Annotated in this window: 50 protein-coding genes and 1 pseudogene (1 of these 51 cut by a window edge); 28 read left to right on the plus strand and 23 right to left on the minus strand. The window is 72.0% G+C overall.

All coding sequences use genetic code 11. From position 1 onward, the window contains the following. Positions 1–165 precede the first annotated feature (165 nt). Together ACGFU6_RS10420 and ACGFU6_RS10425 are read right to left on the minus strand one after the other, a co-directional pair. Positions 166–828, minus strand: a complete 663-nt coding sequence (locus tag ACGFU6_RS10420) for a response regulator transcription factor (protein WP_024488613.1) — start codon at positions 826–828, stop codon at positions 166–168. A 307-nt stretch (positions 829–1,135) separates the two neighbouring features. Continuing rightward, entirely contained in the window at positions 1,136–1,804 is a 669-nt protein-coding gene (locus ACGFU6_RS10425; RefSeq protein ID WP_393609599.1) for a DUF3000 domain-containing protein, read from the minus strand. A gap of 92 nt (positions 1,805–1,896) precedes the next feature. Here ACGFU6_RS10425 and hemE point away from each other — a divergent pair, with 92 nt between their 5' ends. Beyond that, entirely contained in the window at positions 1,897–2,970 is a 1,074-nt protein-coding gene (hemE, locus tag ACGFU6_RS10430) for a uroporphyrinogen decarboxylase (RefSeq protein WP_393609601.1), read from the plus strand. A 23-nt stretch (positions 2,971–2,993) separates the two neighbouring features. Here hemE and ACGFU6_RS10435 read toward each other — a convergent pair whose 3' ends face one another. Both ACGFU6_RS10435 and ACGFU6_RS10440 read right to left on the minus strand, forming a co-directional pair. After that, positions 2,994–4,376 carry an FAD-dependent oxidoreductase gene (locus tag ACGFU6_RS10435; protein WP_393609603.1) on the minus strand — a complete coding sequence of 461 codons (1,383 nt, stop codon included), beginning with the start codon at positions 4,374–4,376 and terminating at the stop codon, positions 2,994–2,996. Positions 4,377–4,459: 83 nt separating this feature from the next. Further along, complete coding sequence (locus ACGFU6_RS10440; RefSeq protein WP_393609605.1) at positions 4,460–5,419, minus strand: DUF4349 domain-containing protein; 960 nt, start codon at positions 5,417–5,419, stop codon at positions 4,460–4,462. Positions 5,420–5,546: 127 nt separating this feature from the next. On the opposite strand from ACGFU6_RS10440, the gene hemG reads away from it, so the two are divergent. Next, complete coding sequence (gene hemG, locus ACGFU6_RS10445; RefSeq protein ID WP_393609607.1) at positions 5,547–7,058, plus strand: protoporphyrinogen oxidase; 1,512 nt, start codon at positions 5,547–5,549, stop codon at positions 7,056–7,058. A 4-nt stretch (positions 7,059–7,062) separates the two neighbouring features. Next, positions 7,063–7,797 (plus strand): hydrogen peroxide-dependent heme synthase, encoded by a 735-nt coding sequence (hemQ, locus tag ACGFU6_RS10450; RefSeq protein ID WP_393609608.1) that lies wholly within the window; start codon positions 7,063–7,065, stop codon positions 7,795–7,797. 161 nt (positions 7,798–7,958) lie between these two features. Here hemQ and ACGFU6_RS10455 read toward each other — a convergent pair whose 3' ends face one another. From ACGFU6_RS10455 to ACGFU6_RS10465, 3 genes are all read right to left on the minus strand, one after another. Further along, positions 7,959–8,999 carry a TIGR04222 domain-containing membrane protein gene (locus tag ACGFU6_RS10455; RefSeq protein ID WP_393609609.1) on the minus strand — a complete coding sequence of 347 codons (1,041 nt, stop codon included), beginning with the start codon at positions 8,997–8,999 and terminating at the stop codon, positions 7,959–7,961. A 1-nt stretch (position 9,000) separates the two neighbouring features. Next, on the minus strand, positions 9,001–10,323 hold the full coding sequence (locus ACGFU6_RS10460) for a DUF692 domain-containing protein (protein ID WP_393609610.1): 1,323 nt from the start codon (positions 10,321–10,323) through the stop codon (positions 9,001–9,003). Between the two features lie 113 nt (positions 10,324–10,436). Continuing rightward, positions 10,437–11,204 (minus strand): peptidyl-tRNA hydrolase, encoded by a 768-nt coding sequence (locus ACGFU6_RS10465; RefSeq protein ID WP_393609611.1) that lies wholly within the window; start codon positions 11,202–11,204, stop codon positions 10,437–10,439. 71 nt (positions 11,205–11,275) lie between these two features. On the opposite strand from ACGFU6_RS10465, the gene ACGFU6_RS10470 reads away from it, so the two are divergent. Genes ACGFU6_RS10470 through ACGFU6_RS10485 form a run of 4 tightly spaced genes read left to right on the plus strand, consistent with a single transcriptional unit; the run spans position 11,276 to position 13,737 of the window. Beyond that, on the plus strand, positions 11,276–11,953 hold the full coding sequence (locus tag ACGFU6_RS10470; protein ID WP_393609612.1) for an AIM24 family protein: 678 nt from the start codon (positions 11,276–11,278) through the stop codon (positions 11,951–11,953). Between the two features lie 11 nt (positions 11,954–11,964). Further along, the gene (locus tag ACGFU6_RS10475; protein WP_393609748.1) at positions 11,965–12,876 is read left to right on the plus strand and encodes an ATP-binding cassette domain-containing protein; all 912 of its coding nucleotides are present in this window, start codon (positions 11,965–11,967) and stop codon (positions 12,874–12,876) included. Then, the gene (locus ACGFU6_RS10480) at positions 12,873–13,544 is read left to right on the plus strand and encodes an ABC transporter (RefSeq protein WP_393609614.1); all 672 of its coding nucleotides are present in this window, start codon (positions 12,873–12,875) and stop codon (positions 13,542–13,544) included. The genes ACGFU6_RS10475 and ACGFU6_RS10480 overlap by 4 nt, the downstream gene beginning before the upstream one ends. A 13-nt stretch (positions 13,545–13,557) precedes the next feature. Beyond that, positions 13,558–13,737 carry a hypothetical protein gene (locus ACGFU6_RS10485; protein WP_393609616.1) on the plus strand — a complete coding sequence of 60 codons (180 nt, stop codon included), beginning with the start codon at positions 13,558–13,560 and terminating at the stop codon, positions 13,735–13,737. Positions 13,738–13,769: 32 nt separating this feature from the next. Here ACGFU6_RS10485 and ACGFU6_RS10490 read toward each other — a convergent pair whose 3' ends face one another. The 4 genes from ACGFU6_RS10490 to zapE form a co-directional block, all read right to left on the minus strand. Next, positions 13,770–14,642 carry a polysaccharide deacetylase family protein gene (locus ACGFU6_RS10490; RefSeq protein ID WP_393609617.1) on the minus strand — a complete coding sequence of 291 codons (873 nt, stop codon included), beginning with the start codon at positions 14,640–14,642 and terminating at the stop codon, positions 13,770–13,772. 141 nt (positions 14,643–14,783) lie between these two features. Further along, positions 14,784–16,163, minus strand: a complete 1,380-nt coding sequence (locus ACGFU6_RS10495; RefSeq protein WP_393609619.1) for an alkaline phosphatase PhoX — start codon at positions 16,161–16,163, stop codon at positions 14,784–14,786. 137 nt (positions 16,164–16,300) lie between these two features. Beyond that, entirely contained in the window at positions 16,301–16,726 is a 426-nt protein-coding gene (locus ACGFU6_RS10500; protein WP_073734893.1) for an OsmC family protein, read from the minus strand. Between the two features lie 84 nt (positions 16,727–16,810). Further along, positions 16,811–17,902, minus strand: coding sequence for a cell division protein ZapE (gene zapE, locus ACGFU6_RS10505; RefSeq protein ID WP_393609621.1), 1,092 nt, complete (start codon positions 17,900–17,902; stop codon positions 16,811–16,813). Between the two features lie 198 nt (positions 17,903–18,100). On the opposite strand from zapE, the gene ACGFU6_RS10510 reads away from it, so the two are divergent. The 4 genes from ACGFU6_RS10510 to msrB all read left to right on the plus strand — a co-directional run bounded on the left by ACGFU6_RS10510 (position 18,101) and on the right by msrB (position 21,319). Next, the gene (locus ACGFU6_RS10510; protein ID WP_393609623.1) at positions 18,101–18,865 is read left to right on the plus strand and encodes a pyrimidine reductase family protein; all 765 of its coding nucleotides are present in this window, start codon (positions 18,101–18,103) and stop codon (positions 18,863–18,865) included. 147 nt (positions 18,866–19,012) lie between these two features. Continuing rightward, the gene (locus ACGFU6_RS10515) at positions 19,013–19,465 is read left to right on the plus strand and encodes a hypothetical protein (RefSeq protein WP_024488879.1); all 453 of its coding nucleotides are present in this window, start codon (positions 19,013–19,015) and stop codon (positions 19,463–19,465) included. A 41-nt stretch (positions 19,466–19,506) separates the two neighbouring features. Next, a complete protein-coding gene (murC, locus tag ACGFU6_RS10520; protein WP_393609625.1) occupies positions 19,507–20,901 on the plus strand; it encodes a UDP-N-acetylmuramate--L-alanine ligase in 1,395 nt (464 codons plus the stop codon). 10 nt (positions 20,902–20,911) lie between these two features. Next, the gene (gene msrB / locus ACGFU6_RS10525) at positions 20,912–21,319 is read left to right on the plus strand and encodes a peptide-methionine (R)-S-oxide reductase MsrB (RefSeq protein ID WP_393609626.1); all 408 of its coding nucleotides are present in this window, start codon (positions 20,912–20,914) and stop codon (positions 21,317–21,319) included. 13 nt (positions 21,320–21,332) lie between these two features. Here the strand turns inward: msrB and ACGFU6_RS10530 are convergent, their stop codons facing one another. From ACGFU6_RS10530 to ACGFU6_RS10540, 3 genes are all read right to left on the minus strand, one after another. Continuing rightward, entirely contained in the window at positions 21,333–22,919 is a 1,587-nt protein-coding gene (locus ACGFU6_RS10530) for a serine/threonine-protein kinase (RefSeq protein WP_393609628.1), read from the minus strand. A 120-nt stretch (positions 22,920–23,039) separates the two neighbouring features. Further along, entirely contained in the window at positions 23,040–23,498 is a 459-nt protein-coding gene (locus tag ACGFU6_RS10535) for a hypothetical protein (protein ID WP_073734899.1), read from the minus strand. A gap of 117 nt (positions 23,499–23,615) precedes the next feature. Further along, positions 23,616–26,069 carry a GTPase-associated protein 1-related protein gene (locus ACGFU6_RS10540; protein ID WP_393609630.1) on the minus strand — a complete coding sequence of 818 codons (2,454 nt, stop codon included), beginning with the start codon at positions 26,067–26,069 and terminating at the stop codon, positions 23,616–23,618. A 225-nt stretch (positions 26,070–26,294) separates the two neighbouring features. On the opposite strand from ACGFU6_RS10540, the gene ACGFU6_RS10545 reads away from it, so the two are divergent. Further along, entirely contained in the window at positions 26,295–26,849 is a 555-nt protein-coding gene (locus ACGFU6_RS10545; protein WP_393609632.1) for a hypothetical protein, read from the plus strand. On the opposite strand, the gene ACGFU6_RS10550 is transcribed toward ACGFU6_RS10545, so the two are convergent. Next, entirely contained in the window at positions 26,840–27,088 is a 249-nt protein-coding gene (locus ACGFU6_RS10550; protein ID WP_393609634.1) for a DUF397 domain-containing protein, read from the minus strand. The genes ACGFU6_RS10545 and ACGFU6_RS10550 overlap by 10 nt on opposite strands. Then, the gene (locus tag ACGFU6_RS10555; RefSeq protein ID WP_393609636.1) at positions 27,085–27,897 is read right to left on the minus strand and encodes a Scr1 family TA system antitoxin-like transcriptional regulator; all 813 of its coding nucleotides are present in this window, start codon (positions 27,895–27,897) and stop codon (positions 27,085–27,087) included. Before ACGFU6_RS10555 ends, ACGFU6_RS10550 begins: the two co-directional genes overlap by 4 nt. A 154-nt stretch (positions 27,898–28,051) precedes the next feature. On the opposite strand from ACGFU6_RS10555, the gene ACGFU6_RS10560 reads away from it, so the two are divergent. Further along, positions 28,052–28,513 (plus strand): ATP-binding protein, encoded by a 462-nt coding sequence (locus tag ACGFU6_RS10560; RefSeq protein ID WP_393609637.1) that lies wholly within the window; start codon positions 28,052–28,054, stop codon positions 28,511–28,513. A gap of 23 nt (positions 28,514–28,536) precedes the next feature. Here the strand turns inward: ACGFU6_RS10560 and ACGFU6_RS10565 are convergent, their stop codons facing one another. After that, a complete protein-coding gene (locus ACGFU6_RS10565; RefSeq protein WP_393609638.1) occupies positions 28,537–29,157 on the minus strand; it encodes an L-threonylcarbamoyladenylate synthase in 621 nt (206 codons plus the stop codon). A gap of 194 nt (positions 29,158–29,351) precedes the next feature. Here ACGFU6_RS10565 and ACGFU6_RS10570 point away from each other — a divergent pair, with 194 nt between their 5' ends. After that, a complete protein-coding gene (locus ACGFU6_RS10570) occupies positions 29,352–29,804 on the plus strand; it encodes a MarR family winged helix-turn-helix transcriptional regulator (protein WP_123527305.1) in 453 nt (150 codons plus the stop codon). Between the two features lie 35 nt (positions 29,805–29,839). Beyond that, the gene (locus ACGFU6_RS10575; protein WP_393609640.1) at positions 29,840–30,652 is read left to right on the plus strand and encodes a hypothetical protein; all 813 of its coding nucleotides are present in this window, start codon (positions 29,840–29,842) and stop codon (positions 30,650–30,652) included. A 44-nt stretch (positions 30,653–30,696) separates the two neighbouring features. Here the strand turns inward: ACGFU6_RS10575 and ACGFU6_RS10580 are convergent, their stop codons facing one another. From ACGFU6_RS10580 to ACGFU6_RS10590, 3 genes are read right to left on the minus strand one after another with little or no spacing between them, the layout of a single operon-like run. Continuing rightward, positions 30,697–31,167 (minus strand): hypothetical protein, encoded by a 471-nt coding sequence (locus tag ACGFU6_RS10580; protein WP_393609642.1) that lies wholly within the window; start codon positions 31,165–31,167, stop codon positions 30,697–30,699. Positions 31,168–31,211: 44 nt separating this feature from the next. Continuing rightward, entirely contained in the window at positions 31,212–31,667 is a 456-nt protein-coding gene (locus ACGFU6_RS10585; protein WP_393609643.1) for a cupredoxin domain-containing protein, read from the minus strand. A 37-nt stretch (positions 31,668–31,704) separates the two neighbouring features. Continuing rightward, entirely contained in the window at positions 31,705–32,325 is a 621-nt protein-coding gene (locus ACGFU6_RS10590) for a hypothetical protein (RefSeq protein ID WP_393609645.1), read from the minus strand. A 381-nt stretch (positions 32,326–32,706) separates the two neighbouring features. Here ACGFU6_RS10590 and ACGFU6_RS10595 point away from each other — a divergent pair, with 381 nt between their 5' ends. The 12 genes and pseudogenes from ACGFU6_RS10595 (at position 32,707) to ACGFU6_RS10650 (ending at position 48,725) form a co-directional block, all read left to right on the plus strand. Next, positions 32,707–33,465 carry a hypothetical protein gene (locus ACGFU6_RS10595; RefSeq protein WP_393609750.1) on the plus strand — a complete coding sequence of 253 codons (759 nt, stop codon included), beginning with the start codon at positions 32,707–32,709 and terminating at the stop codon, positions 33,463–33,465. A gap of 16 nt (positions 33,466–33,481) precedes the next feature. Continuing rightward, positions 33,482–35,632, plus strand: a complete 2,151-nt coding sequence (locus ACGFU6_RS10600; protein WP_393609647.1) for a bifunctional serine/threonine-protein kinase/ABC transporter substrate-binding protein — start codon at positions 33,482–33,484, stop codon at positions 35,630–35,632. 5 nt (positions 35,633–35,637) lie between these two features. After that, a complete protein-coding gene (locus tag ACGFU6_RS10605; protein WP_393609649.1) occupies positions 35,638–37,752 on the plus strand; it encodes a bifunctional serine/threonine-protein kinase/ABC transporter substrate-binding protein in 2,115 nt (704 codons plus the stop codon). Positions 37,753–37,792: 40 nt separating this feature from the next. After that, the gene (locus ACGFU6_RS10610) at positions 37,793–38,650 is read left to right on the plus strand and encodes an alpha/beta fold hydrolase (RefSeq protein ID WP_393609651.1); all 858 of its coding nucleotides are present in this window, start codon (positions 37,793–37,795) and stop codon (positions 38,648–38,650) included. A 282-nt stretch (positions 38,651–38,932) separates the two neighbouring features. After that, positions 38,933–39,961, plus strand: a complete 1,029-nt coding sequence (gene tdh / locus ACGFU6_RS10615; RefSeq protein WP_393609653.1) for an L-threonine 3-dehydrogenase — start codon at positions 38,933–38,935, stop codon at positions 39,959–39,961. Between the two features lie 58 nt (positions 39,962–40,019). Then, positions 40,020–41,213, plus strand: a complete 1,194-nt coding sequence (locus ACGFU6_RS10620; protein WP_393609655.1) for a glycine C-acetyltransferase — start codon at positions 40,020–40,022, stop codon at positions 41,211–41,213. A gap of 58 nt (positions 41,214–41,271) precedes the next feature. Continuing rightward, positions 41,272–42,195 (plus strand): LysR family transcriptional regulator, encoded by a 924-nt coding sequence (locus tag ACGFU6_RS10625; RefSeq protein WP_393609657.1) that lies wholly within the window; start codon positions 41,272–41,274, stop codon positions 42,193–42,195. 165 nt (positions 42,196–42,360) lie between these two features. Next, on the plus strand, positions 42,361–42,729 hold the full coding sequence (locus ACGFU6_RS10630) for a hypothetical protein (RefSeq protein WP_393609659.1): 369 nt from the start codon (positions 42,361–42,363) through the stop codon (positions 42,727–42,729). A gap of 35 nt (positions 42,730–42,764) precedes the next feature. After that, positions 42,765–46,696 (plus strand): annotated as a pseudogene (locus ACGFU6_RS10635) (DUF6531 domain-containing protein); the annotation flags it as partial. Between the two features lie 305 nt (positions 46,697–47,001). Beyond that, complete coding sequence (locus ACGFU6_RS10640; protein ID WP_393609661.1) at positions 47,002–47,577, plus strand: hypothetical protein; 576 nt, start codon at positions 47,002–47,004, stop codon at positions 47,575–47,577. A gap of 116 nt (positions 47,578–47,693) precedes the next feature. Beyond that, positions 47,694–48,140, plus strand: coding sequence for a hypothetical protein (locus tag ACGFU6_RS10645; protein WP_393609662.1), 447 nt, complete (start codon positions 47,694–47,696; stop codon positions 48,138–48,140). A gap of 132 nt (positions 48,141–48,272) precedes the next feature. Continuing rightward, positions 48,273–48,725 (plus strand): hypothetical protein, encoded by a 453-nt coding sequence (locus ACGFU6_RS10650; protein ID WP_393609664.1) that lies wholly within the window; start codon positions 48,273–48,275, stop codon positions 48,723–48,725. Between the two features lie 82 nt (positions 48,726–48,807). On the opposite strand, the gene ACGFU6_RS10655 is transcribed toward ACGFU6_RS10650, so the two are convergent. The 3 genes from ACGFU6_RS10655 to ACGFU6_RS10665 form a co-directional block, all read right to left on the minus strand. Further along, complete coding sequence (locus tag ACGFU6_RS10655) at positions 48,808–50,955, minus strand: discoidin domain-containing protein (RefSeq protein ID WP_393609665.1); 2,148 nt, start codon at positions 50,953–50,955, stop codon at positions 48,808–48,810. Positions 50,956–51,209: 254 nt separating this feature from the next. Next, positions 51,210–53,900: an FtsX-like permease family protein gene (locus ACGFU6_RS10660; protein WP_393609667.1), complete on the minus strand. Its 2,691-nt coding sequence runs from the start codon at positions 53,898–53,900 to the stop codon at positions 51,210–51,212. Beyond that, a complete protein-coding gene (locus tag ACGFU6_RS10665; protein WP_393609669.1) occupies positions 53,897–54,607 on the minus strand; it encodes an ABC transporter ATP-binding protein in 711 nt (236 codons plus the stop codon). Before ACGFU6_RS10665 ends, ACGFU6_RS10660 begins: the two co-directional genes overlap by 4 nt. Positions 54,608–54,778: 171 nt before the next feature. On the opposite strand from ACGFU6_RS10665, the gene ACGFU6_RS10670 reads away from it, so the two are divergent. Then, on the plus strand, positions 54,779–55,794 hold the 5' portion of the coding sequence (locus tag ACGFU6_RS10670) for a sensor histidine kinase (RefSeq protein ID WP_393609671.1). Its footprint extends 214 nt past the window's final position; only the first 1,016 of its 1,230 coding nucleotides appear in the window; it begins with the start codon at positions 54,779–54,781; its stop codon lies off the right edge, out of view.

Here is a 55,794-nt window from a genome sequence, read left to right on the forward strand (position 1 = left end):
CGGGTGGGCCGACTGACGGGTCGCGCGGGCAGCCGGGCGGGCTCGAACAGCTACAAGTTTTGTGTGTGGGCGCCGGCCCCCCCCCCCCCCCCCGCCCCCCCCCCCCGCGCCGATGCACGTAAACCAGCCGGATCTGCATTTCTGCACACCGGTGGGGGTGTGGATTCAGTGGATGATGCCCGTTCGCAGGGCCACGGCGACCATTCCTGCGCGGTCTCCGGTGCCGAGCTTGCGGGCGATGCGGGCGAGGTGGCTCTTGACGGTCAGGGCGGACAGGCCCATGGAGACGCCGATGGCCTTGTTGGACTGTCCCTCGGCGACGAGACGGAGGACCTCCACCTCGCGGCCGGACAGTTCGCGGTAACCGCCCGGGTGGCTCGGGGTGCCGGGGGGACGGCGGTGCATACGGGCGGCATTGGCGCCGATGGGGGCGACGCCGGGACGGGTGGGGTGGCCGATGTTGGTACGGGTGCCGGTGACGACATAGCCCTTGACGCCGCCCGCGAGGGCGTTGCGCACGGCGCCGATGTCATCGGCGGCGGAGAGGGCGAGGCCGTTCGGCCAGCCGGCGGCTCGGGTTTCGGACAGCAGGGTCAGCCCGGAACCGTCGGGCAGGTGGACGTCGGCAACGCAGATGTCGCGCGGGTTGCCGACGCGGGGGCGTGCCTCCGCGATGGACGACGCCTCGATGACGTCACGTACTCCGAGTGCCCACAGATGGCGGGTGACGGTGGAACGGACGCGCGGGTCGGCCACGACGACCATGGCCGTCGGCTTGTTCGGGCGGTAGGCGACCAGGCTTGCGGGCTGCTCTAGGAGAACGGACACCAGGCCTCCTGGGGAGTGGCGGGACGGGCCGGCTCGGGGATGAAGCCGGGGCGAACCGTGCTTGAAGGGTCATTGACCTCTTCGGCACGGGAAGCCCGCTCCTTTAGAGGAAGATCACGATTTGGTGAGTAACAATTCGGGCAAATAGGACATGCGCTCGATTGTACGAAAAGAACGCCGGTGTCTGTGCGAGATTTATGACGCAGTGTCACGAAATGTCGAATCCGGGTCCGCCGCTACGAAATCCGCGATCCCGGCCGCCACGAAGACTGCGGGCCCGCAGGTACGAAACCTGCGGGCCCGGCCGCTACGAAACCTGCGGTCCGCGCCGCTGCGGCAGCGTCACGACCGCCGCGTCGGCGCCGCCCGACGGCGGCAGACCGGCGATCTGGCACAGCAGGTCGCCCCACGCCATCAGATGCGCCGCCGTGTCCGGCACCCCGCCACGCCCCTCGCGGGGTGTCCAGGACGCCCGGATCTCGATCTGTGTCGCCGGCCGCCGCGCGCCCAGAGCGCCGAAGTAGTGCGAGCTCGCGCGCGTGACCGTGCCGCCCGCCTCGCCGTAGCTGAGGCCGCGCGCCTCCAGTGCCCCGGTCAGCCACGACCAGCACACCTCCGGCAGCAGCGGGTCGGAGGCCATCTCCGGCTCCAGCTCGGCACGGACCAGCGTCACCAGCCGGAACGCCCCCTGCCAGGCCTCGTGCCCGGCCGGATCGTGGAGCAGGACGAGCCGGCCGTCCGCGAGATCGTCCTCGCCGTCGACGACCGCCGCCTCCAGCGCGTACGCGTGCGGAGCCAGGCGCTTCGGCGGCCGCGTCGGCTCCACCTCCAGTTCGGGGCGGAGCCGCGCCGAGCGCAGTGAGTCCACCGCCGAACGGAACGCGGGCGGGACGGAACCACCCTCCGAACTGTCGTCGCTGTCCTTGCTGTCGGTGCCATCGGATTGACCGGAGAAGTGTCCCTGAGCCGGAGCCATGCGGGGAAGAGTAGGCGGAACCGGAGCCTCGCGCAGGGAGGGACACCCGTGCGGGGCCGGGCTCCTTCGGCATGCGTGCGAAGATTCTGTGTGTGAGTGCCAACGAACGCCCTTCGGGCCAGCAGACGAAGACCTCCGCCGCCTACGAGTCGGCGTTCCTCAAGGCGTGCCGGCGCGAGCCCGTACCGCACACACCGGTCTGGTTCATGCGACAGGCAGGGCGGTCGCTGCCCGAGTACCTGAAGGTGCGCGAAGGCATCTCGATGCTCGACTCCTGCATGATGCCGGAGATCGCCGCCGAGATCACGATGCAGCCCGTGCGCCGCCACAAGGTCGACGCCGCGGTCTACTTCAGCGACATCGTCGTCCCCCTCAAGGCGATCGGCATCGACCTCGACATCAAGCCCGGCGTCGGACCGGTGATCGCCGAGCCGATCCGTACCCGGGCCGACCTGGCCCGGCTGCGTGATCTCACCCCCGAGGACGTCTGGTACGTCACCGAGGCCATCGGCCTGCTCACCGCGGAGCTGGGCTCCACCCCGCTGATCGGCTTCGCGGGCGCCCCCTTCACCCTCGCCAGCTACCTGATCGAGGGCGGCCCGTCCCGCAACCACGAGCACACCAAGGCCCTGATGTACGGGGACCCGCAGCTCTGGGCCGACCTGCTCGACCGCCTCGCCGAGATCGCCGGCGCCTTCCTCAAGGTCCAGATCGAGGCCGGCGCCTCCGCCGTGCAGCTCTTCGACTCCTGGGTGGGCGCGCTGGCCCCCGCCGACTACCGCCGCTCGGTGCTGCCCGCCTCCGCGAAGGTCCTCGACGCCGTTGCGTCGTACGGCGTCCCGCGCATCCACTTCGGCGTCGGCACCGGTGAACTGCTCGGCCTCATGGGCGAGGCCGGCGCGGACGTCGTCGGTGTCGACTGGCGGGTCCCGCTGGACGAGGCCGCGCGCCGCGTCGGCCCCGGCAAGGCACTTCAGGGCAACCTCGACCCCTCCGTGCTGTTCGCGCCGACCGCGGCGGTGGAGGCCAAGACTCAGGAGGTGCTGGAAGCGGCCGCCGGTCTTGAGGGCCACATCTTCAACCTGGGCCACGGCGTGACGCCGAACATGGACCCGGACGCGCTGACGCGGCTCGTCGAATACGTCCACACCAGCACCGTCCGCTGAACCACCGGGGCCGGGTGCCGCCCTCAGGCGGTGCCCGCCTCGCGTACGGCCGTCACCGCCTTGCGGGCGGCCACCAGGACCGGGTCCCAGACCGGTGAGAACGGCGGGGCGTACCCCAGGTCCAGGGCCGTCATCCGCTCGACCGTCATCCCGGCGGTGAGCGCCACGGCGGCGACGTCCACCCGCTTCGCCGCCCCGTCCCGGCCCACGATCTGCACGCCGAGCAGCCGCCCCGTGCGGTACTCCGCGAGCATCTTCACCGTCATCGGCCGCGCCCCCGGGTAGTAGCCCGCCCGGCCCGTCGACTCGATCGTCGCCGTGACGAACCGCAGGCCCACCGCGAGGGCGTCCTTCTCGCGCAGCCCGGTGCGCGCGATCTCCAGGTCGCAGACCTTGCTCACCGCCGTGCCGACCACCCCGGGGAACGTGCCGTAGCCGCCCGCGACGTTGGACCCGATGATCTGGCCGTGCTTGTTGGCGTGCGTGCCCAGCGCGATGTGCCGGGTGCGGCCCGCGACCAGGTCGAGCACCTCGACGCAGTCGCCGCCCGCCCAGATGTTGTCGTGGCCCACGACCCGCATCGACAGATCCGTGAGCAGCCCGCCGTGCGGACCCAGCGGCAGCCCGACCGCACGGGCCAGCGTCGTCTCCGGCTCCACCCCGATGCCGAGCACCACCACGTCCGCCGGGTACGAGGCGTCCGCCGTCTCCACGGCGCTCACCCGGCCGTCCGGCCCGGTGCGGATCGCGGTGACCCCGGCCCGGTTCACCGTGGTGATGCCGAGGGCGTCCATCGCCTCGTGCACCAGACGCCCCATGTCGGGGTCGAGCGTCGCCATCGGCTGCTCGCCCCGGTTGAGCACGGTCACCTCGAAACCGCGCTTCAGCATCGCCTCCGCCATCTCGACGCCGATGTAGCCGGCGCCGACGACCACGGCGTGCCGGCCCGTCGCCCGGTCCAGCGAGTCGAGGAGCGCCTGCCCGTCGTCCAGGGTCTGCACACCGTGCACCCCGGGCGCGTCCATCCCGGGCAGCGCCGGACGCACCGGCCTGGCCCCGGTCGCGATCACCAGCTTGTCGAACCCGGTCCAGGAGGTCTCGCCGGAGTCCCGGTCGACGGAGCGCACCCGCTGCCCCGCGACGTCGATCTCCGTCACCTCGGTGCGCATCCGCAGATCGATGTCCCGGGCCCGGTGCTCCTCGGGGCCGCGCGCGATCAGATCGTCCCGCCGCTCGACGTCACCGCTGACCCAGTACGGGATGCCGCAGGCGGAGTAGGAGGTGAAGTGGCCCCGCTCGAAAGCGGTGATGCGCAGCTCGTCCGGGCCCTTGAGCCGGCGCGCCTGAGATGCGGCGGACATGCCCGCCGCATCGCCGCCGATGACCACCAGTCGTTCCGCCGTCATGACAGTCCCTTCGATACCCCGTCCGAAGGCCCACGCTACGGCGCCACGGCCCCCGGAGGCGCCCTGGCGCCCACGGGAGGCGGTCACTCGCCCTCCGGCCCCGCCTTCCCGCGCCGGCGGCTCAGCCGCTGCCACAGCAGCACCACGACGGCCGCCACGGCCAGGAACGGGGCCGAGGCACCGAGCGCCATCGCGAGCCACTTGATCACCGTCACGAACACGTGCCAGCCACCGCTCAGGGCGTCCAGGAACCCCGGACCGTCCTCGTCGTCCTTGGCGGCCGCCTTCGCGTGCGGCTTCGGCTCCGAGAGGTTGAGCGTGATCGTGGCCAGCGAGGTGCGGTCCTTCAGCGAGGCCTGCTCGGCCAGCATCGATTCGAGCGCGGCCTGACGACTGCTCAGCTCGCCCTCCAGCGAGACCACATCGGACAGCTCGTCGGCCCGGTCCATCAGCTTGCGCACCCGCGCCACACTCGTGCGCCGGCTCGCGATCCGGCTGTCCACGTCGACGACCTGGTCGGTGACGTCCTTGGCGCTCGACGTGCGCGACAGTAGCTTGCCCGTACCCGAGAGGTCCCGCAGCACACTGTCGTACTCGTCCTGCGGAACCCGCAGCACCACGTGCGAGGAGGCCCGGTTGGCGTCGACCTGTTCGGTCTTCTCGTCGGCTATCAGGCCCCCGGCGGCCTCCGCCGTCTCCCGCGCGGCCGCCGCCGCCTCCGGCGCGCTCTTCACCTCCACGGACAGCGAGGCGGTACGGATGACATGAGCGGCGGCCGACGGATTCGGCTTCTTCGCCGCCGCCGAACCGCCCGTGCCCTGCTGCGCGGCCCCGGTGCCGGTACCCGCACCGTCCTGCTGCGCCGGGGCGGCGGCCCGGCGGTCCGCGTTCTTCCCGGAGTCGCCACCGGTCCCGCCGCAGCCGCTCAACGCCAGCACGGCGGTGAGCAGTCCGGCGGCGAGGGCGATCTGCCCGCGGCGGCTCGCCGGACGGCTCGTGCGGTCCGGATGTCTGTTCTCACGAGTGGCTGGTGCTTCACGCATAACTGTCCCCCCAGGACGGGTGATTGGTGATGCCGGTTCGACGTACCGGGGGCCCGTCGGGGTTGCGCGATACCGGTTTCGAAGCAGTCACGGTCAGGACTCGGAACAGGTTTGAGAGAGTGGGGGTATGCAGCGTTCAGCAAACCGCTCGGACAGGGCCACGGGACACGTCGTCGTCATCGGCGGCGGCATCGCCGGACTCGCGGCCGCCAGGCGGCTTATCGGCACCGGGCTGCGGGTCACCCTCCTGGAGGCCACCGACCGGCTCGGCGGCAAACTCATGACCGGCGAGGTGGCGGGCGTCCAGGTCGACCTCGGCGCCGAATCGATGCTGGCCCGCCGCCCGGAGGCGGTCGGCCTGGCACGCGCCGTCGGCCTCGCCGACCGCCTCCAGCCGCCCGCCACGGCCACCGCCTCCCTGTGGACGCGTGACGCACTGCGCCCGATGCCCAAGGGACATGTGATGGGCGTGCCGGGCGACCCGGCGGCGCTCGGCGAGGTGCTCTCGCCCGAGGGGCTCGCCCGGATCGCGCAGGAGCGCGACCTCACCCCGACCGAGGTCGGGGACGATGTCGCGGTCGGCGCGTACGTGGCCGACCGGCTGGGCCGCGAGGTCGTCGACCGCCTGGTCGAGCCGCTGCTCGGCGGGGTGTACGCGGGTGACGCCTACCGGATCTCGATGCGCGCCGCCGTACCGCAGCTCTTCGAGATCGCCCGGCGGGGCGGCTCGCTGCTCGACGGAGTGACCCGCCTCCAGGAGCAGGCCGCCGCCCGGCAGCAGATCGGGCCGGTCTTCCAGGGCATCGCCGGCGGCATCGGCACCCTCCCGGACGCGGTCGCCGCCGCCGTGCGCGCGGGGGGCGGCGAGATCCTCACCGAGACCCCGGTGCTGGGGCTGACCCGTACCGCGAGCGGCTGGGACGTCCGCACCGACACCCGGGTGATCGCCGCCGACGGCATCGTCCTGGCCGCCCCCGCCTGGTCCGCCTCCACCCTGCTCGCCGCCGAGTCCCCGGCCGCCTCCGCCGAGCTCGCGGGCGTCGAGTACGCGTCGATGGCCCTGGTCACCATGGCCTTCCGCCGCTCGGACGTGGCCGCCGCCGGCACGCTCGAAGGGCGCTCCGGCTTCCTGGTGCCCCCGGTCGAGGGCCGCACCATCAAGGCCGCCACCTTCTCCAGCCGGAAGTGGCAGTGGGTCGACGACGCGTCCCCCGACCTGTTCCTCCTGCGGACCTCGGTCGGCCGGTACGGCGAGGAGGACCATCTGCACCGCGAGGACGCGGAGCTCGTCGACGTGTCACGAAGCGATCTCGCGGCGGCGACCGGACTGGCCGCCCGGCCGGTGGCCACCGAGGTCACCCGGTGGATCGGCGGACTGCCCCAGTACCCCGTCGGCCACCTCGGCCGGGTCGCCCGTATCCGGGACGAGGTCGCCAAGCTGCCCGCCCTGCGGGTCTGCGGCGCGGTCTACGACGGAGTCGGCATCCCCGCCTGCGTCGCGAGCGCCCACCGGGCCGCGGACGAGATCGTGGACGAGATCACGGGGCAGGCCGAGAGGGAGAGCGCGGGGGAGACGGCGGGGGAGATCATCGCCACGCCCACCCTGGTTCAGGGCACGGGGAGCGAGGCGGGACAATAGCCGTATGAGTGCTCCTGAGACTGTGACATCAAGCAAGGCTCCCAACGCCGGCAAGAAGGCGAAGGACCTCAACGACGTCGTCCGCTACACCCTGTGGTCCGTCTTCAAGCTCCGCGACGTGCTGCCCGCCGACACGGACCGCGCCGTGTACTCCGACGAGGTCCAGGAGCTGTTCGACCAGCTCGACGCCAAGGACGTCACCGTGCGCGGCAGCTACGACGTCTCCGGTCTCCGCGCCGACGCCGACGTCATGATCTGGTGGCACGCCGAGACGGCGGAGGCCCTGCAGGAGGCGTACAACCTCTTCCGGCGCACCCGGCTGGGCAGGAGCCTCGTGCCGGTCTGGTCGAACATGGCGCTGCACCGCCCCGCCGAGTTCAACAAGTCGCACGTCCCGGCGTTCCTCGCCGACGAGACGCCGCGCGACTACATCAGCGTGTACCCCTTCGTGCGCTCCTACGACTGGTACCTGCTGCCCGACGAGGACCGCCGCCGCATGCTCGCCGACCACGGCAAGATGGCCCGGGGCTTCCCGGACGTGCGCGCCAACACCGTCGCCTCCTTCTCCCTCGGCGACTACGAGTGGGTGCTGGCCTTCGAGGCCGACGAGCTGTACCGCATCGTCGACCTCATGCGTCACCTGCGGGCCTCCGAGGCGCGGATGCACGTCCGCGAGGAGGTCCCCTTCTACACCGGCCGGCGCAAGTCGGTCGCAGACCTGGTGGCCGGGCTCGCGTAGCGAGCGGGTTCCGACCACCCCAACCCGGAAGATCAGATGGCGGGCACCGCGGCACTGTGTGCCGCCCGCTGTTCCAGCGACACCGGGTTCGGCTCCTGGTGCGGCGCGCAGCCTGCGCGCCGCACCGGCGTCGTTTTACGGGGTGTGCGCCTCGCGGACGCTCATGAGCTGCTGCCGCAGCTGGAGCCGCCACCGCAGCTGGAGCCACCGCCGCAGCTCGATCCCGAGCTGCAACTGGATCCCGAGCTGCAACTGGACCCCGACCCGCCGCCGCAGCTCGACCCGCCGCCGCAGCTGGACCCCGAACCGCAGCCGCCGCCACCCCCGCCGCTGTGGCCCGACGAGCCTCCGCACCCGCCGCCCGGAGCCGTACCGGCGCACCACACCGTCGCGGCGAACAGGGCGTCGGAGGACCCCGGGTTCGAGTACGACGAGGTGGACGCGGCGGCCGGCCCGAACCTGGACGCGGCCAGCAGATGTGCCCTCAGCTCGGGATCGGGGACGGCTCGCGGTCCCTTGGTCGCCACCAGATGGGCCGGATCGGCCCGGTACGCGTTGGCGGCGAGGTACGCGGCGTTGGCCCTGCGGCCCGCCTTGGTGATCCGGAAGCGCGAAGTGGCAACGCAGACGAAGCCGATGACGGCTCCGACGACGAGCGGCAGGAACACCTTCGCGAAGAACGGGAAGTCCGGTGCGACGGACTCCGACGAGACGAACTCGTTGATGGTCACCGCGAGGGAGGCCGGGATGGCGAGCACGCAGAGCACCCCCTGCGCCATACCCCAGCGCGCCCGGTGCCGGCTCGCTCCGGGAGTGCTCAGCAGACCGCGTGCCGCCAGGCCGTCGCCGATCTCCTGCACCGCGGCATGGCGCATCGTCGCGATCCGCAGGGTGTGCAGCGCGCCGCTCGGGGCCGAGGCGTGCTCCTGGAGGACGGCCCGCTCCACCGGGTCGTGAGCGACCGGCCGTTGGACGGTGACGATGCCGGGCCCGCCGACCGCGAGCCGGCCGTCCGCGTGCATGGCGGCGAGCGCGGTGTCCACCACCCGGCCGGGGCCGCCGTGCAGGAAGGCCACCTCGAAGAGGTCGTGGACGGGGCCGCCCGGCCCGCGCCCGGCGCGTTGCGCCGCCCGGATCAGCAGCGTCGAGGAGACCGCGACGGCGATCACCATGAGCAGGGCCACGATGCTGTTTCCGGCCATGTCATCGCCCCGCGAGTACGGTTCGGGCGGCCCGCGCCAGCCGGGTGGTGCGCCGGGGAGGCCGTGGAGCGGCCCGGTCCTGCCACCAGTGGGTCAGCCGCCGGCGGGCCGCCTTGTCCTCGGGGCGCCCCGCGACGAGCAGTTGCTCCGCGAAGTCGAGCGCGTCGCGCCGGTATCCGGCGGACATCGGGCGGCCCTTGGCGTAGGCGAGGAACGCCCCCCGGTAGGACGGCCCCAGGATCTCCGGGAGTTCGGGTGCCACCTTGGCGACGACATCGGCGCGCTTGGCGGCCAGCGCCCGGCTCTGCACACCGAGCCGGTGCTGGTCGAAGCCCTCCGGTACGGGGGTGCCGGCGACGAGTGCGGAGAGCAGCGAGGTCTGTGCCACCGCGACCCGGTCACGGGCGGCGTCAGGGCCGCCGGACCCGTCCGCCGGGGCGGGAGCGGGGACGTCGCGCGGCACGGCGGTCCGGGACGCGCCGCCCGCCGGACGCGCGCCGGTGCGGCCCGCGTCCAGCGTGGCCCGGATCGCGTCCAGTTCGCCCGCCAGCTCGGCGGCGGCCGGGAAGTCGTCGTCGCGCTCCAGCAGGACCCCGGGCGGGCTGACCCGGGAGCGCAGCTCGGCCAGGACGTCCAGGACGGGTTCGGTGACCGGGTGGGCATGCGTGTCGTGCCAGACGCCGTCCTTCTCGATGCCGCCCGCCACATGCACGTACGCGATGGCCTCGACCGGCAGCTCGTCGAGGGCCGTGGCCGGGTCCTCGCCCCGGTTGACGTGGTTCGTGTGCAGGTTGGCCACGTCGATGAGCAGCCGGACGCCGGTGCGCCCGACCAGCTCGGCCAGGAACTGGCCCTCGGTCAGCTCCTCGTGCGGCCAGGAGATCAGCGCCGCGATGTTCTCCAGGGCCAGCGGCACGGGAAGCGAGTCCTGCGCGATCCGCACGTTCTCGCACAGCACGTCCAGCGCGGCCCAGGTGCGGGGCACGGGCAGCAGGTGTCCGGCCTCCAGCACGGGCGAGGCGGTGCGCGGTCCGCCCGCCCGTACGAACGCGATGTGCTCGGTCACCAGCGGTGTGCCCAGCAGCGCGGCCCGCTCCGCGAGGGCGGCGAGCCGGCCGGGGTCGGGGCGGTCGGCCCCGCCGAGCCCGAGCGAGACCCCGTGCGGCACCACGGTGACGCCGCGCTCCCGCAGCCGTGCCAGGGATGCGGGCAGATGGCCGGCGCAGAGGTTCTCCGCGACCGCCTCCACCCAGTCGATCCCCGGCAGCGCCTCCACCGCGTCCGCGATCTCCGGCCGCCAGCCGATTCCGATACCCAGCTTCATGGTGTCCCCCCACTGCTCCACTCCGTGCAGGGGTCATGGCCCCGGCACCCGCCGCTGAATCCGATGAGGGGGACGTTCAGAGCTCGATTTGAGGTTCCCGGAACCCGTGGGTGCTACGGCCTGGGAAGTGCCGGAAGGGAGCCGACCCGGTGGGCGCCCTCGGCCACCACCGTCTTGCCGGGGGCGATCTCGGTGAACCCGGCATCCTCCACCACCGGCAGCCCGCTCACCGTCAGTTCCCGCCAGCGCTCCGTACCCGCCGTGGCGACCGAGAGGGGGAAGCCCGCCTCGCGCCACGCCGTGCGCTCCGGCCCGGAGAGATCCCACCAGGCGAGCTGCGCCCCGTGTCCGACCTGCGCCATCTCCTTGCCGGCCGACATGTCGAGCTCCGGGTTCAGCCAGAGGACCGGCCCGGCGAGGTCCGGCGCGGCGGGCGGCTCGGGGTCGTCCAGCTCCGTCCCCGAGACCTGGAGCTTGGCGAGCTCCTTGGGCCAGCCGTCCAACGGCACCGGCGGGAAGACCCGCACCTCGGCGCTCTCGCCCGTGACCGTGATCCCCGGCAGTGCGCACGCCTTGCGCCACTCCGCGCCGCGCGCCCGCCGCACCACCTTGCGGATCCGGGCGTCCTGCCAGTCCCGCATCGCCCGCGCCCATTCGCCCTCGCCCAGCGACCGCTCGTCGGAGAGCATCACGAGCACCGCGCGGGCCGCCGTGCGCAGGGCGTCGGTGCGGGCCGGGGGAGCCGTCTTCTCGATGTGGACGACCAGCGGGAGTACGTACTGCTGTGCTTCGTCCCGGTTCGTCCGCTCGGGGCGGAACGGGCTGTCCGCGGGCAGGGCGGCGGTCTCGGACGAGGATGCGGGGGTGTCGTTGCTGCTCACCCGTCCAGTCTGCCAGTCGCCCGGAAGCCGGCTCTTGGCGGAATGAATCCCTCCGGGTGAGGATGCACCGCATGAAGAGCGATCTATTCTCCAGCGAGCACATGGCGGAGCAGGCAACCGCCCCCGGAATGACCCTGCAGAACGCCAAATCGATCAAGTACGCGGTCAGCGGCGAGATGCACGCCCGCCAGGGATCGATGATCGCCTTCCGGGGTGACCTCCAGTTCGAGCGCAAGGGCCAGGGGCTCGGCGGCATGCTCAAGCGTGCCGTCACGGGCGAGGGCCTGCCGCTGATGGCGGTCCGCGGCCAGGGCGAGGCGTGGTTCGCGCACGAGGCGGCCAACTGCTTCATCGTGGAGATGGAACAGGGCGACGTCCTCACCATCAACGGCCGCAACGTCCTGTGCTTCGACGCGACCCTCACCTACGAGATCAAGACCGTGAAGGGCGCCGGGATGACCGGCGGCGGCCTCTTCAACAGCGTCTTCAGCGGATACGGGAAGCTCGGCCTGATGTGTGAGGGGAACCCCATCGTGATCCCCGTCACGCCGCAGCAGTCGGTGTGCGTCGATACGGACGCGGTCGTCGGCTGGAGCGCCCACCTGACCACGTCGCTGCACCGCTCGCAGAGCGTCGGCTCGATGCTGCGCGGCGGTTCCGGCGAAGCCGTGCAACTGCGTCTCGACGGCGAGGGGTTCGTGATCGTACGGCCCAGCGAGGCCAAGCCGGAGAAGGCGTCCGCCAACTGAGTACGGACCTCCTGCGGCTGCGTGGAGTGGGCCGGCGGTACGGACTGGCGGGCCCCTGGGTGCTGCGCGGGATCGACCTCGGTCTGCCCGCGCGCGCCCTGGTCCGGATCGAGGGGGCCAACGGCACCGGGAAGTCCACCCTGCTGCGGCTCCTGGCCGGCATCGACGCCCCGACCGAGGGCCGGATCTCCGGCGAACGCCCGCGCACGGCGTACGTCCCCGAGCGCTTCCCGGCTGCGCTGCCCTTCACCGCGTCCGGCTACCTCGTCCACCTCGGCCGGATCCACGGGCTGCGTACGGCCGAGGCGGCCGCACGCGCGCAGGCGTGGCTGACCCGGTTCGGCGCCGCCGGGCACGCCCGCACCCCACTGGCCGAGCTGTCCAAGGGCACCGCCCAGAAAGTCGCCGTCGCGCAGGCGCTGCTCGCCGAACCGGAGCTGCTGGTACTGGACGAGGCCTGGACCGGCCTGGACACCGCGGCCCGCGGCGAACTGGACCGGGCCGTCGCCGAGCGGGTCGCCGCCGGGGCCACCGTCGTCTTCGTCGACCACGCCCCGCACCGGCTCGCGGGCACCGCCGACCACGCGTTCCGCGTCGAGGCACACGGGCTCCTCGCGGTACCCCCCGCTCCTGCCGCGACGCGCACCGGCCCCCGGGTCCGGATCGAGGCGGCCGGCCCGCCCGGCAGCCCGCTCCCCGTCCTGCTGCCGGGCGATCCCGGCCGGGCGGACGGCGAGGACGGGGCCCTGCTGCTGACGGTCGCCGCCGCGCACTCCGACGCCCTGCTGAGCGCCCTGCTGACGGCCCGCCCGCCCTGGCACATCCGCCGGCTCACGCCACTGCCCGAACCGGGCGGGCCGCCCGCCGGTACCGCACCTGCCCAGGCCCCCGCCGCCTCCACCGCCCCCGACGAGGCGCCATGACGGCCCTCATCCGCTACCAGGCCGCCCTGCTGCTCCGCTCCCAGCACTGGCTCGCCCCGGTCCTCCTGTACCTGGCCTTCCTCGGCATCGGCATCCGCCCGGGGCAGCCCGTGCTGGACTCGCTCGGCTACGCCTCGGCCGGACTGCTGCCCGTCACCGCGTGGCTCGTGCGGATCTGCGTCGGCCAGGAACCGCCCGCCGCCCGCACCGTCGTCGCCGCGGCCGCGGGCGGGGCGCCGCGGGCTCATCTGGCCTCGCTGCTCGCGGCGCTGGGGTGCGCCGGGCTGCTGGGCGCGGCCGCCACCTCGGCCGTGCTGCTGATCAGCGATCCGGCCGACGCCCGCCACACCGTCAGGGTCCCGCTGCCCGCCGCCGGCCTCGCCGGGCTGCTCGCGGCCGCGTGCTGCGTCCTGCTGGGGGCGGCGGCCGGGGCGCTGTGCACCCGTCCGCTGCTGCACCGGCGCGGCTGGTCGGTCGCCGCGACGGTGCTCGCCGCGCTGCTGGCCCTGGTGACCGGCGGATCGCCCGCGAAGTACGCGGTGACGGACCTGGTCACCGGTTCGCTCACCGGCACCGTCCATACGCCGGTGATTCCCTTCGCCGGAGCCATGGCCCTCGCGGCGGCGGCCGTGGCGCTGGCCTGCAAGCTCACTTCCGTACGCGGCTGAGTAGGCTTCCGCCATGGACCGGAGCGTGGATGACGGTGTGAACGGGAACGTGGACGAGCCGGATCGCGGGCCCCCGTTCGCGGAGTGCGTGCTGTGCCGGAAGCCGACCGAGTACCCCGAGTCCGTCAAGGGGATCACGCTCTGCCCGGTCTGCGAATGGCAGGAGGCCCAGCGCACGGCCTGCTCGGGCTGAGCCGCGGGGGCCGGCCGGCTGCCGACCAGTTGTCAGCCGGTCATCAGCTCGGACACCTTCACGAAGCGGTATCCGCGCTTGCGCAGTTCGGGTACCACCTGGCCCACCGCTAGGTCGGTGACCGGTGCCGCGCTGCGGGTGCAGTGCATGACCACCAGCGAACCGGGCTTCACCCCGTCGAGCACCTGCTCCGCCACCGCGTCCGCGTCCGTCGCGAAGGCGTCGCCGCTGACCACGTCCCACTGCACCGCCGTCACCTTCTGCGCCGCCAGCGCGCGCAGCGAGCCGTCGTCGTAGCAGCCGCCGGGGAAACGGAAGTACGGCACCACGTTGCGGGCTCCGGTCCTGCGGATCGCGCCGAAGGCCCGCTCCACCTCGCCGCCGATCTCCTCGCTCCCCATCGTCGGCAGCCCGTAACAGGGCGAGGTGAAGGCGTAGTGGCTGTAGGAGTGGTTGGCGATCTCGAAGAGCGGGTCCGTGCCGATGGAGCGGGCCTGCGTGGGGTACTCTTCGGCCCAGCGGCCGGTCATGAAGACCGTCGCGGGCACCTTCAGCCGGCGCAGCAGCCCGATCAGCTCCGGGTTGTCGAAGTGCTCCCCCTCGGCCGCGCGAGGGCCCTCGTCGGCCGTCATGTCGGCGTCGAAGGTGAGCGCGACGACCTTGCCGGCGCTCTTCGGGCCCCGTTCGACGACGCGGGCGAGGCCTGCCGGGCCCGGGGCCATGTTGGGCGGCTTCCCGGTGGCCGGGGGAGCGCTTGAGGGGGCTCTGGAAGGGGCACGCGAGGAGACGCCCGAAGGAGCGGCGGCCGAGGCTGCGGGCCGGTCGGCGGGTGAGCCTCCCGGGGTGCTCCCGCAGCCGGCGAGGGCGCTTCCGAGCACCACGCTCAGAACGGTCAAAGCGGTCATTTTCCATACGGAAGATGTCATTATCGGAAAATAACTGATCAACCGTCACCGGCTCGTCCGCGCCGCCCCCGTGCCGCGAAGCGGCCCCCGGACGGCGGTGGGGCGGCCACGGCCACCACCGTCCGGGGGTGCCTCAGCCGGTCAGCGCCACGGCCCCGTCACGGCGAACGTGGTCCCGGGGGTGTAGCAGTTCATGAACATCGTCCGGTGGTCCGGGGAGAACGTGACCCCGGCGAACTCGCCCCACTCGGGCTCCTCGGGCGTCCCGATGTTCTGCCGGCCGCGCGCCATCGCGTACACCTCACCGCGCCTGGTCAGGCCGAACACGTGCTGGGCGCCACCGCCGTCCTCGCACACCATCAGGCCGCCGTCGGCGGCCAGCGTGATGTTGTCCGGGGACTCGCCGGGCAGCTGGATGTCCGTGTCCGGCCCGAAGACGATGACCAGGGTCAGCCGGCGCCGCTGCGGCTCGTACCGCCAGACCTGCCCGAAGTGGTCGGCGGCCGATCCCTCGGAGCTGTGGGCGAAGCTGGAGACGAAGTAGACGCAGGCGCCGCCCCAGTAGCAGCCCTCCAGCTTCTGGCCGTGGGTGATCCCCTTCCGTCCGAAGTCCTGGAACCGGATGGGCGTCCCGGCCGCCAGCGGGTCCGGCACCGGGACCCACTCGATGCCCTCGAAGCTCGTCCCGGTCTCCTGCACCGCCGAGAGGTCGGGGACGCCCGGCACCCGCATGGCCTCCAGCTGTCCGCCGGCCCGGAGCGAGCCCGTGCCGCCGAGCGGTTTCTCCGGCAGGAAGCGGTAGAAGAGGCCGAACGGCTTGTCGAACGCGTCCTCGGTCTCGTAGACGACACCGTTGTGCGGATCGATCGCGATCGCCTCGTGCTGGAAGCGGCCCATCGCGGTCAGCGGCACGGCTCCGGTGCGGCGCGGGTCGGCGCCGTCCACCTCGAAGATGTAGCCGTGGTCCTTGGTGTAACCGTTGGTGCCGGCCTTGTCCTCGGTCTCCTCGCAGGTCAGCCAGGTGTCCCAAGGCGTGCGCCCGCCGGCGCAGTTGACGGCCGTACCGGCGATCGCGACGCGTTCGGCGAGGACGCGGCCGCCGCTGTCGAGCTCAAGGGCCGTGCAGCCGCCCTTGCCCATCGGGTCGTAGGTCAGTCCCTCGACGACCGGCACCGCGATGGCCGCGTCGACCCGGTTCTCGTGGTTGCGCACCAGCCGGACGTGCCCGCGCCGGCCGGCGAACGCGGCCATGCCGTCGCAGTGGCTGGGGACCGGGCCCTCGCCCGAGCGGAGCAGGTCGCCCTCGCGGGAGAGCACCCGGTAGCGGAAGCCCTTCGGCAGATCGAGCAGTCCGTCGGGGTCGGGCACCAACGGGCCGTAGCCGGCGTGTCCGTGGGCGGCGGCGGTACCCGCGAAGAGTTCGGTGAACACCCCGGCGAAGGCGACCGAGGCGACGGCGGCGCCGGTGCCTGCCAGGACCTGACGTCGTGTCGCGGGCTGCTGTGCTGCTGCGGATGACATGAGGCAACTTCCTGTTGGGGACAGGAGCAGTGACCCGCACGTGTGTACCACGCGTAATACCGCGCGGGAACCATGCGAGTCACTGGCCTCATGCGTGTCCCGGGCCCTCAGCGCCTCTCAGCGGCCCGGCGGGTGCCTCAGGCGAGCGACGCGCTCAGCGTGATCGTCGTGCCCGTCAGTGCCTGGCTCACCGGGCAGTTCGCCTTCGCGTCCTCGGCCGCCTTGACGAAGCCGGCCTCGTCGAGACCGGGCACCTCGCCCTCGACGGTGAGGTGGATTCCGGTGATGCCGGTACCCGGCTGGAAGGTGACCTCGGCCTGGGTGTTCAGCCGGGTGGGCGGGGTGCCGGCCGTGGCCAGTCCGTTGGACAGCGCCATCGAGAAGCAGCTGGAGTGCGCTGCCGCGATGAGCTCCTCGGGGCTGGTCTTTCCGTTCGCCTTCTCCGCGCGGGACGGCCAGGAGACCGGGTACTCCCCGATGCCCGAGGAATCGAGGGTGACGACGCCCTTGCCCTCGATCAGGTTGCCTTCCCAGACCGTGTGCGCCTGACGCGTGGTAGCCATGCTGGTTCCCTTCAAACGGAATGCGCGGTTGTACGGGAGCGGCGGGGCACTCCGTCGTGCCCGGCCGGTGTTACGCCCCCGAACCTACTGCGCCACCAGCCCCTTCGCGTCGCGCGCCAGTGCCGTCAGCCTGGAGATTGCCCGGAAGTACTTCTTCCGGTACCCGCCGTTCAGCATCTCCTCGCTGAACAGCCGGTCGAACGGCATCCCGGCGGCGAGCACCGGAACCTCCCGGTCGTACAGCCGGTCCGCCAGCACCACGAGCCGCAGCGCGGTCGACTGGTCGGGCACCGGCCGCACCTCGGTGAGGCACACGGCCCGCAGACCGTCCGTCAGCGCCCCGTAGCGGCTCGGGTGGACACGAGCCAGGTGGTCGAGCAGCGCGGGGAAGTCGTCCAGGCTGGCGCCCTCGGTCGCGTACGCGGCCCGGGTGACCTGCTCCTCGGAGAACGGCGGCGGGGCGTCGGGCAGCCCGCGGTGCCGGTAGTCCTCGCCGTCGATGCGCAGCGGGCGGAAGTGCGAGGAGAGCCCCTGGATCTCGCGCAGGAAGTCGGCCGAGGCGAACCGGCCCTCGCCGAGCTTGCCCGGTAGCGTGTTGGAGGTCGCGGCCAGCGCCACCCCCGCCTCGACCAGCCGGCTCAGCAGCGAGGAGACCAGCACCGTGTCGCCCGGGTCGTCGAGCTCGAACTCGTCGATGCACAGCAGCCGGTGCCCGCTCAGCGTCCGCACGGTCTGCTGGAATCCGAGCGCGCCGACCAGGTTGGTCAGCTCGACGAAGGTGCCGAAGGCCTTCAGGGCGGGCGCGGCGGGCGTGGCGTGCCAGAGCGAGGCGAGCAGATGGGTCTTGCCGACGCCGTAGCCGCCGTCGAGGTAGACACCGCGCGGCGCGCGGGGCGGCTCGGCCTTCTTGCCGAACCACTTGCGCTTCCGCTCGCCGCTGGCATGCGCCCCGCCGAGCCCGGCCGCGAAGTCCGCGAGCACCTTGACCGCCTCGATCTGGCTCGGCTGGTTCGGGTCGGGGACGTACGTATCGAAGCGCACCGCGTCGAAGCGCGGCGGCGGCACCATCTCCGCGACCAGTCGGTCGGCGGGGACGTGCGGTTCGAGGGCGCACAGGGACAGCGGGGCCGTTTCGGCTATGGGGCTGGGCCCCGGCACGGCGTGGGAGGACGACACAACTCTCTAGCTTACGGCCTGCCCCGTGGCAGGAAGCGGGCTCCCGACGCCCTGCGGCCTCGCCTGCGGCGTTGTCGTCGGTCGATGACGCTCCGCGTCGCCTCCCTCCTCCGCCTGGCAGTCGAGGCCGCATGACGCCGCTCGCTGTCCGCTCCCTGCCACGGGGCAGGCCGCCAAGGCCGTGCCAGACTGCCTGACATGCGACGCCTGTTCCCTGTGACCGACCTGACAGCGGCTGACGACCGGGGCGAGTGGAGTCTGGACGCCCTCGCCGACGCCTACGCCTACCCCGAGACGACCGGCCCCTGGCTGCGCGCCAACATGGTGTCGACGCTCGACGGGGCGGCCCAGCACGACGGCCGCTCGCAGCCGATCTCCTGCCCGAGCGACATGCGGATCTTCGGCACCCTGCGCGGGCTCGCGGACGTGGTGATCGCGGGGGCCGAGACCGTACGGCTCGAGGGGTACCGGCCCGCCCGCGCCCGGGAGGCCTTCGCGGCGCGGCGGGCGGCGGCCGGCCAGGGGGCCGCTCCGGCGGTCGCCGTGGTGAGCGGCAGCCTGGACCTGGACTTCTCGTTGCCGCTCTTCACCTCGCCGCTGGTCCCGACGCTCGTGCTGACCGGCGCGGGCGCGCCGCCGGACCGGATCGCGGCGGCCCGCTCGGCGGGCGCGGAGGTGGTGATCGCGGGGGAGGGCTCCCGGGTGGACCCCGCCAGGGCCGTGGGGGAACTGGCCGTTCTGGGTCACCGGCGGCTGCTGACGGAGGGCGGGCCCAGGCTGCTCGGCCAGTTCGTGGCGGCGGGCGCGCTGGACGAGATGTGTCTGACCCTGGCGCCGGTGCTGACCGCCGGGGACGCGCAGCGGATCGCGGGCGGCCCGTCGGTGGCTGTGCCGGAACGATTCGCCCTGGCATCGGTGCTGGAAGAGGCCGGGTTCCTCTTCTCTCGGTACCGTCGGATCTGACAATCAGCGGAATATCCCGTTCCGGTTAGCGTTCGGTGGGCAGAATGGAACGCGGACCCCGTGCGAGCACGGGGAAGGATGGTTTCAGCAGTGGCCGGCGACGGTCACTGAAGCAGAAGGGCGCCTGTGGTGTTCACCAGCGTTTTGATGATCGAGAAGCCCCTCACTTCCGAGGACGTCGAGTTCGTCACCACCCTGCACGGGGAGGAGCAGATTTCCTTCGTCGTGCTGATGCAGCCACGTGGCGATCAGGCGGATGTGCTGTTGCGGGCCATCGACGACCTGGCGATGGGCGAACTGAAGGAAGCGGCCCGTGAGAGCGAGGAACCGGAGGGCAGAAATGCCAGGGAGTCCGCCGAACTGGCGCTCGAAGTGTCCCTGGAGGCCCTGCGCCAGTCGGGCTCCGAAGCCGTCGGGCAAGTGATCGAGACCCACCCCCTGGACAAGCTCACCTCCGTGGTCGAGGAGTCCGAGGCCGACGAGGTCATCGTGCTGACCGCGCCGCATTACGTCGAGGAGTTCTTCCACCGCGACTGGGCGTCCCGCGCCCGGCACAAGGTCGGCGTACCGGTGCTCAAGCTCTTCGCGCACAGCGAATAGGCTGGGAGGCCCCACCCGTACCGACCCTGGGAGACACACGCATGGCACCCGGTATTCCTGCCGCCATGGAACGGCCGCACTTCATCGGCATCGGCGGCGCCGGAATGTCGGGCATCGCGAAGATCCTCACCAGGCGCGGCGCGAAGGTCGCGGGCAGCGACTCCAAGGAGTCCGCCACCGCCGAGGCGCTGCGCGCGCTGGGGGCGACCGTCCACATCGGGCACGCCGCCGGACACCTGGCGGACGACGCCACGTGCGTGGTCGTCTCCAGTGCCATCCGCGCCGACAACCCGGAGCTGGTGCGCGCCGGTGATCTCTCGATCCCCGTCGTGCACCGCTCCGACGCGCTCGCCTCCCTGATGGAGGGCGCGCGGGCCATCGCCGTCGCGGGCACCCACGGCAAGACGACCACCACGTCGATGCTGGCCGTCGCCCTGACCGAGCTGGGCCTCGACCCCTCGTACGCGATCGGCGGCGACCTGGCCGGACCCGGCACCAACGCCACGCACGGCGAGGGCGCGATCTTCGTCGCCGAGGCCGACGAGAGCGACCGCAGCTTCCAGAAGTACGACCCCGAGGTCGCGATCGTCCTCAACGTCGAACTGGACCACCACGCGAACTACGCCTCGATGGACGAGATCTACGACTCCTTCGAGACCTTCACCGGCAAGGTCGTCCCCGGCGGCACCCTCGTCGTCTCCGCCGACCAGGCGGGCGCGGTCGAGCTGACCCGCCGGGTGCGCGACCAGTCCCAGCTGAAGGTCGTCACCTACGGCGAGGCCGCGACCGCCGACGTACGCGTCCACAAGATCACCCAGCGCGGCCTGACCAGCGAGGTCACGGTCGTCCTGAACGGCAAGTACCTCACCTTCACGGTCTCGGTACCCGGCCGCCACTACGCGCTCAACGCCGTGGCCGCCCTCGCCGCCGGTGTCGCCCTCGGCATCCCGGCGCACAACCTGGCCTCCGCGCTGGGCAAGTACACCGGTGTCAAGCGCCGCCTCCAGCTCAAGGGCGAGGCCGCCGGTGTCCAGGTCATCGACAGCTACGCGCACCACCCCACCGAGATGACCGCCGACCTCGAAGCGATGCGCGGCGCCGTCTCCGACGCCCGCCTCCTGGTCGTCTTCCAGCCCCACCTCTTCTCCCGCACCCAGGAGCTCGGCACCGAGATGGGCCAGGCCCTCGCCCTGGCCGACGCCTCCGTGGTGCTGGACATCTACCCGGCCCGCGAGGACCCGATCCCCGGCATCACCAGCGCCCTGATCATCGACGCCGCACGGGCGGCGGGCGCCGACGTCACCGCCGTCCACGACAAGACCGCGGTCCCCGGGGCCGTCGCGGGAATGGCGAAGCCCGGCGATCTCGTTCTCACCATGGGAGCGGGCGACGTCACAGACCTCGGCCCGCAGATCCTGGACCACCTGTCGAGCTGAGGGAGCCACCGTGCCGTACGACATCGACAAGCCCGACGAGGAGTGGCGGGCGGAGCTTTCCCCCGCCGAGTACGCGGTGCTGCGCCAGGCCGGCACCGAGCCCGCCTTCGTCGGCGAGTACACCGACACCAAGACGACGGGCGTCTACTCCTGCCGCGCCTGTGACGCGGAGCTGTTCCGCTCCGACACCAAATTCGAGTCGCACTGCGGCTGGCCGTCCTTCTACGACCCGAAGGACACCGACGCGGTCGAACTGATCCAGGACCGCACCCACGGCATGGTCCGCACCGAGGTCCGGTGCGCCCGCTGCGGATCGCACCTGGGCCACGTCTTCGAGGGCGAGGGCTACCCGACCCCCACGGACCAGCGGTACTGCATCAACTCGATCTCGCTGCGGCTCACGCCCGAGGGAAGCTGAACCGCCGCACGGATCAGGCCTGCGCCCGCGCCACTGCTGATGCCCCGCCCCGGGGCATCAGCAGGGTGCTCACGAAGGCGAAGACCACCCACGTTCCCGCACCGGCCGCGATCGAGAGAAGTACGGACACGTCGCCCCCGGCAGCCAGCAGGCCGGTCAGCACGACGCCGTTGAGCAGACCGGTCGTCGTGCCGGCGGCGGTCTGCCACGGTGCCCTGTGGATGACGGCCTCGACGGCATTGCGCACCCCCAGGCCGATCGAGTACAGCGCGGGAGCGCCGAGCACGGCGGACAGCAGCGCCGTCCACCATGGCGACGGGGGCCAGACAACCAGAAACACGGCGGCGAGCACGGCGCAGAACATCGCCACGAAGAGCAGGCCCACGTCTGTCCCCTCCCGGTCGTCCGCCCCCACATTGGGCGCCCCGATGAAGGCGGCCGCCACGGCGACCAGGAAGGCCGGTACGCACAGGGACAGGGTCCAGACCGGGGCCCAGCCGGTCAGCAGCGCGAACTGGGACCAGAGGGCGGCGGTGGCGAGCAGCGCGATCCAGGCCGACTCCCGTCCGGCCCGGGGGATCGTCTGCGGGACGGCGGGCTTGGGGGAGGGGTCCGGCTCCGTGGGCGTGGCGGCCGGCCGCGACGGGGGCACTGCCGCCGGTTCCGGCGGGGGCACCGGCCGAGGTGCGTCCTGGCGTGTGCGAGGGGCGTCGATCGTCGCGGCACCGACGAGATCCGGTACCCCCGGGGGCACGCCCCCGGGACCGTCCAGCACCCCGCGCAGGCGCTCGGACACCTCTTCGGCCGTGGCGGGCCGATGGTCCGGGTCCTTCTCCAGCAGCGAGACGAGCAGCCGGTCGAGGGCGTCCGGAACCCCGGGGCGCAGGCTCCGCACCGGTTCCGGTGTCCCGTTGAGGTGCTGGGACAGTACCGACCACCCCGCCCCCTCGAACGGCGGTCTGCCCGCGAGGAGTTCGTACAGCAGGCAGCCCAGCGAGTAGAGGTCGCTGCGCCCGTCGAGAGTCCGGTCGCCGCGTACCTGCTCGGGTGACATGTAGGCGGGTGTACCGATCGTCGCACCGGTGCCCGTGAGCCCGGTCCCGGACTCCTCGATCAGCCGCGCGATGCCGAAGTCGCAGATCTTCAGGTCGAGTTCGCCGTCCCCGTACACCATGACGTTCGCCGGCTTGATGTCCCGGTGGACGACACCGGCCCGGTGGGCGGCCGCGAGGCCGGCGCAGATCTGCAGCCCCCAGGCCACCACCGACTCGACGCTCCGCCGCTCCGTGGCGGTGAAGGAGGCCATGGAGCGGCCGGGGACCAGCTCCATGACCAGGAACAGCACCTGGTGCCCTGCGACGGCGGCCTCGCCGTGGTCATGGATGGTCACGATGCGGGGGTGGGTCAGACGCGCCGTCGCCCGTGCCTCCTGGCGGAACCGCGCGGCCGACTGGCTCGTCGTGAGGGGAGTCTGGGTGATGACCTTGACGGCCACGTCACGGTCGAGCCGTGAGTCGACGGCCCGCCACACCTGCCCCATACCGCCGGCCCCGAGCATCTCCACCAGCCGGTAGCGGCTTTCGAGCACCTCTCCACGCACCGAGCGCCCCCCTTCGATCGTCGTGTCCGGGGCGTCGCGCCCCTCGGCTCCCGGGGCAGAAGCCTACGCACGACCGGCCCGGAAACCTGCCGGGCCGGAGAGATCCCCCCCGTGCGAAGCTCAGGCCTCGTCGGTCTCCGGCTTCAGCAGCGGGTGCACCACACCGGGGAAGACCCGGGCCCGCACGACCTCCTCGGCCGAACCGCCCTGGATCACCGTCTCCGCCACACCCCAGGGCCGCCCGGGCAGCTCGACGAGCAGCGTGTACGAGGCCGGGCAGCCGGTGCACTCGTAGCGGTCGACCCAGGTCTCCACCTCGGTGGCGCTTCCCGGGTACCGCGCCACGTGCCGGTGCCGGGCGTGGCAGCGCTCGCAGGTCTCGCCGGGCTCGCAGGTGCCGCCGCACGGGCAGGGCACGTCGAGGGACTCGGCCGGGCGCCACCGCTGGGTGACGACGGCCTCACGGGTGGCGCCCATGTCCTTCATCGCCTTGAGGTTGCGGGCGGCGACGTTGTACGACTCACCGGTCGCGGCCATCCGGTCCCGGATCACGTCCTTGCGCCCACGGTTCGTCGTCATCTGTTCCTCCTGGGGGTTCACGCAGCCCGCCAGGTGGCCCACGAGATCGGTAGGCCCCAGGTTACCGGGCGCGGCGAGGCGCCCGCGACACCCGGGACCGACGGCGCCCGGGGGACCTCAGCCCCGCCGGACGCGGCCCGCAAGCCGCCTGCCCAGCCGGCCCAGGGTGCCCTGGCTGCGGCGGTTCCAGTCCCGGAAGGCCTCCGCCCGGCCGCTGCTGCCGGAGCGGCCCACGGCCTCCTCCACGGCCGCCACCCCGTCGGCGGGCAGCGCGCGCACGGCGGGGCGCAGCACCTCCTCCAGCAGGGCGGCGGTGGTCCGGCTCCACTCGGCTCCTGCGTGCGGATGGGCCGTCCAGACGGCGAAGCAGCCGGCCGCGTAGCCGGGGTCGGCCGCCAGCCGGGCCCCGACGTCGGGGCCGTGCGCGGCCCGGTCGTACGCGGCGATCAGGTCCGCGTCGGCGCTGTGCGCGAGGGCGTACAGCTCGGCCTCCGGCCCGTCCGGGGCGAGCAGCCGCCCGGCCACGGCGCCGAACGCGTGGTCCAGTACCCCGGGCTCGACCGGCTCGGCGCCCGGCCGCAGCGCGCGGACCCGCTGGGCCCACTCCGGCTCCGCCTCCCCGGACCGCAGCTCGCGGGCGAAGTCCAGCAGCAGCAGGGCCCCGCGCTCCCGGCCCGTGATCTCCTGCGGGAAGCCGCGCAGCAGGTCATGGGCGAGCCGGGGCGCCTCCTCGTCGTCGGCCGGGGCGTTCAGTGCGGCGGCGACCAGGTGCGACCAGGTGCCGGCGGTCCGGTGGGCGTCCGAGGTCGCGGTCTCCAGGAGCAGCCGGGCCTCGCCCACCGTCGGGGCGTCCTCCTCCCACACCAGGCCCACCGCAGTGCGCAGCACCAGCGGCTCCGCGAACGGCGACATCCCGGCGGCCCGCAGCACCCGCTGCACCGCCCCCACCCGGTCGTCGCCGCAGCCCGCCTTCGCCTCGGGCGCCTCCGCGCACATCCGCAGGTGCGGCAGCAGCTGCGTACCGGTGAACGGCAGCGCCACCCGGCCCAGCAGGTGCTCCGCCCCGGCGGGGTCCTGCGGCGCGATCCGGTCCAGCGCGCCGAGCAGCGCCGTGCGCACGTCGAACTGCTCGTCCATCAGCTCCAGCAGCGCGGGCGCCCAGCCCGGCGTGTCCCGCACGTCCGCGAGCAGGGCGGGCGCCAGCCGTCGTACGACGCCGGGCAGCAGGTCCGCGCAGTCCACGTCGAGCAGCCGGGCCACCCGCAGCAGCTGTACGGTGCGGGCCACGTCAAGACCGGTCCCCGTGCCGCTCAGCTCGGTGACGATCTCCGGGCCGAGCACCCCGGCGACGGCCGTGCCCTCCGGTCCGCTGAAGGCCGTGCGGCCGGGCAGCTCGACGGAGCCGTTCCCGCCGCGTACCGCCTCCGTCACCAGCATCGCGGCCAGCGGGGCCGTGGCCGTCGCGGGGGAGCGGCCGTCCAGCGCGGCGAACAGCCGTCCCGCCGCGTCGAACTCGGCCCCGGTGCGGTCGTCGACGCCCGCAGAGGTCAGGGCGTCGACGAGCTGCCTGGTGCGCTTCGCGTCCAGCGCGTAGGGGCGCTCGGCGGCCCAGCCGGCGGCGGCGGCGCGCTCGCCCGGCCCCAGCGCGATGCCTGCGCACAGGGCGGTCACCGCGACCGGTCCGGCGGCGAACGGCTCGCCGGGCAGCTCGGCCGCCTCCCGGAACAGCTCCGGCGTACGGCTCCGCCAGATCCGGGCCGCGGTCTCGGCCCAGGCGTCGTCCACGGTCGCCTCCGGGCGGGGACCGGTGCAGGTGTGCACCCGGAAACCGGGCCCTGACAGCTCGTGGGCGTCCTGCGGGAGCACGCCGATGACGCGTTGCGGGGCGCGCTGCGGGTGGCGGGTGTATGTGGTGAAGGTCAGCCGCTCGGTGCTCTCCGGCGGCAGGACGGCGGCGGCCAGGGCCATCCACCGCGCCACGTCCGCGCTCTGCCGCTCGACGAGGACGACCCTCGGGGACTCGGTCGACTCGCCCAGCCGACGCAGATCGGCCAGCACGCCCGCGAGCCAGGGGCCCCGGGAGACGGCGAAGTCGTTGAGCCCCTCACGGTCGGCGGCGCGGCCCGTCGCGGCGGAGAGCGCGGTGACCGGATCGACCGCCGGTATCCGGTCCGGGGTCGCGGCGGCCCAGCGGGCGGAGCGGCAGGCGGTGATCGGGAGCACGCCGCCCGGCATCGGGGTACCGGCGGGGAGGTGGACCGCGTGGGCGTGGAAGCGCAGCGAGGACAGCTGCGCGGTGCGCACCGGCACGGTCCGGGCCAGCAGATGGCTGCCGTCGGACAGCACACTGAAGCTGAATGATTCGGGCAGTGCGCGCAGCGCGTTCTCGGTGACGTGGCGCGCGGTGCCGGCCGGCGGCTCGTACGCCAGGAGCGGACCGGCCTCGGTCAGCACCGACGCGGGTATCGCCGCGTCAACCGCGCTGAAACGGGCGGGTATCTCCGCGTCCTCGCCGCTCTCGGGTCCGTCCCCGGCCGTTGCGGAGGTGTAGTGCAACTGCGCGAGGCTCATGCGTCGGCTCTCTTCGTCCCTGCCATGAATTGTCCCCTGCCACCCGCACCCGCCGTCCCGTGGTGGCAGCGCCGACCCGGCAGAGCGACGACCCCGGTGGGGAGAGTTCCGCAGTCGTCGGGGCGACGCTATCAAGTACCCGCGCGCCCTTGCGGCGAGAAGCCGGGGCGGGGGGCGGGCGTGGCGGCCTTGTGCCCGTCGGCGTGCCCTCGCCAGGGTGGCGGAATGATTCTTCCCTTCACCCACGACGGTGACGCCGGGAGTGTGGCCGTCACCGTGGAACAGGTCGATGATCCGCGCACGATCGGCAAGCACCCGGCCAGCAAAGGGTTTCCGTGCTGTACGGCGGTCCCGGCCTACCCGGGCAGGGGGTACCGTGCCATGTTCGGCTGGGTCCAGTTCGTCCGCTCGACGGACAACGCGTCCGGCGGCGCCGACTTCGACATGGACCCGTTCATCCTGTTCGAGGACGCGCCCTCGCCGTACTGCTTCTTCGGCTACAGCCCCACGCTGTTCGACGCTCCGTCACGGGCCGAACGCCGGCCCATGGCCTGGCTGGCGCACAGCTTCCTGGCGTACACACCGCTGGACCGTGAACAACGGTGCGTGATACCCCTGACCGGCTTCTCCTGGGGCTTTGACGTCGATGCCGGGGGAGACATCCCGGTCCGGCCGGCGGCGGCTCTCACCGCCGCCGACTGGGACGAGCACCTGCCGTACCTCGGTACCAGCTATCCCGCGTGGGAGTTCGAGAAGTGGCGGGCGGACGCTCAGCCCTGAACGGCGTAGCTGACGAACCGGGTCCAGGCGGCGGGGGCGAGGGCGAGCTGCGGGCCCTCGTGCACCTTGGAGTCGCGGATGTGGACGGTGGTGGGACAGGTGGCGACCTCCACGCAGTCGTCGCCGGAGCTGCCGCTGTAGCTGGACTTGTGCCAGGACAGGGCGGCCTCGACGCAGCTGTCGCCGTCGCCGCCGCTGTAGCTGCTCTTGAACCAGGCCAGTTCGGTGGTGCTGCTCATAGCGCTCCTCGCATCTGCCGCAGCAGGCTCAAGGAGTCCTCCGGAGAGAGAGCCTGCGAACGCATCCTGGCATATCGCATTTGGAGCGTGCTCACCACTTTGGGATCGGAGATCAACTGGCCGCTCTCCTGGCCCTCGCAGTAACCGAACCAGTGGTTCTCCGGCGTCTCCAGAAGCCGCATTGGACCGTCCAGCCCCGCGTGCCGCTCCCGCTTCACCGGCATGATCTGAATCTCGATGTTCCGCAGTGAGGCGAGCTCCAGCAGGTGGTCGATCAGCTCGGCGGTGACGTCCTTGCCGCCGAGCCCGCGCAGCAGCAGATGCTCCTCCAGGATGAAGCTGTAGGCGGTGTTGGGCCGTTGTAACAGTTCTTGGCGCTCCAGCCGGGCTGCCAGTTGCGTCTCGATCTGCTCGTCGCCCACAGGCGGCAACTTCTCGGTGAACAGCGTCCGGGCGTACGCCTCGGTCTGCAACAAGCCCGGAACCAAACGGCATTCGTACGTATAGAGGGCGATCGCCTCCTGCTCCAGCTGCGCCCACTGGCGGAACCAGTTCGCCAGCCCCGGCCGCCGCGACAGATGCTTCGCCGCCGCCTTCAGCACCCCCAGGCCGTCGAGCACGGACTCGGCCCGCTCCACGAAGAGCGGCGGCGGAAACCGGCGGCCCTGCTCGATCGAGGCGACCATCGGCACCGAGTACCGCACCATCGGGGCGAACTGCTCCTGCGTCAGCCCGGCCCGTTTGCGCAGGACCTTGAGCACTTCCCCGAACGACTTGAGGCTCTCCGAGTACTCGGGCTCGTCCGTCATGCGCGGCCACCTTTCGCGTGCTGTCCCCGAACCGCAACCCGCCCATGGTCACGCATCGTTACGCATACTGTCCACGCTCCGTACCCGTACGCTGACCGAGCGTACGGGTTCCGTAACTGGTTGCCGGTGCCCCCGCCGCACCAGGCTGACCCGCATGGAAGCACCCGTCACCCCCCACCGGCCGCGCACCGAGAGGCTGTTCGTGCAGCGGTTCAGCTCCACGCCCCGAGGGGCGCGACTCGCCCGCAGGCTCGCCGTTCACCGGCTGCATGTCTGGGGCATCCCGTACCGCTCGGACGTCTCCTGCACCGCCGCGCTCCTGGTGGCCGAACTGGCGGCCAACGCGGTGACCCACGGCCGCGTACCGGGAAGGGACTTCGAGCTGCTGCTCGGCATGACCGCCGGATGCCCGGGGACGCTCGGCAGGCTCAGGATCGAGGTGTCCGACACCCGGGGCGAGCGCCGCCCGCCAGGCCCCGGGGAGGTCGTGAAGCCGCCGCCCGGGTCGGGCGGCGGGTACGGGCTGGTGCTCGTCGAGGCGCTGGCGGACCGGTGGGCGGTGCTGGAGCGCCTACCGGGCAAGACGGTCGCTGTGGAACTGGACCTGGCGTACTGAACCCGGCCGCCGCTCCCGCCCGGTTACTCGAAGCGGGAGGTGTCGCCCGCTCCCCGGCGCACGATCTCCAGCTCGCCGCTGGAGAAGTCGATGACGGTCGTCGGCTCGGTGCCGCAGTCGCCGGAGTCGATCACGATGTCCACCTCGTGGTCGAGGCGCTCCTTGATCTCCCAGCCCTGGGTCATCGGCTCCGGCTCGTCCGGCAGGAGCAGGGTGCTGGAGAGCAGCGGCTCGCCGAGCTCTTCCAGCAGGGCCTGGACGACGGCGTGGTCGGGGATGCGGACGCCGACGGTCTTCTTCTTCGGGTGCAGCAGCTGGCGCGGCACCTCCTTCGTCGCCGGAAGGATGAAGGTGTACTGGCCGGGGGTCGCCGCCTTGATTGTTCGGAACACGTCGTTGTCGATCTGCACGAACTGCCCGAGCTGGGCGAAGTTCTGACACATGAGCGTGAAGTGATGGCGGTCGTCGAGGTGGCGGATCGAGCGGATGCGGGAGATGCCGTCGCGGCTGCCGAGCTGGCACCCCAGGGCGTAACAGGAGTCCGTCGGATACGCGACGAGCGCGCCCGAGCGAATGCTTTCGGCCACGCCGTTGATGGTGCGGGGCTGGGGGTTTTCGGGATGTACATCGAAATACTTCGCCATCCGGCGAGTCTACGGCCGGGCCGCGGGCCCGGCCGTGTGGGCGGGATCCGCCATGCGGTCGATGTGTATCGTGCATTGATAGTGTGTCATGCACATTAAATGCAGCATGCATACAATCCGTGGTATATCTGTACAGAGAGGTGGCCTTCCCGGCAGGGAGGCGGGCCCGCACTCGCAGTCGGAGGAAGCCTCGCGTGGACATGCCTGTGGACCGGATCGAGTTCGAGACCATGCTGCTCGGCCGCCATATGAACCTGCTCGCCTCCCGGGGCGGGGGCAGGCTGGACCGTAGTGCCTATATCCTCCTCAGCCGCATCCAGGTCGAGGGCCCGATGTCCATCGGCGACCTGCGCGACGCCTTCGGCCTCGACGCCTCCACGCTGAACCGGCAGACCGCCGCCATGCTGCGCGCCGGTGTCGTCGAGCGCATCCCCGACCCGGAGGGCGGCATCGCCCGGAAGTTCGTCATCACGGACGAGGGCACGCACCGCCTGGACCAGGACCGGTCGGAGAACCTGGACGGCCTCGGGAGGCTGCTGGCCGACTGGACGCCCGAGGAGGCCGCCCAGCTCGCGGACAACCTCGCCCGCCTCAACCGCGACATCGAACGCCTCGACGGGCGGCCCTGGCCCCGGGACAAGTCCTGAGGCCTGCCTCTCCCGCCCGGTCCAGGAGTACGGCCATGAGCAGCACCGGTCCGGGCGCCACCCTCATCGTGGGACTGCACGGGGTACTGGACCGGCATCCCTGGATCGACCGGGTGAGCGCTGAGTTCGACCTCGAAGAGGATGTCTTCAGCCTCGCCGTGAAGCGGGCGTCCGCCTACGCCTGGAGCTCCACCGTCCTCACGGACAAGCCCGCCGCCGACAACCTCTGGGACCACAACGACGCCGACGGCGACTGGACGCAGGACGGACAGGTCCGTCAGCTGGCCTGGCTCCAGTCCTCGCTTCCCCGGCCCCTGAACACTCCGGGGAAGCGGCAGCGTGCCCGCCGCCTCCCGGTGCTGCCCGTCATCACGGTCCTGTCGGACGCGCTGCGCCGCGTCGGCACCGTACGTCTCACCGGCGCGCACGCCCTTGTGCCGCTGCACCGCGCCGGGGACGCCCGGGTCGAACTCGCCGAGGTGGCCGACTGGTTCGCCCTCGCGGACCCGTCGGGCGCGGCCTCACTGACGGTCACCGTGTCCGCCCCGCCCTCGGCGGATCTCGGCGCGCGGGCCGCCGGGATCCGCGACGCGGCGCTCGACCGCACCTACGGGCACCTGGCGGTCGAGCCCCTCAAGCCCGCCGCCGCGAAGACCCCGGGACTGGCGCCGCCCCTCGCCGGAGTGGTGCAGGCCGAGGGGCTGCGGCGGGCGCTCGCCTTCCGCTGCGAGGCGCGCGAGTGGTCGACGGACGTGGCCGCCTGGGCCACGGAGGTGTTCGCGGACTCGGTCCGGGCGGTGACGGGGCTCTCCGGCCCGGCCCTCATCACGGTCTCGTCGGACGTCTGAGATCCGGGGCGGGCGGTGCGCGCCGGGGGAGCGCCAAGGGATGCTCAGTGCGGACGGTCGACGCGGGTCCGGCGCCTCGGCCGGAAGAGCAGCAGGTACACCGTGGCGACCATCGCGACCGCCTGGGCCACGACGCTGACCCGCTTCTCGGTGAACCAGACCGGTTCGTACATGTCCGGGAACGGGCCCCAGGCGCCGATGTCCGCGTACCGGTAGATCAGCAGGAGAGCCAGTCCGCCGGTCGCGACCGACCAGGCGAACAGGTCGGCCGGCCACCGGCGCCAGACCAGGACGAGCAGCGCGGCCAGTGCCGCCATGCCCGCCTCGATCCGGAACAGCGTGCCCTGGCTGATGTCGGCCATGACGGCGTCGTACCGCCCGGCCAGGTGCGCGTGCACATAGGCGTCCACGGCGAGACCGGCCGCCGCGAGCACTCGGGCCGTACCGCGCAGAAGGCGGCCGTCGCCACCCCCGCGTGCGGGGTCGTCCGGCGTGACGGGGAGTTCTGCGGACATTGCGGCTCCATTCGCGCCGGTGGCCGTCGGACGGCGTCCGGGGCTCACTTGACGGTGAGGGTCCCCGTCATGAAGGGGTGGATCGTGCAGTCGTACGGGTACGCGCCGGCCTTCGACGGGGCGGTGAAGGTGGCCGACTTGCCCGGCGCGATGTCGCCGGTGTCGAAGGCCTTGCCCTTGGTCGCCGTCATCGTGTGCGTGGTCGTGTCGTCGTTGGTCACCGTGACCGTGGCGCCGGGTGCGACGGTCGGGTCGGCGGGCCGGAACTTGAAGTCCTTGATGCTCACCGTCGTCCCGCCGGCGGGCGGCCGGGACGAAGCGGACGCCGAGGGTTGTGACGTCGTGGGCGGGATCAGTGAGGGAGGCGTGGCGGGGGCCGACGAGTCTCCGCCGCCTCCGCCGTCACTGTCCGAGCAGCCCGCGAGAGCCGTCGACGAGAGGGCGATGGCGGCGGCGGCCACGGCGAACCGCGTCCGGCCGGTACGGAACGAGAACGGCATGGCGTCTCCGGGGGTGCGTGGGCCGGACCGGCGGGGCTCAGTACCCGTTGCCGGTGCCACTGCTGCTACCGCTGCTCGTCGGCGTGGCGGAGGCGGAGGCTGTAGGGGTGGTGGTGGTGATCTTCTTGCCCTTGGCGTTGATGACGTACCACTTGGCGCCGAACGCGTCGACGCCCTGGCCCCTCGCGTCGCCGGCCTTCTTGTCCTGGTCGAAGAGGTACAGCGGGTGCCCGTTGTAGGTCACCTGCTTCTTGCCGTCGCTGCGGGTCGTCGTCCTCAGCAGCTTCGAAATGACCCCGGTGCCGCCGGTCGGCGTCTTCTCGTCGAGCAACGGCGGCCATGCCTTGGCGCAGGCCCCTTCGCACATGGACTTGTTCCTGGTGTCCTTGCCGAACACGTAGAGCGTCATCTTCTTCTCGTTCACCAGCGACTTGCCGTACGTGCCCCTCTTGAGGGAGACAGTCGCGGGGGGCTTGGACGCGCTGGGGGACGCGGAGGCGAGGGCGGGCACGTCGACCGGGCGGCCGCTGTTCACGCTGCCCGTGTCCGTACCGGCCGAGCTCCGGTCGCCCGATCCGCTGTCGGAACATCCGGCTGCCGCGGCGGCCAGTAGGGTCACGGAGGCCAGCACTGCGGCCGTCCTGGTGTGGCGCATCATCGGGGGGCTCCCTCGGTCATCCGGCCGCCCGCACGGGGCGGCGCGCGGCCGCAGGAGTGGGCCGTCGGCCCCAGTGGACCGCAGGCCCCCGGGGCGGGCCATCCGGACGGGGCTGTTCGGGTAGCGGCCCGGAGACCGGTCCCGGGGCGTCAACCCGATCGGCGGACCGGACGTTCTCCCCGTCGCGGCTGCGCGGTGCGGACCGGTAAGTGAGCTGCTACGAACACGTCTTGATGGGGCAACAGTTTCGAGTACCGCTGCCCCGCACGGGCCCGCGATCATAGGATCGGGGTGGTCTTCGGGGAGACGGGGTGGCTGATCGTGGCGTACGGCGGGCCGATACGCAGATACGGAGTGCTGGCGCTGGCTCCACTGGTGCTGATGGCGTGCTCCAGCGGCGGCGGGAGTCCGGGCGGGGAGGGCAAGAGCACCCGGGCGACCGGCGGCGCCCCCTCCGAACCGGCCCCGGACACCACCTCGGGCATCGAGGACACCGGCGACATCGAGGCGGACCCGGCCAGGCTGCCCACGTCCCGCAGCGAGGCGCTCGACTTCATCGGCCGGATCATCGCGGACCCCGCCAGCTTCGGGCCCGATGTGACCAGGCGGACCCCGTACGAGAGCGATCCCGCCACCTGGCCGGTACTCGGCACCGACTGCGTCTGGCAGCAGCAGAAGCCGATGGCCAGTGTCCTGGCCACCCGCAGCCGCTCCTTCGAGGTTCCCGCCGCCGACGGCAAGGGGCCGGTACGGCTCTCGGCCGTCGTCACCGTGCACCGCAGCCGAGAGGACGCGCAGTGGGAGATGGCGGAATCGGTGGAGGAGACGATGCGCTGCCCCACGCAGCAGTTGCAGAAGGGTGAACTGATCGGGTCGCTGGTCGCCGCCACACTGCCGCAGGGCAAGGGCGGCCAGGTGAACTCCGCGGACGCGCTGACCGAGATCGGGCAATACCAGAGCTCCACGCTCGGCGGCCCCTTCCCCTACGTCTGGCAGCAGGCACAGTCCCTCCAGTTCACCGTGGCGGTGACCGGAAAAGGGGCGAAGGGGCGGACCGGCGACGAGCTCGACGAACTGACGAACGTGGCCCAGGCCACCATGCTGCTGCGGCTCAAGTCAGCAGTCGAGAAGCAGGGTTGAGAGAGCGGAGAGCGTGATGGAACGACTGCGTCCCGCAGACCCCTCGACGATCGGCGGACACCGGCTGCTCGGGCGGCTCGGCGCCGGCGGCATGGGTGTCGTCTACCTCGGCCGCACGGACGGCGGAGCCCTGGCCGCGATCAAGGTGATCCTCCCGGAGTTCGCCGGGAGCGAGGACTTCCGGGCCCGGTTCCGCCGCGAGGTAGAGGCCGCGCGCCGGGTCGAGACCCCCTGGGCGGTCGCGGTCACCGGCGCCGAGACGGAGGGCGAACGCCCCTGGCTCGCCACGGCGTTCGTGCCGGGGCCCGCACTGTCGGAGGCCGTCGCACGGTGCGGGCCACTGCCCGCCCGCAGCGTCCGGGTGCTCGGCAGGCTGCTCTCCCGCGCCCTGACCGCCGTGCACGCGGCTGGGCTCGTCCACCGGGACGTCAAGCCGGGCAACGTACTGCTCACGGTCGACGGTCCGCGACTGATCGACTTCGGGATCGCGCGGGCCACCGACGCCACCGCGCTCACCGCCGCCGACCTCGTGGTCGGCACCCCCGGATTCCTCTCGCCGGAACAGGCCTCCGGAGGCGGCACTGCCGCCGGGCCCGCGAGCGACGTCTTCTCGCTCGGCTGCCTCCTGGCGTACGCCGCGACCGGACGGCCACCGTTCGGCAGCGGAGCCGTCGAGGCGCTGCTCTACCGGACCGTGCACGACGAACCCGACCTCGAAGGGATCGAGGACCCCGAACTCCGCTCGCTGCTCGGCGCACTGCTGGCCAAGGAGCCGGGCGAACGGCCCACGCCGGCCGAACTCGACGCCCGGATCCCCGAGGACGCGCCGAACGGCTCCATCGACTGGCTGCCGGACGACGTCGTGGCTCTGATCGCCGCCCGGTCCGCCGCCATGCTCGACCTGCCCGGCATCGAACCCACCGTCGCCGAACCGGGGACGCCGCAGCCCGGAGCCCGCCCCGGCCGGCGGAGACTGCTGCTCGCGGGCGCCGGCGTGGTGATCGCGGCGGGCGGCGGATTCGCCCTGCGGGAATGGCTGCGCGACGACCCCGGCCCCGCAGCGGCCGAGCCCGGTGAACGGGCCTGGATCATCGGCGTACAGGCGGACCTGTCCGGACCGCGCAGCTCCGCCGGACGGGCCCAAGAGCGCGGGGTGCGGCTGGCCGTCAAGCAGTTCAACTCCCGCGCCGACAAGCCCTTCACCCTGACCGTCAAGGCACTCGACGACGGCGGCGACCCCGCCCGCGCGGTCCGGGCGGCCGCACAGTTCACCCGCGACCGCGACGTGCTCGCCGTGGTGGGCCCCACCGGTGACGACACCACCGAAGCCGTCCTCACCACCTACGACGAGGCGATGCTGCCGGTCGTCACGGTCTCCTCGCTGCAACTGTCCTACCAGGCCGCCTCCAGGAAGTCGTTCTTCCAGGCGGCCCCGTCCGACGGCGTGCTCTGCGCGCCCGTCATCCGGCGGCTGGTGCTCCGGCCGGACGTCGAACGGCTCGGGGTGCTGCTCGACCGGGTGGGCGGTCAGTCCGCCTACCAGGTCGGCTATCTCACCAACATGCAGACGAGCGTGATCACCACCGGCACCACCTACCCGCGCGTGGTCCCCGCCGGGACCAAGGACCTGGGCCCGGTCATCGAGGACATGCTCCGGCACGACAGCGACGCCTTCTTCTACGCGGGCGACGCGGCCGGCGCCGCCCGCACCGCACGCGCGCTCGGCGGCACCACCTTCAAAGGGCCCAGGATGGCCATGCACACCGCCATGGAGGCGCGCTTCATCGAGGACGCCGGACAGGCCGCCGAGGGCTGGGAGTTCACCGCGCCCTACACCGACGCCACGGCCCCGGGCGCCGAGAAGTTCGCCGCGGCCCACCGCTCGGAGTACGGCTCCGCCCCCGCCTACTGGGCCGCCGAGGCCTACGACGCGGCCGGGCTCGTGACCGCAGCCGTCACCGCACTCGCCGGCGGCGGCCCCAAGCCCGTCCGGCCGACCCGGACCGCGCTCGTCGCGAAGATCGCGGCGTCCTCGTACAAGGGCGTCTCCCGGACGTACGCCTTCGACGAACTGCACCGGCTCAAGGGGGCGGACGCCTTTCTCTACGGGGTGCGCGGCGGGCGCTTCGTCCACCTCGGCGCCGCGCCGAAGGGCGAGAAGGCCTGACCGTCATGCGCCCCCTCACCTCGGACGACCCGCGCACCATCGGTGAGTACCGCACCCTGGTCCGGCTCGGCGCGGGCGGCATGGGCGTGGTCTACCTGGCCCGTTCGGCGGGCGGGGCGCTCGCCGCCGTGAAGGTGATCCGCGCCGAACACGCCGCCGACCCCGGATTCCGCGCCCGCTTCCGCCGGGAGGCCGAGGCCGCCGCCCGGATCACCGGCCCATGGGTGGTCCCGGTCACCGGAGCCGACACCGAGGCCCGCGAACCCTGGCTGGCCACCGCGTTCGTGCCAGGACCCTCGCTGGGCGAGGCCGTCCAGGACCGGGGCCCCCTGCCGGTGGCGACGGTCCAGGCACTCGGCGCCCGCCTCGCCGGCGCTCTCGCCGCGGTCCATGAGGCAGGCCTCCTGCACCGCGACGTCAAACCGGGCAACGTGCTCCTCGCCCTCGACGGGCCCCGCCTCATCGACTTCGGCATCGCCCGCCACGAGGGCGCCACCGCACTCACCGCGACCGGATCGGTGATCGGCACGCCCGGCTACCTGGCGCCCGAACAGGCCTCGGCGGGGCCGGTCGGACCGGCCTGCGACGTGTTCTCGCTGGGGTGCGTCCTGGTGTACGCGGCGACGGGGCAGCGGCCGTTCGGCCACGGTGAGGCGGCCGGGGTCCTCTTCAGGACCGTCCACGGCGAAGCGGACCTGGCGGGCCTGCCGTCCGCGCTGCTGCCGGTGGTGACGGCCTGCCTGGCCAAGGACCCGGCGGACCGCCCGACGGTGGCGGAGGCCGAGCGGCTGCTCGGGGGCGACGGCACCGGCTGGGAGGTGCCCGGTCTCGCCGCCGTCGCCGCCGAACGCGCCGCCGCCGCCCTCGCCCTGCCCGACCCGGAACCTCTGCCCTTCGCGCGGGAGCCGGCGCCGGACCCGGCCCGCCCGACCCGCCGGCGCGTCCTCACCGCCGGAGCCGCCGGCGCGGTCCTGCTCACCGGCACCACCACCGCCTGGCTGGCCGCCCGGGGCGGCGGCAGCGGTACCGGAGCGGCGTCCCGCACGCTCCCCACGTACACGATCGGACTGCACACGGACAGCACAGGGCCGGGCAGGGCCGTCGGCCTCGCCCACGAAAGAGGCGTCCGGCTCGCCGTCGACGACCACAACTCCCGCACGGACAAGGCCTTCCGCCTCGGTCTGCGCGTCGAGGACGACGCTGGGGACGCCACCCGCGCCCTCGCCGTGGCGGACCGGCTGGCGGCCGACCCCGCGGTGCTCGCCGTGATCGGCCCCACGGCCGACGTCGCCGCCGCGGACGTGGTCAGCCGCTACGAGAAGGCCCGCCTCCTCCAGGTCGTCGTCGCCGCCGGGCACACGCCCCCCGACTCGGTGGACGCCAGGTACCAGTGCGTACTGCGCCCGTACGACTCCTCGCTCGTCTCCGGGCTGATCGACCACCTGGCGAACGTCCAACACGTGAAGAAAGCCGTGGTCATCGAGGACCGGGAGGACCCGCAGGGCAGCTGGGAGATCGCCCACCCGCTCCGGGACCTGCGGACGGGCCGCATCACCGTCACCACACACACCGCCGCGGCGGACACCGACAGCTTCGCGCCGGCCGCCCGTGCCGCGATCACCGCCGGCGCCGGAGCGGTGGTCTACGCGGGCACATCCCCCGCCCGGGGCGCCCGCTGCGCCACCGACCTCGCGGCCGCCGGATTCACCGGCGTCGTCCTGTCCACCGGCCCCGTGCTGGCACCCGCCTTCCTCCGGGACGCGGGCAGGGCCGCCGAGGGCTGGATCTTCGCGGAGGCGTACACCGACCCCACGGCGCTGCCCGCCGCCAAGGCCTTCACCGCCGCGCACCGCAAGAGGTTCGGCTCGCCGCCCGCCACCTGGGCCGCCGAGGCCTACGACGCGGTGGGCCTGATCGCACGGGCCGCCGCCACCACCAGCGCCACCGACGCCCTGCGCGGTGGAATCGCCCAGCGCGTCTTCCGCACCGAGTACCGGGGCATCACCAGACGCCTGGCCTTCGACAGCAGCCACCTGGTCCCCCGCAAGGAGGGCATCTTCCTCTACCGGATCGACGACGGACGGGCCCGCTTCCTCGGCGTGTACGGATCGGTACGGTGACCGTGCGCAGCTGTCCCGTGAAACGTGAAAGGTGTGTCAGATGACCGAACCGGAGCTTTCCACAAGCGTGTTGGAGCTGTCCGCCGGAGTCGTGGAGTACGAGGACACCGGTGGCGACGGACCGGTGGTGGTCCTGCTGCACGGCGTCGCCATGGACGGCACGCTCTGGCGCCACGTGGTCGAGGACCTGCGGGCCGGTCACCGCTGCGTCGTCCCGACGCTGCCGCTCGGCGGCCACCGCCGTCCGATGCGCCCCGACGCGGACCTGTCGGTCCTGGGCGTCGCACGGCTGGTCGCCGAGTTCCTGGAGGCGCTCGACCTCACCGACGTCACCCTGGTGATGAACGACTGGGGCGGGGCGTTGGCGCTGGTGGCGGACGGCCGGGACGAGCGGATCGGGAAGCTCGTCATCACCTCCTGCGAGGCCTTCGACAACTTCCCTCCCGGCCTGCCCGGCAAGAACCTGTACGCCTCCGCCAGGATGCCGGGCGGCCTGCGGGCGGCGTTCGCGCTGCTCCGGCTGAAGCCGATGCGGCGGCTGCCGATGACCTGGGGCCGGATGACCAGGAGGCCGGTGCCGGACGAGGTGATGGACGGCTGGTTCCGCCCGCTGTGGACCTCGAAGGAGATCCGCCGGGACCTGCGGAAGTACGTCCTGGGCGTGCCGCCGAGGGCCGAGCTGCTCGGCTGGGCGGAAGCGCTGCGCACCTTCGACCGCCCGGCCCTGGTCGCCTGGGCGGCGCAGGACCGGGTGATGCCGCCGGAGCACGGCCGTCGGCTGGCCGAGCTGCTGCCCAAGGGCGAACTGGTGGAGATCGAGGACAGCTACACCCTGATCCCGGAGGACCAGCCGTCGAAGCTCGCGGCCTGCATCAGGGATTTCCTCCTGAAGGCGTGACCGGGCCCGGGGCGGCGCCGCGCGATCCCCCGGATGGAGCAGGCCGCCCCGCCGGTGCGGCCGGGGTGTGAAGCGGAGCTGCGGCCGCGCTTAAGAAATCCTCGATGGACCTGGGGCGCGCGGTACGGCAGATTTCTCCGGGACGGCGCAGGATGGTGCGCGGCAGCCGGTCGTAGCGCGCTGCCACGCCGTCCCCTCATTCCTCCCCGGGCCGCAGGCTTCCTCAGGCATGCCCCCTGCCCGGGGAGCTCAACGCCGTACCAGGTACAGGGAGCCGCAGCCGTGAAGGCACTCGTGAAGCAGAAGGCCGAGCCGGGACTCTGGCTGATGGACGTTCCCGAGCCGGAGACCGGCCCCTCGGACGTGCTCATCAAGGTCCTCCGTACCGGCATCTGCGGTACCGACCTGCACATCCGCAACTACGACGGCTGGGCCCAGCAGGCCGTGCAGACGCCGCTCGTCCTCGGCCACGAGTTCGTCGGAGAGGTCGCCGCGATCGGCGCGGACGTCGTCGACATCGCGGTGGGCGACCTGGTCAGCGGCGAGGGTCACCTCGTCTGCGGCAAGTGCCGCAACTGCCTGGCCGGCCGCCGCCACCTCTGCCGCTCCACCGTCGGGCTCGGCGTCGGACGCGACGGGGCCTTCGCGGAGTACGTCGCGCTGCCCGCGTCCAACGTGTGGGTGCACCGGGTCCCGGTCGACCTCGACGTCGCGGCGATCTTCGACCCGTTCGGCAACGCCGTGCACACCGCGCTGTCGTTCCCGCTCGTCGGCGAGGACGTCCTGATCACCGGCGCGGGCCCGATCGGCATCATGGCCGCGGCCGTCGCCAAGCACGCCGGTGCCCGCAACGTCGTCATCACCGACGTCAGCGAGGCCCGCCTGGAGCTCGCCCGCAAGGTCGGCGTCAGCCTCGCCCTCAATGTCGGTCAGCAGACCATCGCGGACGGCCAGCGGGATCTGGGACTGCGCGAGGGCTTCGACATCGGCCTGGAGATGTCCGGCCGCCCCGAGGCGATGCGCGAGATGATCGCGAACATGACGCACGGCGGCCGCATCGCGATGCTCGGACTGCCCTCCGAGGATTTCGCCGTCGACTGGTCCCGGATCGTCACCTCCATGATCACCGTCAAGGGCATCTACGGGCGCGAGATGTACGAGACCTGGTACGCCATGTCCGTCCTGCTGGAGGGCGGCCTCGACCTCGCCCCCGTGATCACCGGCCGCTACGGCTACCGCGACTTCGAGGCGGCCTTCGACGACGCCGCGAGCGGACTCGGCGGCAAGGTCATCCTCGACTGGACCGTCTGACCACCCGTATCCAGCTGACCACCCCCGTATCCAGCTACCGAGCCGGGAGACACCCCTCATGTTCGACTCCGTACGCGACGACATGCGCACCACCCTCGAAGAGATCGAGGCCGCCGGGCTGCACAAGCCCGAGCGCGTGATCGGCACCCCGCAGTCCGCGACCGTCGCCGTCACCGCCGGAGGCCGCCCCGGCGAGGTGCTCAACTTCTGCGCCAACAACTACCTGGGCCTCGCCGACCACCCCGACGTGATCGCCGCCGCCCACCAGGCGCTGGACCGCTGGGGCTACGGCATGGCCTCGGTCCGCTTCATCTGCGGCACCCAGGAGGTCCACAAGGAGCTGGAGCAGCGGCTCTCCTCCTTCCTGGGCCAGGAGGACACGATCCTCTACTCCTCCTGCTTCGATGCCAACGGCGGCGTCTTCGAGACGGTCCTCGGCCCGGAGGACGCGGTCATCTCCGACGCCCTCAACCACGCCTCGATCATCGACGGCATCCGGCTCTGCAAGGCCAAGCGCTTCCGCTACGCCAACCGCGACATGGCCGACCTGGAGCAGCAGCTCAAGGAGGCCTCCGGCGCCCGGCGCCGCCTCGTCGTCACCGACGGCGTCTTCTCCATGGACGGCTACGTCGCACCGCTGCGCGAGATCTGCGACCTGGCCGAGCGCTACGACGCCATGGTCATGGTCGACGACTCCCACGCCGTCGGCTTCGTCGGCCCCGGCGGGCGCGGCACGCCCGAGCTGCACGACGTGATGGACCGCGTCGACATCATCACCGGCACCCTCGGCAAGGCCCTCGGCGGCGCCTCCGGCGGTTACGTGGCCGCCCGCGCCGAGATCGTCGCACTGCTGCGCCAGCGCTCGCGCCCGTACCTCTTCTCCAACTCGCTCGCCCCGGTCATCGCGGCCGCCTCCCTGAAGGTCATCGACCTGCTGGAGTCCGCCGGCGACCTGCGCGAGCAGCTCAACGCCAACACCGCGCTCTTCCGTACCCGGATGACCGAGGAAGGCTTCGACGTCCTGCCCGGCGACCACGCCATCGCCCCCGTGATGATCGGGGACGCGGCGAAGGCAGGCCGGATGGCGGAGCTTCTCCTGGAGCGCGGTGTGTACGTGATCGGGTTCTCGTACCCGGTCGTCCCGCAGGGCGCGGCCCGTATCCGCGTCCAGCTGTCCGCCGCGCACTCCACGGCGGACGTGAACCGCGCGGTCGACGCGTTCGTCGACGCGCGGGCGGCCCTGGGGGAGTAGTTCCCGAGCGTTCGCGGGGGCGTCCCGGATGCCCCCGCGACCTGGGACAATAGGTCGCATGATCGATGCACGGCGGCTGCGCATTCTGCGTGCGGTGGCGGACCACCGCACGGTGACCGCGGCGGCCGCCGCGCTCTACCTGACCCCCTCCGCGGTCTCCCAGCAGCTGGCCGCGCTGGAGCAGGAGACCGGGCACCGGCTGGTCGAGCGCAACGCCAGGGGCGCCAGGCTCACCTCGGCCGGGGAGATCCTGCTGACCCACACCAACGCGGTGCTGGCCCAGCTGGAGCGGGCCGAGGCGGAGCTCGCCGCCTACGGCGCGGGCGACGCCGGGACGGTCACGGTCGCCGCGTTCGCCACCGGCATCGGCCTGGTCCTCGCCCCCGCGATCGCCGCCCTCAGCGAGTCCGCGCCCGGCATCCGGGTCCGCGTCCAGGACGCGGAGGGCGACGCGAGCGTCCCGATGGTCCTCGACCGCCAGGCCGATGTGGCCGTCGCCGTCGAGTACCGGGGCGCGCCGGGTGAGGACGACCGCCGGCTGACTCGGGTGCCGCTGTACTCGGAACCCTTCGACGCGGTGCTCCCGGTGCGGCACCGGCTGGCGGACCGGGAGCAGGTGGCGATCGCCGACCTGGCGAAGGACACCTGGATCGGCCCCTACCCGGGCAACCCGTGCCACGACGTGGTGGTCCTGGCCTGCCAGTACGCGGGCTTCGAGCCGGGCCTCGAACACTCCTCGGACGACTTCCACGCGGTCGTCGCCCTGGCCGGCGCAGAGGCCGGAGTGGCCCTGGTCCCCAGATCCGCGCTGCGCGGCATGACCCTGACCGGCGTGGTGGTCCGCCCGGTGCACGGCACCGCCCCGACGCGCCGGGTGTTCGCGGCGGTACGCCGTGGTGCGGAGGCGCATCCGCTGATCGCCCCGGTGCTGGCCGCGCTGGCGGGTGCGGCGGGCGGGGTGGCGGGCCGAGGGGACGCCTGACAGCGGCGTGGCGCCGGTGGAACCGCCGACGGCCCTGTTGTCGTGAACATTTCCGGGACCATCCGTGCTTCACGACGATCCGGAGCCCCCACCGCGAGCGACAAGGGCTCGTGAACAATCAACGCTAGGGTTTGGAGCCTTGGCTAGGTACGGGGGGCAACACGCATGGGTGACGGCAAGGACAGCGGCAAGGTCCTGGACATCAAGACGGCGGACATCAAGGCGACGGCGCCGGTCTTCCACACGCAGGGCAAGAATCTGAGCACGGCGCTCACGACGCTGGTCACCACCCTCGACGGGCTGGGCGCGCCGTGGGGCGATGACGAGCAGGGCAAGAAGTTCGGCGATGCCTACAGCCTCCAACAGAAGGCCGTCGAGCGGGCGGCGGGCATCCTCGTTCTCGGTCTGGTCAGCATTCACGAAGCCCTGGCCGACATGGCGGACGGGCACGTGGACCATGACGAGCTGATCTCCGGAATGTTCAAGAAGGCGAAGCCCGCGGCCGGCGAAGGCCACGACGAGGGCGCCAAGTGAGCATTGAGGACGAGGCCAAGGACATCCTCCTCAAGATGGGCTTGTGGTGGCCGGATGCCAACTCCGGTTCGTTGCGCCACGTCGCCGACGCGTGGCGGACCTTCGCGGACTCGGTTGACGATGTCCGCACTCCGGTCAACAACGCGGCCTCCTCGCTGATCACCAACAACACGGGTGCGGCCATCGACGTGTTCGAGGTGTTCTGGGAACGCTACGCCAAGGACGGCGACGCGGGCTGGCTCAGTGACCTCTCGAAGTCGGCGCGGAAGATGGCGGAGGCGCTGGACAAGTTCGCCGACGCCATCGATGACGCCATCAGCAGGCTGTGGACACAGATAGGGATAGATGCCGCGGTCATCGTAGGCGGCATCGCGCTGGCCTTCTTCACGGCGGGGCTGGCTGCGGGTGCTGCCGCGCTGGCCACCGAGGCGCTGATCGAGTTCGGTGTCACCGTGGGCGTCGCCGTCTCCACGACCGTCGCCGAGATAGCCGCCGGGGCCTTGGTCGCGGCGGTCTTCGGGAGCATGGAGTCGGTGACCATCGACCTCGCGGTCGCCCAGCCCCTGAAGATCGCCACCGGCATGCAGCAGGGTTTCAGCCTGGACGAGATCAATGCCGCCGCCAAGGACGGCATGATCTACGGCGGGATGTTCGGTGGCGCCGCCGGTGTGGCGAAAGCCGGCATAGAGGGAAACCTGTTCTTCAGGACCGACGGCGTGCCGCTGATGCTGCGGCCCCCCACGCTCCGCCCCGACCTGGTGGAGATCGGGCCGGCGGCCCGGACGTGCAAGACCACCCCGTGCGTGGGCGAGCCGATCGACGTGGCGACCGGCGCCATGCTGATGACGCAGACCGACCTGACGCTCCCGGCAGGGCTCCCGCTGGTCTTCGAGCGCACCCATCTGTCCTCGTACCGCGGTGGTGTGTGCTTCGGCCCCACCTGGGCCTCCACCCTGGACGAGTGCCTCCAGATCGACGGCGAGGGCGTGGTGTTCGCCGCGGCCGACGGCATGCGTCTGGTCTACCCCGTTCCACGGCCGGGCGGGCCCGTACTGCCAGTCAAGGGCGCCCGCTGGCCGCTCGAATGGGATGGCAAGCCCGACGGTGTCATGACGATCACCGATCCCGACTCCGGAGTCGTGCGCACCTTCAGCACGCCGCTCTCCTCGGGAACCAACGGCGTCTTCCACCTCCCGCTGGAAAGCTGGCACGACCGCAACGGCGCCCAGATCGACGTCGAGCGCACAGCTGACGGCATCCCCACCGCGCTGCGCCACTCCGGCGGCTACTACCTCGCCGTCGACACCGAGGGGCCGCGGATCACCGCCCTGCGCCTGCTCGACCAGGCACCTTCGCCGTACGAGCCGGTGCAGCCCGACGGAGCAGGCGGCGGCTCGGTCGTGATGCGATACGGCTACGACGCGGCGGGCAACCTCACCGAGGTCGTCAACTCCAGCGGCGAACCGCTGGTCTTCACGTACGACGCCGAGGGACGGGTCACCTCCTGGACCGACCGCAACGGCACCTCGTTCGCCTATTTCTACGACGCCACCGGGCGCGTCGAGCGAACCGAGGGCAGCGACGGCTTCCTGTCCGGCAGCCTCCGCTACGACGACGAGACGTGCACCACCACGTACACCGACTCCCTCGGCCGGTGCTCCACGCACCGGTACAACTCTGCGGGCATGGTCGTGGAGGAGACCGATCCGCTCGGGCACGCCACCCGCACACAGTGGACCGACAGGGGCGACAAGCCCCTCTCGGTCACCGATCCGCTGGGTCGCACGACGCGCTACACGTACGACGAGACCGGCAATCTCACAGCGGTGACCCTGCCGGACCGGTCCGAGGCCCGCGCCACGTACAACACACTGGGCCAGCCGGTCACGGTCATCGAACCCGGCGGTTCGACGTGGCAGCACACCTATGACGAGCGGGGCAACCTGCTCACCACGACCGATCCTCTCGGCGCCGAAACGCACTGCGCATACGACGGGTCGGGCCGCCTGTCCACCGTCACCGACGCCCTGGGCCACACGCGCGGGGTCACGTCCAACCCGGCAGGCCTGCCAGTGGCGGTCACCGATGAGCTCGGACACACCACGTCCGCGCGGCGCGACACCTTCGGCCGCGTCGTCGAAGTCGTCGACCCGCTCGGCCGGACCACCCGGACGGGCTGGACCACCGAAGGCAAGCCGACGTGGCGCGCGTACCAGGACGGCACACGCGAATCCTGGACCTGGGACGGTGAGGGCAACCCGCTCACCCACACCGACCGGGCGGGCAACACCACCCGTCACACCGCCACACACTTCGATGTCCCCTCCACCCGTACGGGCCCGGACGGTACGACGTACGCCTTCGGCTACGACACCGAACTCCGGCTGACCGCGGTCACCAACCCGCAAGGACTGACCTGGTCGTACACGTACGACGAGGCAGGGCGGCTGGCCGCCGAGACCGACTTCAACGGCCGGGCACTGACCTACACCCACGACGCGGCGGGGGGCCTGATCTCCCGCACGAACGGCGCCGGCGAAACACTCCACTTCAGCAGGGACGAGCTCGGCCGCGTCGTCGAGCAGCGCACGGACGCGGGCGACACCACCACCTACACGTATGGCACATCGGGCGATGTGATCCACACGGCCAACGCGGATGCGGAGGTCGCCATCGAGCGGGATGCACTGGGCCGTACGCTCACGGAAACTGTCAACGGCCGCACCACCGCCTACACCCATGACGTCCTCGGCCGGGTCACACAGCGAACCACCCCCTCCGGGCTGGACTCGCACTGGACCTACGATCCGGCAGGCCGGCCCACCCGGCTCGGCACCGACGCCGGCGCGCTGGCCTTCACCTATGACGCGGCGGGCCGTGAGACGGAGCGCCGGCTCGGCGCCAGCGTCTCGCTCACCCAGCACTGGGACGCAGCCAACCGCCTCACCGAGCAGACCGTCTCGGGTCGCGTGAACGAGGCCGACCGTCTGCTCCAGCACCGCACCTACGCCTACCGCGAGGACGGCTACCTCACCGAGATCCGTGAACTCACCTCGGGCACCCGCCGGTTCGACCTCGACAGCACCGGCCGCGTCACCGGGGTCCGGGCCCACGGCTGGACGGAGACGTACGCCTACGACACGGCGGGCAACCTCATCCACGCCTCCGCCCCCGCCCACGAAAGCACCGGGGATCGCGAGTTCGCCGGAACCTCATCCGAAGCGCCGGTCGCACTGCCTACGAACACGACGCCCAGGGCCGGTTGACCCGCAAGACCCGCAAGCTCCTCAACGGGCAACAGCAGCAGTGGACTTATGCCTGGAACGCGGAGGACCGTCTGACCGAGGCGGTGACACCGGACGGCGACCGCTGGGCGTACGCGTACGACCCGCTCGGCCGTCGAATATCCAAGCACCGGCTGACAGAGGACGGCTCCACCGCCGACCGCACGGAATTCACCTGGGACGGCATACGGCTGGCCGAACGGACGATGTCCGACGGCCAGGTCACCACCTGGGACTACGCCCCCGGCACCCACCGCCCCCTCACCCAGACCGACCACAAGCCGCTGCCCCGGGCACAGGGCGCGGCGCTGCTGGCCGAACTGGCCCAGGACGCCGCCACCGACTTCAGTACCCGTTTCCACGCCGTCGTCACGGACAGCCTCGGTACACCGGCCGAACTGGTCACACCCGACGGGAAAATCGTCTGGCAACGCCGCACCAGCCTGTGGGGCACGCACTTCCCGGCCGCCACGGACACCACGTCCACGGACTGCCCACTCCGCTTCCCCGGCCAGTACGCCGACCCTGAAACGGGCCTGAACTACAACTACTTCCGCTACTACGACCCGGAAGCAGCCCGGTACATCAGCCCGGACCCGCTGGGGCTGGAACCGGCGGACAACCACCATGCCTACGTCGCGAGCCCGTTTGCCGAGGCCGACCCTCTGGGCCTTGCGTCATGCCTGGATGCCCTGTCGAAGAGTGGAGAGCGTCCGGCCAAGGCAAAATTGACCCGCGCGGGGTTCGAGTACCAGAAGCACATGAATCGTGGAGACCTGGATGTCGTTCCCGGAAAACAGCTGGATTCGATCGGACAGAATCTTCTCGATGATATTCTGACGAACCCCAACGCTACGCAAGTTCCCGTTAATTCGGGAAACTTTGCAGGAGGAACACGCTACATCATGCCTGATCCCTCCGGTGGGCGCGGGTTCGGGGCAACATTCGATTCCAATGGCGACTTCCAGTATTTTGGACGATATTAACGATGATGATTCAGCCCTGGCTTGACCGGTCGGAACACGAGGCGAGGATCGCTGCCCTGCTGGCCGCCGTTTCCTCTGAGACCCTTTCAGCGGTGCGATATGAGGTGTCGCAGGGAGGCACCTGGCCCGAAGGGCACAGGGCGGATGGAGCTCATGAAGTGGACCTGTCCGTTGAGCTAGTTATGGCCAGTGGAGCCAGTCTGGCCCTCTCCTGGGCGATGGATGGGCTGAACGAAGGATTGGCCATTGAGCTGAAAGAGGCCGGCCGGTTGGGTTCGGGGCTGACTCCTGAGGCGGTCGACGTGGGCGATCGAGTCGAGTGGGCAAATTTCCTGGGTGGTTCGATTGTGAAAATCGCACCGGCATGGCACGTTCCCAACGAGGGTTGTCCCGAAATGCCCTGGGCATTTCGGCTCGATTTCTCCGATTCGTCATGCCTGGTGATTGCCCTTGGTGAATCGAAGGGCTCAGGATTCACGTACATGCCAGATTCTCTGGTGATCATTTTCGATGAGTCCACCGCTGCGGCATACAAAATCCCGGCGAGCTTCACATCATCGCTCGCACGGAGTGAGTGACTGAAGTGAGTTCAGGAGCACGTGGAAAATTATGATTTCGATAACGTGGCAGATATCGAGAGGGCCGAGACCGAAAATGAAGAGCCCCTGTGAGGGGCGGATCGGGTGGTATCGGCGTGCGGTATCGCAGCGAGGACTTCGACGTGGACGGAGCCCTTCGCGACGTGTGCATCTTCGACGCTGAAATCGATGACTGGAAGAACCTTCTTGAGGGGCTTGCTCTCACGGGTTGGGCCGTTCATTTCACTTGGACCCTTTTCGAGTCGGCTGACGGGGGCATTGCTGATGCCCGCAGTTTGCTCGACCGGTTGGGGAGTGAACCGGAGGAATCGGCGAGACTGGCTGTTGAGGTAGGCGGTATCTGGTTTTCCTGCTATTTCTTCGATATCGATGAGATCGAGTTCACGTTTGATCCCGCCGATGTCGACGGACCTGCGTCCTTTGCGCACCTGGAAGCATTTCTGCGACGGCTCGCAGACTCGACCCACAGGCGGGTTGTGGTGACGATGGAGGGGACTGACCATCGCACCATGCCTGCGTTGATCGAATATTCTCCGGTGTGATTACGCGGCGATGGCGGACCCTGGAAGTGATCGACTACGGCCGGTACATCGACTGGATGACGACCGGTACGGACTGACGCAGAGTTGTGTGGGGTGGTGTGCGGTGAGCCCTGTACGAGTAGGGGAGTGCGGATGGACCCGCTGAAGGATCCGCTGATCAGGGAATTTTCGGAAGCGACGGGCGGTGATGCCGATTACCTGGACTTTCTTTCCCGGTCAGCTGGTCAGGCTGAATGGATTGCCCTGTCGCGTGTTTTCCTTCCGGAGTTTGTCGAGGTGGAGGGATGCGTCCTCTGGGATCGTTCATACGACCCCGTGAATTTTCGCCAATGGCACGAGCGGTTGGATGGGGACGCCACCTCCGTCGAGGCAACCCTCAATCAGTTCAAGCTGTGGCTGTATATCGACATCGCCGATGGCGCAGAATCTCAGTCCAACGCCCTCGCCCTGGCGCAGGAGATCGCAGAGGCCTGGCGCCTCTCCCTCAAGAAAGCATTTCCGCAAGGAGTATTTGACGTTCAGGCAACTGACACGGTGGATGGCCCGGTCGTGAGTTTCACCAGGGTGCCGACCGGCAGCTGTTGACCGGGGTGACGGGCGACGCCGGTGCGGAGGGGCTGTCGCCCGTTCCGCACCGGCCCCGTTCCGCACCGGCCTTGCACAGTGGTCAGCTGTAGATGCCGAACTCCCAGAGGGAGTAGCCCCAGGCGGTGCCCCGCTGGGTGACGTTGAGCTTCACGTAGCGGGCGGTCTGGGCGATGTCGAGGTCGTCGGCGTCACCGTTTGCGCTGGTGGTGGTGTACACCGAGCGCCAGTTGTTGCCGTCGTCCGAGACCAGCACCTCGTACGCCTTGGCGTACGCCGGGTCCCACACCAGCTGGAGGTGGCGGAAGGACTTCCGCTCGCCCAGGTCGACCTGGATCGACTGGGGGTCGCTCCAGTCGCTGGCCCAGCGGGTGTCGAGCTTCCCGTCGAAGGCCATCGCCGCGGTGCACGGGCAGCCGCTGCTGCCCGTCTGTGCGGAGGAGGCGGTCGCGGGCCGGCCGAGAGCCAGGTTGGTGCCGGTGACCGGAGGCACCACCACCTTGACGGACTTGGTCTCGATGCCGGCGTTGCCGTGCCCGTCCTCGGCCTGGATGTAGACCTTCCACACCCCGAGCCGCTCCGGTGCCTTCACCGCGAAGGTGCCGTTGCCGGTGGACCGCCAGGCGGCCTCGACCAGGGCCTTGTCCCCGGTGGCGTAGTTCCCGCTGAGGTAGATCTTGTACGTCAGGGCGTCGTTGTCCGGGTCGCGGACGTCGGCGCGGACGGTGAACTCCTTGCCGGCGGGCGCCCCGCCCGCGTTCTGCACGGTCATGTTGCTGATGACCGGCGGGGTGTTGTCGCCCGCGGTGGAGCCGGTGTACGCCTTCTTCAGGGCGTAGTACGAGAGCCGCTTCTTGCCGTCGGGCACCAGGTTGAACCAGACGCCGCCGAAGTCGTGCTCCGTGCCGTAGTGGAAGAGCGTGGCACCGAGTGCGACGCCCTGGTGGCCGGTGATGCAGTTCCAGGCCTTGGTGTAGCCCTCGGCCTTCTGCACGTCGGTGGGCTCGTCCGGTACGCCGTTGGCGTCGTCGGGGACCTCCCACTCACCGGCCGGGCCGCCCTCGGTGATGATGTAGGGCTTGTTGTAGCCGCCGGACTCCCAGGCGGCGCGGACACCGCAGATGTCGCCGTAGGAGTTCACCGAGTACAGGTCCAGGTCGGGCGCGTTGCGCTTGTAGTACGGCCAGGCTCCGGTCCACGCGTCGGTGGAGGTCACCGGGTGGTTCGGGTCGATGGTGTGGATCTTCTTCGCCACGTCGTTGACGAAGGTGGTGTAGGCGTTGCGCTGCTTCTCCAGCTCGTCACCGCTGTAGCAGTTCTGGAGACCGAGCACCGATTCGTTCCCGACGTTCCACATCAGCACGCCGGGGTGGTTCTTGTACGTGTCGACCCACTTGGCGAACTCGGTGAGCGAGGACGACTTGTACGCGTCGTCGGTGAGGTAGTTGACGCACCCTCCGGCGCCCGGACCGCCGCCCGGCTGGAGCCAGAAGCCGCTGACGACCCGGATGCCGTTGGCCGCCGCCGCGTCCAGCAACGGCTTGGAGGAGCCGTCGGTGCCCCAGGTGCGGATGGTGTTGACGCCCATCGACTTCAGGTCCGGCAGGTAGCGCCCCGCGTCGGCAACGGACGGCCCCCAGGTCAGGCCCTTCACCTGGTACGGCTTGCCGTCGACGCTCAGCTGCCAGTTGCCCTGCGAACCGGTGACGCGCACCGCTCCGCCGGTGGCCGGGGGCGGGCCGGTCGTGCCGTACACCTGGAACTCCCAGAGGGAGTATCCGTATCCGCCCGGGCGGGCGGTGCCGTACATCCTGACGTACCGTCCGGAGCCGGAGACGGCCAGCTCGTCCGTGCCGCCGTCGCCGTTGGTCACGGTCTTCAGCGTGCGCCAGTCGGCCCCGTTGTCCGAGGCCTGGATCTCGTACGCCTTGCCGTAGGCGGACTCCCAGGTCAGGACGACTCTGCTCAGGTCCGCAGTGGCCCCCAGGTCGACCTGGATCCACTGCGGGTCGCTCCATTCGCTGGCCCAGCGGGTGCCGGTCAGATTTCCGTCCACGGCGGCCGAGGCCGCGTAGGCGGCGCCCTCGTGGGAGGAGTCGGTCGCCGTCTTCCCCTGCGACAGCAGGGTTTCGGCGGCTCGCGCGGACGTCGCGGTCAGCAGTACCAACGACGAAGCGAGCAGGGCGAGAAGCGTGATCAGCAACGTGCCCGTGCGAGGTCTCACGGGCATGGCTGCGCTAGGTCTGTGCACATTCACTCCAGGCGGAAGAGTGCGGGACCGAGGTCCCGAAATAGATGGGAGAGCGCTCTCCCAGGAGAGTGGCGTCTCGCTGTTCCGGTGTCAACGAGCGTGACGCGTTCGGTTTCACGGGTTCGGCGCGGCACGCGGCTTGCGGTACTCGCGCCGAACGTGGCCTGGCATGCCGGGCGTTCAGCGGGCGGGACTGGGGCCACCACCGGGGACGGCGCCCCCGGCCGGCCGCCTCAGCCCCGGGCGCCGCGCCGGCCCGCGCCGCCCGTCCCCGGGAGCAGCGTGCCCGCCGCCGCGGCCACCGTCACGGTCAGCGCCAGCACGCCGTACCGCACGGCCGGGAGGTAGGGCAGGGAGCCCGTCGTGCTCAGCGCGAACGCGAGCAGCGGGATCGCCGCGACCAGGGTCCCGATGGCCAGGCCGGCCACCGTTATCAGGCCCGTCTCCAGGACCCGCATCCGCAGCAGCTGGCCGCGCCCCGCGCCGACCAGCCGCAGCAGGCGGAACTCGGGGCGGCGGCCGACCGTGATCAGGGCGAGGGTGCTGACCACCGCCAGCAGCGCGAAGCCTCCGATCACGCCGACACCGATGACGATCAGCGCGTCGTCCTGCGCCGAGGACGACGGGCTGATCCGTACGTCGTCGGCCGTCGCCGCCCGGACCCGCAGTCCTTCGTACGGTGCGAGCGCGCGCCGTACCGCCGAAGCGGTGTCCCCGCCCTTCGAGCGCACCAGGATCTGCCGGTCGCGCGGCGCCGACACGTGGGCGGCGAGCGCCTCGCGCGGCAGCATGAACTCGCCCAGGCCCAGCGAGCGTTCGTAGACCGCCACCACCCGCAGCCGTACCTCCGAACCGTCGCCCAGGCGCAGTCGCACCATGTCGCCGACACCCGCGCCCAGTTCGCCGGCCCGGTCCTTGCCGACCGCTACCGTGCCCCGGCCGGTGAGGTCGGCCGGATCGCCCGAGGTGACCCGGGCGTCGAGCGTGCCGGACAACTGGTCCGCCGTGACGCCCAGGAGCGGGTAGCGGTCCAGCTTCGGATCGCCGGTCTCGCGGTGGGCGAGGACCACGGCGGACCGCAGCAGGCCCGTCGCGGCGGACACCCCAGGGGCCGCGCGCACCGCGTCGGCCGCGTCCGAGGGGATGCCGGCGGCGGGGCCGGTCACCACCAGGTCCGCCCGCAGGGCGTCCGATGCCTGGCGGCCGGCCGCCCGCTCCAGCGTGCTGCCCGCCGCCAGCTGCACGCAGACGAACGCCACGACCAGCACGATGGGGGTGAGCGCCGCACCCAGCCGCCGACTGTGCGCGGCGGCGGACCGGGCGGCCAGGAATCCGGCGACTCCGCCCGCCCGCCGGGCCGGTGCGCCGAGCACCCGCATCGAGATCCGCGCGACCCACGGGCCGAGCAGCGCCACCGCGATGATCAGCGAGGTCGCCGCGGCCGACGCGGCGAGCGCCGCCGCCCGGTCGCCCTGAGCGGTCGCCGCACCGGCCGAGCCGAGCCCCGCGACCGCCAGCAGCACCCCGGCGACCGTACGCGCCCGCCCCGGCTCGTCCGGCTCCGGCGCCCGCGCCGCGCCCAGGGCCGAGGCGGGCCGCAGCCGGGTGATGGAGCGGGCCGCGAGCAGCGCCACCGGCCGGGCCGCGAGCGTGACGATCACCGCGCCCACCGCGCCCGCCGCGAGCGGCAGCCACACCGGGACCGGCAGCGGCAGCGGGTCCGTGGCCAGCAGCGACCGCATCAGCAGCCCCAGCGGCACGGACCCGGCCGCGCCCAGCAGCGCGGCGGCGCCCGCCACCCGGCTCGCCTCGCGGCCGACGGCCGACCGGAGCTGCCGGGGGGTCGCTCCGACCGCCCGGAGCAGCGCCAGTTCGCCGGACCGCTGGTGGACGGCCTGGGAGAGCGTGGTGGCGATCACGAGCAGCGCGACCATGACCACCGTCGCGGCGACCGACGCCAGCATCGCCAGCAGATCCCCGCGCGCACCCGGCGCGTCGAGCTGCTCGGCCGCGCCGCGCTCCGCCCCGGTCAGCACCCGGGCCCCGCGCTCACCCCCGCCGTGCCCCTTTCCGCCGTGCCCGGCCACAGCGTCGCCCAGGGCGGCCCGCAGCGCGCCGTCGGAGACACCCCGCTCGGCCACCACACCGATCGCGTCCACCGTGCCGGGATGACCGGCCAGTCGGGTGAGCCGGGCCTCGGTGAAGAAGACCGCGGGCGCCCCGCCGCGCTGCCGGGTGCCGGCCACCCCGCTGACGGTGTACCGCCGGGCCGCCCCGTCGACCTGGAGCGTCACCCGGCCACCGGGGCCGCCGCTCGTGGCCGCGAGCGCGGAGTCCACGACCACCTCGGACGCGGAACGCGGCGCGCGTCCGCCGGTCAGCCGGTACGGAGTGAGCGCGGCGGCGCCCCAGGAGCGCCCGACGGCCGATGTGCCGCGGCCGGCCACCACCGGGACCGAGTCGTCCGCGACCGCCCGTGCCACGCCGTCGGCCGCCGCCGCCCGCGCCACCACCGAGCGGTCCAGGCGGACCCGTTCCGGCAGGTGCGCGGTCGCTGTCTGCGGCTCGCTGCCCCACGGCTTCGCCGTGTACGTGACCCGCTGGTCGGCCACCACCACCGCGTCGGCCCCGGCGTACCGTTCCACCGGCGGCCCGGCCAGCAGCAGCGAGCCGAGCACCAGGGCGAACGCCCCGAGCAGTGCCGCCGCGGCCGCCGCCGCGAACACCGCGGCCCAGGCCCGCCGGTGGGTCCGCAGCGAGCGCCGGGCCAGGAACGCCGAGGCCCGCCGCATCCCCGCCCGCGGGCCCGCGCCGCGCCGCCCGCCGCCGCTCGTCCCGGCACGCACGCCGTCGCCGGAGCGGGGCTTCCTGCCGAGCCGCTTGCCGTCACGCGCCTTCGTGCCACTCGTCTTCGTGTCGCTCATCGCAGCCTGCCGCCGTCCATCGTCAGCACCGTGTCGGCCCAGCCCGCCGCCACCGGATCATGGGTGACCATCACGACTGTCCGGCCGTCGTGCCGTACCGCGTCCCGCAGCAGCCCGAGCACCAGCGCGGCCGAATCCGGGTCGAGGGACGCGGTCGGCTCGTCCGCGAAGACCACCTCGGGCTCGGTCACCAACGCCCGCGCCACCGCGACCCGTTGCTGCTCACCACCCGACAGGGTCGTCGGTCCGCCGCTGCCGCGCCCGGACAGCCCGACCCGGTCCAGGAGCCGCCGCCCCCGGTCCAGGAGCCGCGCCGCGCCGGGGTCCGCACCGGCCAGCACCAGCGGCAGCACGACGTTCTCCTCGATGCTCAGCGAGGGCACCAGATTCAGTGCGTGCGACTGGAAGACGAAGCCGATCCGGTCCCTGCGCAGCCGGGTCAGCGCGGCCTCGGAGAGCCCGCCGAGATCGGTGCCGGCGATCCGTACCGTCCCCGACGACGGGCGGTCCAGCCCGGCCGCGCACTGAAGGAAGGTGCTCTTGCCCGAACCGGAGGGGCCGACCACGGCGGTGAAGCTCCCGGCCGGGACCGTACAGCTCACCGTGTCCAGGGCGGCCACCTCCCGGCCGCTGCCGCGCCGCCCGTGGTGCCGACTCACCGACTCCAGCTCCAGCGCCGCCGTGCGCACTGCCGTGAACGTGTCCACCCTGGTCCCTCGCTTCTGCCATCCGCACTTCCTGACCTGCGTAAACGCTATGAGCAGCGGTGCGCGGGGACCAGGGTGCGGGCTCCCGGGCGGGGGTGCAGCCGGCTACACCACGGACCGTGGGGGACACACCACTCCGGTGCCGGCGCGGCCCCCGTAACGTGGTGTGTCATGAGCACCACTCCCACCCCGCTGGTGGCCGCCGTCCGGAGTTCGTGGCGTGCTTCCCGCTACCTCCTCATCGGCATCCCGGTGGCGCTGCTCGCCTATGTCGGCGCGTTCCTGGTGGTGGCGGTCCTGCTGTTCGGCGCCGTGATCATCGGGCTGCCCGCCCTGCCGGAGGCGGCCAAGGTGCTCCACCGGTGCGCGGAGTCCGAGCGGCGCAGGGCGGCCGCGTACCTCGGTGTGCCGTTCCGCCCGACGCGGTATCTGCCGCTGGACCGGGGCGAGCTGTCCGAGCGGGTCAAGCGGGTCCTCACCGACCCCACGAACCGGCGAGAGGCCCTCTGGCTGCCGGCCCAGGCCCTCATCGGCAACGGCCTCGGCTACCTCACGATGGTGCTGTGGCCGGTCGGGATGCTGGTGGACGGGGCCGCGCTCTGTGTCGTGTACCTGCTGGACCGGCATACCTCGGACGAGTACGGCACACCGCTGCCCGTGCGCCGCGGCTGGGTGCTGCGCTGGCACCCCGTGCTCGCTGAGCTCTCCGCGAGCTGGACCCGGTCCCTGCTCACCGCGTCGCCGTCCGCCGAGCTCGCCGAGCGCATCGACCAGCTGACGGAGAGCCGGGCCGGCGCGGTCGAGGCGCACGGCGCCGAACTCCGGCGCATCGAACGGGATCTGCACGACGGCGCCCAGGCCAGGATCGTCGCCCTGTCAATGCGGGTCGGCCTGGCCAAGCAGCTCCTGGACCGCGACCCGGCCGCCGCCCGCCAACGCCTGGACGAGGCCCAGGACGGCGCCGAGGCGGCACTGGCCGAGCTGCGGCACGTCGTGCGCGGCATCCATCCGCCGGTGCTCACCGACCGCGGACTGGAGGGCGCCGTGCGGGCGTTGGCCGCCGGAGCGGGCATTCCCGTCACGGTCGGACTCGACGGCGTCCAGGACGGGCGCCGGCTCCCCGCCGCGATCGAGGCCGCCGCCTACTTCGTGGTCGCCGAGGCGCTCACCAACATCAGCAAGCACAG

Origin of the sequence: Streptomyces sp. NPDC048462, assembly GCF_043200175.1 — a bacterium.
Classification (GTDB): Bacteria; Actinomycetota; Actinomycetes; order Streptomycetales; family Streptomycetaceae; genus Streptomyces.

What these genes read in the sequence shown, in the direction of transcription:
- ACGFU6_RS10425 (WP_393609599.1), bottom strand. Translation starts at nt 1,804, where the DNA reads ATGGCTCCGGCTCAGGGACACTTCTCCGGTCAATCCGATGGCACCGAC.
- ACGFU6_RS10435 (WP_393609603.1), bottom strand. Translation starts at nt 4,376, where the DNA reads ATGACGGCGGAACGACTGGTGGTCATCGGCGGCGATGCGGCGGGCATG.
- ACGFU6_RS10440 (WP_393609605.1), bottom strand. Translation starts at nt 5,419, where the DNA reads ATGCGTGAAGCACCAGCCACTCGTGAGAACAGACATCCGGACCGCACG.
- hemG (WP_393609607.1), top strand. Translation starts at nt 5,547, where the DNA reads ATGCAGCGTTCAGCAAACCGCTCGGACAGGGCCACGGGACACGTCGTC.
- hemQ (WP_393609608.1), top strand. Translation starts at nt 7,063, where the DNA reads ATGAGTGCTCCTGAGACTGTGACATCAAGCAAGGCTCCCAACGCCGGC.
- ACGFU6_RS10455 (WP_393609609.1), bottom strand. Translation starts at nt 8,999, where the DNA reads ATGGCCGGAAACAGCATCGTGGCCCTGCTCATGGTGATCGCCGTCGCG.
- ACGFU6_RS10460 (WP_393609610.1), bottom strand. Translation starts at nt 10,323, where the DNA reads ATGAAGCTGGGTATCGGAATCGGCTGGCGGCCGGAGATCGCGGACGCG.
- ACGFU6_RS10470 (WP_393609612.1), top strand. Translation starts at nt 11,276, where the DNA reads ATGAAGAGCGATCTATTCTCCAGCGAGCACATGGCGGAGCAGGCAACC.
- ACGFU6_RS10480 (WP_393609614.1), top strand. Translation starts at nt 12,873, where the DNA reads ATGACGGCCCTCATCCGCTACCAGGCCGCCCTGCTGCTCCGCTCCCAG.
- ACGFU6_RS10485 (WP_393609616.1), top strand. Translation starts at nt 13,558, where the DNA reads ATGGACCGGAGCGTGGATGACGGTGTGAACGGGAACGTGGACGAGCCG.
- ACGFU6_RS10490 (WP_393609617.1), bottom strand. Translation starts at nt 14,642, where the DNA reads ATGACCGCTTTGACCGTTCTGAGCGTGGTGCTCGGAAGCGCCCTCGCC.
- ACGFU6_RS10495 (WP_393609619.1), bottom strand. Translation starts at nt 16,163, where the DNA reads ATGTCATCCGCAGCAGCACAGCAGCCCGCGACACGACGTCAGGTCCTG.
- ACGFU6_RS10500 (WP_073734893.1), bottom strand. Translation starts at nt 16,726, where the DNA reads ATGGCTACCACGCGTCAGGCGCACACGGTCTGGGAAGGCAACCTGATC.
- ACGFU6_RS10510 (WP_393609623.1), top strand. Translation starts at nt 18,101, where the DNA reads ATGCGACGCCTGTTCCCTGTGACCGACCTGACAGCGGCTGACGACCGG.
- ACGFU6_RS10515 (WP_024488879.1), top strand. Translation starts at nt 19,013, where the DNA reads ATGATCGAGAAGCCCCTCACTTCCGAGGACGTCGAGTTCGTCACCACC.
- murC (WP_393609625.1), top strand. Translation starts at nt 19,507, where the DNA reads ATGGCACCCGGTATTCCTGCCGCCATGGAACGGCCGCACTTCATCGGC.
- ACGFU6_RS10535 (WP_073734899.1), bottom strand. Translation starts at nt 23,498, where the DNA reads ATGACGACGAACCGTGGGCGCAAGGACGTGATCCGGGACCGGATGGCC.
- ACGFU6_RS10540 (WP_393609630.1), bottom strand. Translation starts at nt 26,069, where the DNA reads ATGAGCCTCGCGCAGTTGCACTACACCTCCGCAACGGCCGGGGACGGA.
- ACGFU6_RS10545 (WP_393609632.1), top strand. Translation starts at nt 26,295, where the DNA reads ATGATTCTTCCCTTCACCCACGACGGTGACGCCGGGAGTGTGGCCGTC.
- ACGFU6_RS10550 (WP_393609634.1), bottom strand. Translation starts at nt 27,088, where the DNA reads ATGAGCAGCACCACCGAACTGGCCTGGTTCAAGAGCAGCTACAGCGGC.
- ACGFU6_RS10555 (WP_393609636.1), bottom strand. Translation starts at nt 27,897, where the DNA reads ATGACGGACGAGCCCGAGTACTCGGAGAGCCTCAAGTCGTTCGGGGAA.
- ACGFU6_RS10560 (WP_393609637.1), top strand. Translation starts at nt 28,052, where the DNA reads ATGGAAGCACCCGTCACCCCCCACCGGCCGCGCACCGAGAGGCTGTTC.
- ACGFU6_RS10565 (WP_393609638.1), bottom strand. Translation starts at nt 29,157, where the DNA reads ATGGCGAAGTATTTCGATGTACATCCCGAAAACCCCCAGCCCCGCACC.
- ACGFU6_RS10575 (WP_393609640.1), top strand. Translation starts at nt 29,840, where the DNA reads ATGAGCAGCACCGGTCCGGGCGCCACCCTCATCGTGGGACTGCACGGG.
- ACGFU6_RS10580 (WP_393609642.1), bottom strand. Translation starts at nt 31,167, where the DNA reads ATGTCCGCAGAACTCCCCGTCACGCCGGACGACCCCGCACGCGGGGGT.
- ACGFU6_RS10585 (WP_393609643.1), bottom strand. Translation starts at nt 31,667, where the DNA reads ATGCCGTTCTCGTTCCGTACCGGCCGGACGCGGTTCGCCGTGGCCGCC.
- ACGFU6_RS10590 (WP_393609645.1), bottom strand. Translation starts at nt 32,325, where the DNA reads ATGATGCGCCACACCAGGACGGCCGCAGTGCTGGCCTCCGTGACCCTA.
- ACGFU6_RS10595 (WP_393609750.1), top strand. Translation starts at nt 32,707, where the DNA reads ATGGCGTGCTCCAGCGGCGGCGGGAGTCCGGGCGGGGAGGGCAAGAGC.
- ACGFU6_RS10600 (WP_393609647.1), top strand. Translation starts at nt 33,482, where the DNA reads ATGGAACGACTGCGTCCCGCAGACCCCTCGACGATCGGCGGACACCGG.
- ACGFU6_RS10605 (WP_393609649.1), top strand. Translation starts at nt 35,638, where the DNA reads ATGCGCCCCCTCACCTCGGACGACCCGCGCACCATCGGTGAGTACCGC.
- ACGFU6_RS10610 (WP_393609651.1), top strand. Translation starts at nt 37,793, where the DNA reads ATGACCGAACCGGAGCTTTCCACAAGCGTGTTGGAGCTGTCCGCCGGA.
- ACGFU6_RS10620 (WP_393609655.1), top strand. Translation starts at nt 40,020, where the DNA reads ATGTTCGACTCCGTACGCGACGACATGCGCACCACCCTCGAAGAGATC.
- ACGFU6_RS10625 (WP_393609657.1), top strand. Translation starts at nt 41,272, where the DNA reads ATGATCGATGCACGGCGGCTGCGCATTCTGCGTGCGGTGGCGGACCAC.
- ACGFU6_RS10630 (WP_393609659.1), top strand. Translation starts at nt 42,361, where the DNA reads ATGGGTGACGGCAAGGACAGCGGCAAGGTCCTGGACATCAAGACGGCG.
- ACGFU6_RS10640 (WP_393609661.1), top strand. Translation starts at nt 47,002, where the DNA reads ATGATGATTCAGCCCTGGCTTGACCGGTCGGAACACGAGGCGAGGATC.
- ACGFU6_RS10650 (WP_393609664.1), top strand. Translation starts at nt 48,273, where the DNA reads ATGGACCCGCTGAAGGATCCGCTGATCAGGGAATTTTCGGAAGCGACG.
- ACGFU6_RS10655 (WP_393609665.1), bottom strand. Translation starts at nt 50,955, where the DNA reads ATGCCCGTGAGACCTCGCACGGGCACGTTGCTGATCACGCTTCTCGCC.
- ACGFU6_RS10660 (WP_393609667.1), bottom strand. Translation starts at nt 53,900, where the DNA reads ATGAGCGACACGAAGACGAGTGGCACGAAGGCGCGTGACGGCAAGCGG.